Genomic DNA, 56001 nt, shown 5'->3' with positions numbered 1-56001 from the left:
ATCGAATCATTGCGGATTTAGCCCTATCAGCATTGAACGATCCACACCCAGATAATAACCATCCACACCCAGCTAATAACCATCCACACCCAACTAATGTTCCTGAACCAGCAATGGCTTTAGGTCTATTTGCTTTGGGGGCTTTAGGAATAGGTTCTAAGAGAATAGGGAAGAGGGGATCGGGAATTTAGAATGCGCGAATTTAGAATGCGCGAATCGGGAATCGGGAATCGGGAATCGGGAATCGGGAATTGGGAATCGGGAGTCGGGAGTCGGGAGTCGGGAATCGGTAAAAATCCTGGTAGTGCTATACAATTCCTGACTTTAGCTCCCGAAACCTTGACCAGACCAACGCCTAAATCACTACATCTTTACCAGTATCATCAAAAAATACTAGGAGTTTTTTCCTACTATTACCTGTTCCGAAGCTCCCTCTAGATACCGTTTTCAATTAGATCATGAAACCCAATTCTGAGTTATCATAACATCAAAAAATCCTAGGTTTTCTTTCCTACTATTCCCGACTCCCGACTCCCTACTCCCGACTCCCTACTCCCGACTCCCGACTCCCGACTCCCGACTCCCGACTCCCTACTCCCTACTCCCTCTTCCCAACAATGACTAACAATTACAACCAACTGTTCAAAACCATAGAAGAGTTAGTTATGCACCATTCCCCTAGTGGTGCGGAAGGGGAAATTGACCAATTGTTACTGCATCGGTTTCAAGCTTTAGGGGTGGAAACTTGGCAGGATCGGGCGGGAAATGTAATTGCTAAAATCCCTGGTAAGGATGCTGGTGCCAGTCCCATTGCGATTACTGCTCATAAAGATGAAATTGGTGCGATTGTTAAACGGATTGGTGACGCAGGACGGGTGGAAGTGCGCCGGTTGGGGGGTTCTTTTCCTTGGGTTTATGGTGAGGGTGTGGTGGAGCTGTTGGGGGATAACTATACCATTAGCGGTATTCTCTCCTTTGGCTCACGTCATGTTTCCCATGAATCTCCCCAAAAAGCGTTGCAGGATGATGCTCCTCTACGTTGGCAAGATGCCTGGATTGAAACTAAATGTAGTACTACAGAATTGGCAGAGGCTGGGGTGCGTCCAGGCACTCGTATGGTAGTTGGTAAACATCGTAAGAGACCTGTGCGCCTTAAGGATTATATTGCTAGCTATACCCTGGATAATAAGGCATCCATCGCGATTTTGCTAACCTTAGCCCAACGGTTGAAAACTCCAGCAGTTGATACCTATTTGGTGGCATCAGCAAAGGAGGAAGTAGGGGCAATTGGGGCTTTGTATTTTACTCAAAATCAATCTCTAGATGCGTTGATTGCTCTGGAAATTTGTCCGTTGTCTGCGGAGTATCCCATCGAAGATGGACCAGCACCAGTGTTGCTCTCTCAAGATAATTATGGCATGTACGATGAAGGGTTAAATCGGGAATTGCAACAAGCGGCAGAAAGTTGTGAGGTCCCGATTCAGTTGGCGGTTATTGATGGTTTTGGCTCTGATGCTTCGATCGCCATGAAGTTTGGTCATGTTGCTCGTGCTGCTTGCTTGAGTTTTCCTACCCAAAATACCCATGGTTATGAAATTGCTCATTTGGGTGCGATCGCAAATTGTATCGAGATTCTTGAGACTTATAGTTCATTAAGAATTAAGAATTAAGAATTGATAATTAAGAATTAAGAATTAAGAATTGATAATTAAGAATTAAGAATTAAGAATTGAATTATACATTCTGCATTCTACATTCTTCATTATTATCAGTTTTGCTCTCTCAAGATAACTATGGCATCTACGATTGGTTATGAAATTGCTCATTTGGGTGCGATCGCAAATTGTATCGAGATTTTTGAGACCTATAGTCTTTAAGTATAACACAATCCTGAGAGGACTAACTGCGATCGCAGCTTTATCTGGACAGGATAAGCCAGGGAACGTAGACATGAGTTTGGGTCTGCGATCGCAATGCTGTTAAAGCAGTTCCTACAGCCATATCTTGTCGTTTTATCGATTGGTTAGACAAGTATCGGTACCTATTCATCCCTTACCAAGCCAGTTTATGTTAAATTTGAGTTGAATTTTTGCTCAAGTACCATTAAATCGGGGTCACGTCTTTTACTGTTCAAATATTATGACTCATTTTGGCATCATTTGTCCTGCTGCTTCTGGTCATCTTAACACTATGACTCCTTTAGGTTACGAACTGAAACAGCGTGGTCATCGCGTCACTGTATTCGGCATTGAAGACGCTCAACCAAAAGTTCTAGCCGCAGGATTAGAATTTCAGGTGATTGGCAAGTCTGATTTTCCCAAAGGAGCCACAAAAGACATATTTACTCAACTAGGTAATCTCAGCGGATTTAAGGCATTCCAGTATACAATCAATTGGATTGTCAATGTAGCCAAAATGTCTCTTCGGGATGCTCCAGACGTAATTAAAGCAGCAGGTATAGAGCTATTATTAGTAGATCAAGCTTATCCAGCAGGAGGAACTATCGCTGACTATCTAGATATTCCTTTTGTTACTGTATGCAGTGCCTTAATTTTGAATCGGGAAATGAGCGTTCCTCCCTTTAGCACCTCCTGGAATTATGACCCTTCATGGCGGGTACTTCTACGCAATCGAGTGGGTTATGCACTGCTTTCTCTGATGGGGAAATCTCTGGAAAACGTTATTAATGATTATCGTCAGCAGTGGAATTTATCTCCCTATGATAACGTCAATCAATACTCTTCTCAATTGGCTCAACTTAGTCACCAGCCTGCTGAATTTGAATTTCCTAGAACAGAACTACCGTCTTGTTTTCATTTCACAGGGCCTTATAGTAACCCAGCGAGTCGAGAACCTGCGCCTTTTCCTTATGAAAAACTCACTGGACAACCACTGATTTATGCTTCTATGGGTACGTTACAAAATCGGCTTCTGTGGATTTTCCAAATGATTGCAGACGCTTGTGTGGGATTGGATGCTCAATTAGTGATTGCTTTAGGTGGGGGTGCTACTCCAGAATCTTTGCCAGAATTGCCTGGAAATACCTTAGTTGTTGGCTATGCACCTCAATTAGAACTATTACAAAAAGCGACCCTTACCATCACTCACGCCGGAATGAATACTACCCTAGAATCTTTGAGTAATGGAGTACCAATGGTAGCTATTCCCATTACCAACGATCAACCTGGAGTGGCGGCGCGGATCGCTTGGACAGGAACAGGAGAGGTCATACCTCTGAAAAAATTGAGTGTGGAGAAGCTACAAAAGGCTATCAAACTGGTCTTAACGGAAGATTCCTATAAAAAGAATGCCTTGAGGCTACAAGAGGCAATTAAATTAGCAGGGGGAGTGAGTCGAGCGGCTGATATTATAGAACAGGTTGTTGCTACAGGTAAACCAGTTTTGGGTTAATAATAATAGAATTATTAATCTAATTAGTAAATGTTGCTAGTGGTGCGTGATCAGACGGGCTCGCCCTCATTTTTCGCTCTAGCGCCAGTGTTGGGACAGTCCGCCTGGGAATATTGATAACCGGCAAGATGCCGGTTCCACTAAGATGCCCATTCCACTAAGATGCCGGTTCCACCCACCGGGTCGAACAGCAAGAATGAGATGCACCCAAGAAATCAACCCGGTTTGAAAGAAGAGCGATATATCCCTATTTCAGCTTGATGTATTCTTTGAAAAGCAGCTTGGGAAAGAGCATTTGCGAAAATATCATTCAAAGGAAAAAGACCTTTAACCACTGACTTACCTAAAGAATAGGCTAATTTACATAATTCACAAAGAAGCACTGTCAAGATTTCTGGCTCTCCATGAAGATAACCAATATAAAACTCTTCCTCTGAAACTTCCGAGTAACTTTGAATAGCTATACCTCGTAATCTTTCATTTTGTCTTAATCCGAAAACTTTTCCCCCAAGCAGACAGTCTTTTACTAACTCAGGAGTAATAATTTGACATTTAGGAATTAATTGTGTGTAAAATGTTTGTTTTTTGTATAATAAATTATTTATAATGATTAAATACCAATTATCATCAAAATCTTTCAGGTCTAATTGAATTAACTGGTTGGTTTATGAAGCAATAGCATCAGCTTTACAAAGACTATAACTATCTATTTTTTTATCTCCTCGGCGAGAGATAATTTTCAACATTACTTCATTGTTAGACAAGACACAGTAACGTAATATAGGAACATTTAGTTGAGATAAATACTTATTTGTATGTGCATCTAATAATTTAGATAAACCTCGCCGTCTATAGCGACGATCTACTCTCAAAGAACTTCGCCAAACTTCCTGTTTGGACAAAATAACGACTTGCTGCATCGCCACAGGAATATCATCAAGAGTAACTACAAAAACTTTATTTTCAGGATTGTTAATCCGTTTCTCCAATACTAAGTGCATGTAATCGTTTTGATTTTCCCAGGTATATTGGCAAAAATCCAAGATAGGTTCTACATCTGAGATTTTAGCTAAGCGAATCTGGAATTCAGTCATCTATCCTTATGCTGTGGGTATCTTTACAGGTTCGGTGGGTTAGTATTAGGATACAACGACTTTGACAACACGCCCTAGGGGGCGGAATCATACCCAGAATTAGCAACGCCTATTCAAAAGCAGCTTAGCTTAATGCTAATAGCTGATAGCTGATAGCTGATAGCTGACCGCTGAATGGCTTAGAAATTACCTTCCGTTCGGCTTTCTTCGCCACCACCAGACAATAATGCCTACAGGAGTTGCTAAGATAACTCCTACTAGGAGATGAAATAGTATATCTAGGAAACTGTAGCCGAAATAACTGGGAAGATTAGCGTCTTCTTTGGAAACTGATAAAATTTTCTCGGTAGCATCAGAGGCAACTTGGGACGAAATACCGCTGACGGCTAAACCGGTACCGACTACGGTAATCACTAGTTCTAATTTTTGTTCCCGTTTTTGGGCAGCAGCTTCATTAGCTTGTAAGGTTTCCTGTAAAATGCGATCGCTTTCTGCTTGCTTAACCTCGATCATGCCCCGAATCGTGGCAGTCATCTGCTCAAATAAGTTTTGACCAGGTCTAAGGTAGTTGAGGTCTACTTGAATCTGAGTTTTAAATTGCTTGCAGGTGCGGTCAAGGAAGGTTTGTAGAAATGCCAGGTCATCATTGGGCAAACTCAATGCTTTAATGTTCTCTAACCTGGATCTATAGTTCTCGATGTTCGTAGTAATTGTAGTTCTGTGGTCTTCCATGTCCCGGAGGTATTTAGCATAGTGAAATGCCCGTTGGGGTATTTCCTTGAGCCACTGGTTGAGTTCCTCTAGGGTTTCTTCAGGGGGTTGGACTAATTGCTCTACCTTTTGCTCTAATTCCCTATAGAGTTCCAAGGCTTTATCATGACAGTGGCGAGATTGAGAATAAGCGTAAAGTATTTTACTGCGACAACCGAGCAAATTGAGCAAGGAGTGATAAGCCTCGACGGTTTTGCTCAAGGTTTCAGGATGAGAGTCTAACCACACCAAAATGTGACAGCGTTCCCTGGGCGTCTCTTTGTCATTATCGTATTCAAAAATAGGACTACCAAAGAGTTGACCCGTTGTTGATGGTTGGATATAGTCTGCTGTTTCCTTAACTAACGCTGCAACACAGTGATTAGCAAAGTCTTCATAGGCGGATTCTTCGACATTAACTGGTTTAGTAAATAGCAGTAGGGTCTGTCCGATGGAGGCTTGGATTTGGTCAGTGGGATTTAGCTGACTTAGCTGGGCTAAATCTACAGTTTCACGGTAACGTAGGGTCACGTCAAGGGCATAGGTATCGTGAATGCGCAGGGGATAAATTTCTCCCATCAGGCGCAAACCATTTTTATCTGACTCACTGTGAAAACGCAGCTGACGGGCTTGATCTGATTGGGGGTCTTTCCTCACCAATTCCAGCCAATCATCTAGATAGGGTTTCTCCTCTGGTGTTGCTTCTTGGTCTTCATGGCTGGGATTGTAGTGGTACTGAGAATCTTTGGAATCGTAAGTGTAGCAGCGGAGTTCTGTTTTGAGAGATTTGAGGAGTTGGATGTTCCGCTGTTGGCCAAGGGCAACACATTGTTCCCACAGTTGATCAGCATTGTCCATCACCTCTTGCTTGCCTTTACTGATCTCTTGGCGCAGCTGAAAGGCATAGAGGGTGAGGCTAGGATTTTGTGCTTTCCAAGCTGTGGGTGTCTGGTTCATTTGTTAGAGTCTGATGGTTTTTGCTCCTTAGTAGTTTCGGGAGTAGTTTCGGGGAAACTTTCCCGCACCTGGTTTTTTAGGAGTGGTTTGTAGTCTTCGGGTTTAGGTTTGGGATTCGATTCAGCTGGACCCTTTTGTTCTCCAGGTATTGAACCCAACATGCTATCTAAGCTATCTAGTTTATCTCTTAAAGCCGTAAAAATGTTAGGGTGTTTGAGGCACCAAGAAGAAATGGCATTTGAGAGGGCTTCAACATCTTCTGGAAACTTTTCTATTTGTTGCTTTAAATCAATCCTATTTTCCTCTAAAAAAATAGAGGGTTGGTATTTTATTAGATCAATAAAAGCTTCGATTCTATCTTTAGGTTTCGGTGACATTATAAAAATTATGAGATATCTTCTGGAGTGAGCTTTATTTCCCGATGGCACAAAAAGCAGCCCAGTAGTAAGGTGATTGAAAAGGCTGTTCTTTTGGCTTCATCTTACTAAACCAGGATAACCAATCGAAGTTCTGATTGGGAGTCAGGTAAAGACGATTTAAATGGTTTGTCCACTCTTCTAATTCTTCTTTTGTAACATCCCGCAGCCATATTTGAGCTTGGTTGAGGGCAACGGCAACTGCACCGGTTTCTATGATGGTAAACTGACTTAGGTTTTGATAAAATTTAATCATTAAGAAGGCGGTGGGAAACTCATTCACTGTCCATAGGCTGCTGACAACGCTGGGACTACCTGCATAGAGGAAACCACTGGGCAAACTAATATATTCATCGCTGCTGTACTGATCAGAAGTACTACCGAAAACTTTAGTAATGCCTGTTTCACAAGCAGAGAGGCTAACAAGGCGGCATTGATTGAGACTCAGTCCAAAGATTTCCGCTACAGTAAGGCGTCCATCTTCTGGACTGTCATCTTTGGCGAGAATCAGTGCTGATTCTTGGGGTGATATTGGATTGAACTGACCATGACAAGAAAAATGATGACAGTGGGATAGTGACATCTCTTGACTGGTCTTAACAGCAGCTTCAGTTGCAGCCTGCTTGGCTAAGACTTGGGAAGAGGAGAATAATGGGAGAATGTTGTTAACTTCTAAGTCGGCGTAGTATAGGTTTTTATATGAATCGTTAGTCGGGTTTTGGATAGCAAAAAGCTTACTGAAATCGGGACGCTGTTGATTTTGACTTAGTTGCAGTAATTGGCAACTGGGAGCATATCGAACTCCTTTGGGGAACAAGTCAAGTAAGTAAGCATTGTTAGTGTGGGTATTTTGCTCACTATTGTTTGCCTGTTGCTCCCTATTCTCAATGGGCAAAGCATGAAGGGGGAACAAATGTAATAAGCGATGGGGGATGAAAATTAACTGGTCGCACTCTTGGGGCAGTTCAGCTAAAATTTCCTCTATATGCAGAATCTGGGCTAATCGTCTGAGTAACTGATCTAGGTTAGTTTCCCACTGGTATTTTTTCTGGTAGTAATCAGCGAAAATTTTTTCAATATGCAGAATCTGGGTTAATCGGCTTAGTAGCTGATTTAGGTTAGTTTTCCACTGGTATTTTTTCCGGTAGTAAGTAACCAAATATTCTAGAGTCAAACCAAATAGGGCTTTGCGGTCTTCAGAATAAAATTGCCTAACCTGTGGGTGCTGATTCTGACTGGTGATGATAAAGGTGAGAATCTGATTGTCTGTGATATACCACTGAATAATAGCAGTGTGGTCATCAATCAGCGTTTGGATATCACTAAAGGGAATCGGTTCAACCTGTTGGGTGAATTGAAAACTAAGATCTAGTTGGTTGATTTCCTTGAGTAAGTTATCCTGCTGCTGTTTTAAGCCCTTTAACCTTTGCTGGTTTGTCTTGATAGTTTCGTGGTATTTCTCCTCTGACTCCCGATTTCTAGTTACTATCTCTAACTCTCGCTGTATTACTGGGATTTCCCGTCGGAGTTGGTCTAGTTGCTGGCAGTGAGCTTGGTGAACCTCTGGGTTGGGGTAGCGATCGCGTTTAGGATAGAGGTTTTTGTTAGCTAGGAGTTCTACTAAGTTTCTGGCTTTGCTACGTTCTGCATATTCAATTGCTTCAGTGGGTTTGTTGAGTTCCAGGCATACTTCTACCATGCTGCTGTAGAGTTTATGCCATTCTTCAGCTAGTTTTTGTTTGTCTGCCTCTACTCCAGAACCAGAGATGATTTCACCACGCAGGGATTCTACTGTTTCAATAGCCTCAGCAAAGGTATGATAAGCATTGGTTAACTGTTGGGCATCTTGGTAGGCAAGCCCAAGGTTAAATAAGGTTTCGGCATGGTTTTGGGGAAAAGCCTCACGGGTGCGCACTTGCAAAGCTGCTTGGTAAGCTGTGATGGCGGCTTCGAGGTTGTCAGCCTTCTGACCCCTGATTCTTTGACAGTAGGTAGAAGCCAGATTATTTTGAGTGGTTGCCCAATTTTGGGGAAAAGCCTCACGGGTGCGCACTTGCAAAGCTGCTTGGTAAGCTGTGATGGCGGCTTCAAGGTTGTCTGCCTTCTGTCCCCTGATTCTTTGACAGTAGGTAGAAGCCAGATTATTTTGAGTCCTTGCCCAATCAACAGGAAAAGTCTGACGGGTGTACACTTGCAAAGCTGCTTGGTAAGCTGTGATGGCGGCTTCGAGGTTGTCTGCCTTCTGTCCCCTGATTCTGTTAGTGTAGGCAATTCCCAGATTATTTTGAGCACTTGCCCAATCAACAGGAAAAGCCTCACGGGTGAGTACTTGTAAAGCCCCTTGGCAAGCCTTGATGGCATCTTCGAGGTTGTCTGCCTTCTGTCCCCTGATTCTGTCACTGTAGGCAACTGCCAGATTATATTGAGTCATTGCCCAATCAAAAGGAAAAGCCTTACGGGTGAGTACTTGCAAAGCCCCTTGGAAAGCCTTGATGGCGGCTTCGAGGTTGTCTGCCTTCTGACCCCTGATTCTGTTAGTGTAGGCAATTCCCAGATTATGTTGAGTCCTTGCCCAATCAACAGGAAAAGCCTCACGGGTGCGCACTTGCAAAGCCCCTTGGTAAGCATTGATTGCATCTTCAAGGTTGTCTGCCTTCTTTCCCCTGATTCTGTCACTGTAGGCAACTGCCAGATTATTTTGAGTCCTTGCCCAATCAACAGGAAAAGCCTCACGGGTGTACACTTGCAAAGCCCCTTGGTAAGCTGTGATGGTGGCTTCGAGGTTGTCTGCTTTCTGTCCCCTGATTCTTTGACAGTAGGTAGAAGCCAGATTATGTTGAGTACCTGCCCAATCAACAGGAAAAGCCTCACGGGTGCGCACTTGCAAAGCTGCTTGGAAACCATTGATGGCGGCTTCGAGGTTGTCTGCCTTCTGACCCCTGATTCTGTGACAGTAGGTAGAAGCCAGATTATTTTGAGTCATTGCCCAATCAACAGGAAAAGCCTCACGGGTGCGCACTTGCAAAGCTGCTTGGAAACCATTGATGGCGGCTTCGAGGTTGTCTGCCTTCTGACCCCTGATTCTTTGACTGTAGGCAACTGCTAGATTATTTTGAGCACTTGCCCAATCAACAGGAAAAGCCTCACGGGTGTACACTTGCAAAGCCCCTTGGTAAGCATTGATTGCATCTTCAAGGTTGTCTGCCTTCTGACCCCTGATTCTTTGACGGTAGGCATTTCCCAGATTATTTTGAGTCATTGCCCACTGTTGGGGAAACGCCTCACGGGTGCGCACTTGCAAAGCTGCTTGGTAAGCCGTGATGGCGGCTTCGAGGTTGTCTGCCTTCTGACCCCTGATTCTGTCACTGTCACTGTAGGCATTTGCCAGATTATTTTGAGTACCTGCCCACTCTTGGGGAAAAGCCTCAGGGGTGCGCACTTGCAAAGCTGCTTGGAAAGCCTTGATGGCGGCTTCGAGGTTGTCTGCCTTCTGACCCCTGATTCTGTAAAGGTAGGCATTTGCCAGATTATTTTGAGTATTTGCCCAATCTTGGGGAAATGACTCACGGGTAAACACAGTGCCAACCACCTCATAGCCAGTAATGGCAATCTCTAAGTTAATCGCCCTACTGCCTAGGGGAAACTCTGCAATCAGATTGCTGAAATTGAAAATACCTACTGCGATGCCTTGGGCTAGTTCTGGTTCTACTTCTGCCAGAGTCACCGTTCCCCAATGTCGCAATAGCACTGCCAAGTAATCATCTAGTTTATCTAGGTTTGCTTGCAGGAGAGGATAAACCACTTGCGGGTTACCTTTGCTTTTTGCAGTTGCCCGCAATACCTCCATCAGGAAGTTAAGTTGTGAATCGGCAGTCGGCAATTGGGAAAAGGTAGGACTTGTTGATGACAATCCCAGGGCCTTCCCTAGCTGACCGGTAACATTAGTTAAAAATTCAGCAGCATCTTTATTGCCCTCCTGTGCCAAAGACTCGGCCACCTGTTGCATCACCTGCACCAACTCCCCATCTACCAAATCCTGATGGGAGTTCAAAATCTCTGGTTCCTTGCCACTGGGACAACTCAGCAGCATTTGTATCAGACTCACATAGGCTTGGAGGCGCTTTTCATCCATGGGGCAAAGCAAGTGTTAACCAATAGCTGCTGGAATTAATTATTATTATATTATAGCAGTTTTTAATTAGGTGAGGTACAGAGTTTCTGGTTTTAGGGAACAGGGAACAGGGAGCAGGGAACAGGGAATCTGGAATCTGGAATCTGGAATCTGGAATCGGGATCATTCTTCTGTCAAACTGAGGTCAAACCTTGATTTTTCGTAGGCTGAAATGACGCAAATTCGTTCGATTATCCCAAAGTGACAGAACAGGGATAGCACTACCCATTAAAGTTAGGATATTGATAAAAGCACCAAAAGCTGTTGTAGTCAAAGTTCCCTGTTCCTTCCGACTTTTGCAAGAAGTCTAGTTTAGCTCTGAGTTAGCACTGTCAATAGTTCGACGGATGCGTCGTTTGCGCTCAGTTTTACGCACACCCCCTGCCATTTCATATTCAAAGCTATTTTTGCCATACTTGACAGCAACTGCCAATAGCATTTTCTCACTGATGTCTGTCAATACCTCTTCTGCTTCTAAAAGATTATTATAAGCCCCATCAATAGTTGACAGCATAGTGTTGTAATTTTCTAACTTTTATCGCACAGATTGGATAGAAGCTTCCAACTGCTGAATTGTCATTCCATTGCCTAAATCCAGCCTAGCATTAATAGATTTAAGACTAGCAAGTCGCCGTTCTGCATTCATCAATTTTCTTGAACTTCGCTTGAGTCGAGCCATATATTATCTTGCAATAGTTAACATCACATCAACTATATTGCCCCAAAAAAACTAGCAATGTAATCAGAAAAATCCTCATAAAAACTGGAAGTACTTGATAGAATTTTTTTGAGGCGTTCAGTGAATTTATTGATATAGCGCTATGGGCAAGGGCATCGGGCATCGGGCATCGGGCATCGGGCATCGGGCATCGGGCATCGGGAAAACAATCCCTTGTAAGCTACTCCCTACTCCCTACTCCCTACTCCCTACTCCCTACTCCCTTTGCTATAGCACTGATAAAACCGCCAACTGTACTGGCATGTGAGAAAATGGTACTCGTTAAGAACAAATCAGTACCTTTTTTTAATACACAAGTACTAGTGCATTATCAACAAGTACTATTTACTGATAAAAAAGTACTGATATGTGATAAACTAGTACATTTTAACGAAAAACTAGTACTTGTTTGTTATACACCAGTACTAGTTAACGAAAACGAGTACTGTTATATGATAAACTAGTACTCGTTTGTTATACATGGGTACCCGTTTGTTATACACCAGTACTAGTTAGCCGTTAATGGGTACTGTTATATGATAAACTAGTACTAGTTAGCGAAAAACTAGTACTAGTTAGCGGTTAATGGGTACTCGTGTGATAGAAGTCAGTACCCGGTTTGGTTTGTGGTTGAGGGTTGAGCGTTTATCTATTAAAATCATTCCACTATTAAGCAACGCTCCCTATTCGGTGGTGTCAAAAATATCCTTAGGATGTACAGGAATAACCTCGTCACCGAAACGGCGAAAATCTCGGATATTAAAACTCAGAATATGACTTAAATCATGAACTTTCATAAAAGCTACTAAGCGGGCATCATGAACCTTTACCCCCTTCACTTCGTAGATCGTAACTAACTTTTCCCATTCTGAGTATATTTTATGAGTATCGGGGAGAAAGACAAATAACCGCTTCAAACGATCAATTTCGGCTTTTGTTTGACTAAGAGTAAACCCCAAACCGTTATTCTTGGACGGACGAGTACAGACATTCCACAATTCAATCAAATTTTGAGGGGCAATAACTATAGCACTACGCATTAAAGTTAGGACATTTCTAAACTTAGAAACCTAGTCCTAGCTTACTTTTGACTTCTGACTTCTAACTTCTGACTTGCGCGTAGCGCTATACCTTTTCGCGACGGGCATTTAAGATATCAAGGGCGTTTACAGCCTCTAGGTGCATCGGGTCACTAAACGTAATCGTTCTCAGCAATATATTTGTATCTAAAAGGTAAGCCATCAAAACCGATCCGGATAAATACTTTCTCTACTCATCGCTTCATCACTAAGGACAGGAATATCTCGACTCTTATGACTGTCAACCCATGCCTGAAATTCTGCTGACCATTCCTCATGGGTTGACGTTTCATAAAATGAAGCCGAAGCTGAATCATCTTTTTCCTGATTTAGACGATTCAAAAGTGCATCCAAGTGGGGTTTAATCTCCCCAACAGAGCAAGAGGTTATCTTCGATAACATGCCAAGCACCTGCTCAATATCTTGAGCATAGGAGTTATTAAAATCCGAATAATGATGATATATTTTACTCATTTTAACACCATGAATCAATACTTGAATTGCCTAGTTACTAATTAATAAATATTTAATCACATTTAATCGCAAAATTAAAATCAAAATACTTTTCAAATATCCCCCCTATACCCACATTATTATCCCTACTACCTGCTCCATACTCCCTAATCACTACTCCAAAGTTACCTAATAAAAATGATTTTATTTCTAGATACCCCCCCAAATAATCACTTTTTTAAATTTGTAAAAAAATGTTTAAAATTAAAAACTAATCCTTGACATTTACCGAGATATTAGTAATAATAAAAATGTCCGATATTTCGATAATATTTATGGACAAAAAGCCGCGCTTTCCACGTCAACTAAGAAGCGCGGCTTATGTCCTCAGTCACAAGCTATGTGTGAGGTAATTCCATGATGCCAGATAAACGATCTAATGATCATCTCAATCATCTGATTCACTGTCAGCGAGCCCTAAACCGCCTTGCCCAAATTGCCAGGAGCCAATCCACAGGGGAACATGCTTATCCTCGTCCCATAACCGAGCGAGAAGAAATCTTGATCTACCTATACAGCTACTGCCGACTATCCATGACCCCCCAGGAGTTTTACCGAAAATGGCAAGTTAAGCAAGAAGACATTGCTCAAATTTGCTGCCGCTCAAGTTACGCTGTAAACTCCTGGCTGGCCCAAGGTCCTCGCTATAAATCTCCCTCTTCCGATTCCTTGTATCATCTGGCCTTAATGGATTTTCTGTTAGAAAATTTTGAGGTCATTCCAAAGGAGTTACTGAATCAGCTTTGCTCTAAGGTTAAAGGTTATTAGAATGTAGAATGTAGAATTAAGAATGTAGAATTAAGAATGTAGAATTAAGAAGGGAGAAGGGAGAATTAAGAATCTAGAATTAAGAATGTAGAATTGAGAAGGGAGAATTAAGAATGTAGAATTAAGAATGTAGAATTAAGAATGGATAATGTAGAATGAATGTAGGAGGTAGAAGCCAGAAGCCAGAAGCCAGAAGCCAGAAGCCAGAAGCCAAAAGGTAAGCATTCAGCCGTCAGCCGTCAGCCGTCAGCCATTGGCTGATAGCACCTCAAGTAGCACCTCAAGTAGTGCATTAGCTGATAGCTGATACGCGACACGCTGATAGCTGATAGCTGAATGCTTACGCCAAAAGCCAGCAGCCAGCAGCCAGCAGCCAGACTTCTCAATTCTTCCTTCTTAATTCTTAATTCTCAATTCTTAATTCTTAATTCTCAATTCTCAATTCTTCATTCTTAATTCTTCATTCTCAATTCTTAATTCTTAATTCTTAATTCTTCATTCTTAATTCTTCATTCTTAATTCTAAATTATTCATGGGGAACTTTCCCTCGGCAGATTCGTCTAAACCGCTAAAGCTACGATATTCTAGACTCAGAGACATTCCTGATCTGAGCCATCAATCTGGGATAAATGTATATATGAGTAGAGTTGGAATTAGCAGAGAACCCACGGAGTCCAGTTATGAAACGTTACAAAATTCTGTCCCTACTAGGGATAACAGCAGTATCGACAATCACTGCTAGTCAGGTTTTAGCTATGGAGACAGCTTCCTGGAACTTAATCACCGAACCTGACTCTAGTGAGAATAGTCTATTGGAGGATGTTTCATTCCTTAAATACACTATATTTGATACCGCTGCTGGTGCAAGAGAGCCCCAAGATCCAGATCCTAGACCGCCACGCTACGACATTCCACAATCGGGACTTCAGTAGAGTCCGCTTCAGCTAGAGATTGATCATATATAGCAGTTCTTAATTGGGTGAGTTACACAAGTTGTGGGTTAATGGGAGTCGGGAGTCGGGAGTCGGGAGTCGGGAAAAAATCTTTTGTATCTCATGACTGTGAGAACTGCTATATATTCCAGCTAATTTACTCTTGCTCCTCAATTCCCTCACAGAGTGTTCTGTCTTCTTTCTTGACGTTCAGATTATTTTTAAGATAATTACCAAGCTGATCACAACCACGCTTCAGTAAGTAATTCACATCGTTTGATTGACTGTAATCTAAATATTGACTGTAATCTAAATTCCAAATACTCACCCGATTCGCTGCGTTAATCGAGACTAGGGTTTCACCGTCTGGACTGAAATTCACAGACTCCACAGGTTCAGAACCCTCGCTTAACGTTCCGATTAAAAGTCCATTGGGGTTCCATAGTTTAACTGTTCCATCCGCACTAGCAGAAGCAATAATGTCTCGATTGGGGTGGAAACTAACATCATAAACAGTTTTTGTATGCCCTACTCCTTTTTTAGATGCGAATTGCTGCCAGGAGATGTCTTTACGACTCCAGATTACTATAGAACCACGGGCCGCACCTGCCACAATCCGCTTACCATCGGGGCTGAAACTAAGGGAGGACAACTTCCTATCCCCAGTCAGGGTAGTAATTAGAGTTCCGTTCTGGTTCCAGAGTTTCACCGTATTGTCATTACTAGCAGAGGCAATTAACTGACCATTGGGACTGAAAGTGACCCGATTAATGGCATCTGTATGTCCCGCTAAAGTACGTAGCAATTTCCCTTCCCTGCTCCAGAGTTTTACTGTGCTATCCTCACTAGCAGAGGCAATAATTTGGCTATCAGGACTGAAACTAACGCTATAAACTGGAGCGCTATGCCCCTCTAGAGTATGTAGCAGTTTCCCCTGGCCATTCCAGAGTTTGACCGTCCTGTCATTACTGGCGGTGGCAATTAACTGACCATCGGGGCTGAAATCAACCCCATTCACAAAATCCTGATGTCCCTGGAGGGTGAGTTCCCGAATCTGCTTCTCCGGGTTCCAGAGTTTGACCGTGTTATCATCTCGACTACCAGAGGCAATTATCTCACCATCCGGGCTAAAACTAGCACCATAACCATAGACTGTATAGGTGGTAGGTTGGAAAACCTTAGGCCAGGTTTGGTCAAGACTCCAAAGTTTGACAGTGAAATCAACACTAGCTGAGGCTAGCATCTTACTGTCAGGAGTGAAACTAACCTGATTGACAATATCTTTATGACCAGGAAGGGTTGAAATTAGTGTACCCTTACCAGTCCAGAGTTGGATTTTTCCGTCACTACTCCCTGAAGCAATCCACTTACCATCCGGACTAAAGCTGACGCTGTTGATAGGATGATCATATCCTGGCAAGGTTTTCGCTAAGGTTCCATCACGGTTCCAAAGTTTAACGGTCCGATCATCACTAGCTGAAGCAATGGTCTGACTATCCGGGCTAAAAATTACACTCCAAACAGCCTTGTCATGCCCTTCTAGAGTTTTGATGAATGTACCATCACTACTCCAGAGTTTGACCGTTTTGTCCTTACTGGCGGAAGCAATTAACTCTCCGTCATTGCTAAAACTAACACTCAACACAGCATCCTTATGTCCTGTCAAGGTTTTGATCAAAGTCCCATCACGGTTCCAGAGTTTAATAGTTTTATCACTACTGGCTGACGCAATGGTCTGACCATCCGGGCTAAAACTTACCCACTTCACCCCCTTACCATGTCCTGTTAAGGTGTTAATTAAGGTGCCATCGCGATGCCAGAGTTTAATGGTTTTGTCTTTACTGGCAGAGGCAATGATTTGATTATCAGGGCTAAAACTAACGCACCACACTGTCTCCTGATGTCCTTTTAAGTCTTTAATCAATTTGCCATCACGACTCCACAGTTTGATGGTTTGATCAGAGCTAGCTGAGGCAATTAGCTGATTATCAGGACTGACACTGACACTCAAGACATTACCTTGATGTCCCTCTAAACGATGGTGTTCTTGGATTAAGTTGACTGCTTGCCAGAGGTTAGATACAGTCTCTTTTTCAAGGTCTGATTTTGCTATTTTAGAGTTTAATCGTTTCCCTGCCTTGATGATGCTTAAAAGGGCATCAAGCTGATTTTCATCTACAAGAAAAGAAAGCTTATATTTAGCGTTGAGTTTAGTAAGGATCGCCTCTCTTTCGTGGAATTTTGCCGATTGCCACAGCCCGATTGCAATCACCGCTAGTATAGTCATGGCTACGCTAAATCCCCCTAACCCCATCACCAACCGTTTCCGAAGCCGTTGTCGTGTCTCTCGCTCTTTTTCAAGTTCTGCTCTCATGTCAGCCCCTTGTCGTTGTCGAATGAAATCTACCAGATAATCATGGACTAATTGATAGCGATCGCTATAAATCTCTGGCAACAGCAGCACTAAGCCAGATTTCACAAAAATTTCCAACACTACATCTAATCGTTCTAGCTCTGTATCTACATCAGCGGCCAAGGCTTTTAATTCTTTTTCCAAATCATGGCGAGTTTTGAGAGGGCGGGTGTTGTTTTCATCCGTTAGCAAGTACAACACTAATTCAGCGGCCCGTTTGTTATCAGCACCACAGGCTTCCACTACTTCTTCTAAGTATTGGTTGACTAATTCAGCTTTTGGGTTATGCCCTAGGTGTTGATACTGTTGTAGGGTGGTAATTTTGTTTCGTTCCAGTTGCGCCCCTACCACTTGCAACTCAATTGGTATAATCTCTCCTAATTCTTTCCCTAAATCCTCCACTAATTTATCAATCAGTGCTTGCTCTAAGGGAAACTGAGCTTGCTCCGTTAACCGTTGAAGATATAATTTGGCATCTGCTGGGGTAAGATTCCCCAAGTGAAACAGAATCCTCTTATCTAAAATATTATTATTAATAACCTCTAAATCGATTTTGAACTTATTAAATTCCAACAGGCAATGTAAATAATCCTCGCGCACAGACAAGATTACCTTCACAAAAGGAATATTCAGACAGTCTCGCAAAAAATAATAAAAACCTCGCCTCTGCTTGGGGTCTGAGCAAACTGCTAAAAACTCTTCAAACTGGTCAAAAATTAAAACAGTAAGCAAATTTTGCCTAGCATTTTTGCGCAACTGCTCAAGAATGAGGGCGGTTGAATCAAGCTTAGCAGGCACAGATGGTAAATGTACTCTCTTCTCCAGCGTGTTTGTTAAGGATTTGCCTAATTCTTGAATCCAATTCCTATAAACTCGCTGCAAAACCGGTAATACCCGACGGGTATTAATGGTTTGCCGTTCTAATGCTGGTATTAATCCCGCCTCAATCATCGAACTTTTCCCCGCCCCCGACTGTCCATGAATCACAGTTAGTCTAGAGCGCTCCTGTTTCATGCGCTCAATCAGGCGATTAACATGGCGTTCCCTGCCAGAAGCGGCAATTTCTGGCGCTATCCTTTCTGAGCACTCAACCGTTGCTAAAACTGGGTTAGTTACCTGCTGCTTGGGCTGCAATCGACCAGCACCAATGAATGCCCGAAACCCAAACCGGCTCTCAATCCCCTGTTGGTCTTGTTTAATCTCAAAGGCAGTGAGATAGTCCCCTTGTTGGCAATAGGCCTGGTGTAATTCCCTCAGGATACCAATATAAAGTTCTGGATCATAGTGGGGTTTGGTTTCTGCTCTAGCGGTTTCCAAGTTATAAAGTGCTGCTTGTAATTGAGGAACATGTTTTTGCGATCGCATAGTCCCAAGCAGTGCTCGCCCCAAGGAAAATAAATACCAACCCTTGACAAAAGACTTTTCCCAGTCTAATAAAGCTTGTTGTTCTGGTGAGGGATTGACTATCTTAGCTGATGCCGTTGATTGCAGAAAAAGCGCTTGTTTGGAATACTTTTGTGCTTTCTTAAAGGCTGATTTTGCTAGGGCTACTTCAGCCAAAAAGCCATAACCTCGTGCCATTCTGAAAGGATCAGAATAGGTTTGATGGAGCGCCAAGGCTTTGTTGGCCACTTTCTCTAACTGCTCCCAATCTGACTGTCGCTGAAGTGCCTCTCCCCAAAAATTAATAAATTTGGCAGCTAAGTCTGGGAGGTTAGCCTGCTCAAGAACCTCAACAGATTCCTGAAAATAAACTTTTGCTTGTTCACAACCTTGTTCCTTCTCAGCTTGATGCCACTGTGCATAACCAACCCACCACAAGCCTAAACAGAATAGTATATGTCCACGGCGTTCCAGGTTATCGGTTTGTTTCCACAGAGCTAAACTGCGCTCATAATGCTGTCGAGACTCTTCTTGACAATTATCAGCCACTCGACCAAGCACAAATTCCAAACTTGCTTCTAACTCTGGGGCTAAGGCCACTCCCCGCTTTTCCAGCTCCTGTCGTGCTGAGTGTAATTCCACATAGGATCCAGAGTCTTTGTTTAAATTCAGAGTACAACTGTGCACAAACTCAGTTTCACGGGAGGCTACCACCTTGGCAAACACCTGATCAGTGGTTTGCTCAATAAACTGAATTAATTGACCGCTGCTAATCACAAAATCAACACAGCTTGACCAACTGTGGAAATCTGGCACTGAGCGAATTAGCATTTGCAGCAACTTATCCGTCACCCACAACACCAGTGGAAACCGAAAGTTCCGAAACTCTTCCCGGATCTGGTTGGTTGCTGTCAGCACTTCCTCAATGCAACTTACTGAGTCTATCCCAGATACCATCAACGCCTCTGGCTGTTCCGGACCTAGCTCTTCCACAATAGTGGTATAGAGAGTTTTAACCGATTGCTTTAAGACCAGCTCCCTGATCGGAATAGAACATTGCTCCTGCAACTGCTCAATAATTTGTCTCCTCAATACCCCATAGTTACCAACCGCCAAAATCAAAGAAAATTCTCCCTGAGAAAACCTAATTAGTCGGATTAGTTCTCTCAAGGAATCTTGATTGTGATTTCCGGTTGTCTCTAGCATTATAATAGCGGTTTTTAATTGGGTGAGGTAAATTTTAGGGAGTAGGGAGCAGGGAGTAGGGAGCAGGGAGTAGGGAGCAGGGAGCAGGGAGCAGGGAGCAGGGAGCAGGGATTAGGGAGTAAACTGGGCGCGGGTAAGGGAGGGATTGGTAAAAAACTATGTGTACCTCATGAGCATGATAATTTTTATGAATTGATTCACGCCCTTTAACCGGACAGGGAGTGGCTGATAGCACCTCAAGTAGCGTGCGCGTAGCGCATTCGCTGATCGCTGATATAGCAATCCGTGTAGGAATTGTGAGAATTTTTGTTCCTTGTTCCCTACTCCCTGTTCCCTACTCTCTGTTCCCAGATCCGCTGTTCCCTGTTCCCAGATCCGCTGTTCCCTGTTCCCTACTTCTGCAAGAAGTCTAGTTTCCATTCAACTCCTTGGCATCAGCTAACACCGGATTGATATCATACCAGCATCCCTGACCATTACAATACTCAAACACAAACAAACTCTTCAACAGGATTTGGTATTCCTCCTCACCCCTGACAGTTTTGTGTTCAGCCACATGTCTGAGCAATTTCCACTCATCCGGTGTAATTGCCCTGCTCAATTCATTGCGACGCTGACTAATCACCCTTTCTACCAAGTTACGAGATAAAGGCAGCTCATCTTTGCTGAGGCAGTTACGGAGCAGCACCAGCAAGTTCCTGACATGACCCCCACTGACTAGACATAGCCGATCCAATGTCTGTGGGCTATCAAACACTTTTGTAATTAAACTGAGCCGTTGCTCTAGCTCCACATCTGGGAATGCTCTGGCTAAGATCATCTGTCGCAGCAAAGCAATTCCGGCATCACTGGGACTACCATCTGGTTCTTTTACCTGTACCATCGGTAACAGTAGGTACTCAGAACCAAAGCGATTCCTGAGGTTTTCTTGGTCATTGGAAAATGCCAAAATCAAGGGAATGGTGTAGACCACATGGCATTTGAGTTGATTAAGATACTCCCCCTGGTCTACAAACAAATATTCTGGCTGATTCCGTTGCCCTGACTTAGGTTTATTATGGATCCGGTCAAGATTATCCACAATCACCACTAGTCCAGCTTTACCCTGCTGTTGCAGCTGCTGTTGAGCTGGTTCAATCAGTTCTGTATTAATTGCTTCTAAAATATTGTTGACCCGTGGCTCTAGATGTTGTCGCAATAGGGAGCGAATGTCCTTAGAATTCTTAGCTTTCGTAGTAATTTCTCCAATCCCAAAGGCTAGGGAATACTCGCCCTCTTCTGAGCTGATGCCAATCTCATCAGGTATGTTAACCCCTACACCACCGGCCTGAAACTCAGGAACTTTGAATTTCAACCCGGTCACCTCGGAGTTTAACAACTTAGCCGCCCCTTGCACTAACCCTTGGAAGCGGGTGGGTTGGAGTCTAATTTTAGCTTCCTCCAGACTTTGAATCACCTGACGAGCAATGGTCAGCAAAATATCACTGATCTCTACATCGGCCAGGTCCAAGTCATTAGAGGACTCAAAATAAACGACATGAAATCCCTGTTCTTCTAATTTCCTTTTCAATCGCGATAACTCGGTAGACTTGCCACAGCCCATGTGTCCCGTAAACAACTGACAGGTGGGTTCGTCTTCTGAGAAGGTAATGGTGCGTCTGAGTTCTCGAATAATATTGCTGCCCCGCACCTTGGAAAAATCAATGTAATATTGTTGGTCTTCAGCCTTGCCCAGATTCAGGGTTTTACTAGGATTACAGACCCGAAAAAATCTGCCGAAATTGACTGTCATTAAAATTCCCCCCGGTAGACGAATTGACTGTTCTCAGATTGCACCCCGATATCTGCCAGATCGACATAGCTGACAACTTGAGGCTCTATAGGATATACAGCCTCTATATAATTTATCGACTTAATAGCTACACATTATGAAATTGACATTTTCCCTTCACTGCAACAAAACGTAACATTATTCCTAATCCTGATGGTATATGATGCAGTAGCTGCGCAGAAAGTTGCCTGAAATCTCACTAATGGTATACTCCCTTCAAAATTACTACTCCTAGTCTGCCTCCTCAGTCAGACTTTAGCAGTACCCGATGGGGTACCTTGGTTTTAGGGAACAGGGAATAGGGACTTCGGAGCAGGGAACAGCGGAGCAGGGAACAGCGGAGCAGGGAACACAGAAAAAATCTTGTGTACCTCATGATAGATAGAAAACGCGATCTTTCCGATACTGAACCAAAAGTATTGCGCCGGACTCCCCTTGGGTCGATTGCGGGTAAAGGTAGAACTTTGGGGGATTTGGTCACTTCCGTCGTTGAGGAACAAGATTGGGAATGTCTCAAGTAATCGTCCTTGATACCCACATTTGGATATGGTTTATTAATCAAGAGTTCGAGGGCTAATAGATAGCATCGTTCGAGTTGAATATATGGTAGGTTCAACATAGGAGGCATCACCAAACTGTTTTTGATGGAATGATGCAAGGAAAAAATTTAGGTTCTTCCGTACCTGTTAGGCTACTAATCTGATACAAGTAAAGTCAAAATTAAAAAATCATAGACTAATAAATAAATCCCATAAGCCTTGCTTATAGGATTTATTCATAACTAAATTAGTTAGGGTTCAATTTTTAAGGTAAGAGTGGGCTTGATTGATATAAAACTAAGTAAAAACCTCACAGGAAACTAAAAAAATAATGACAAAAATTACTGAATTTACTAGGAGTAAAAGTTAGAGATGATCGGCAATAGTAAACTATCGGCATAATTAAGCGTGATCGAATCAGAAACTCAATAGCCTATTTGCCATCGCTACGGTAATGAAAGGGATAAACTCCACCAAAACCCTTTCTCAGAAAAAGGAGTAGAGTAAGCATTCAGCTATCAGCTATCAGCTATCAGCTATCAGCTATCAGCTATCAGCTATCAGCTATCAGCTATCAGCTCATGCACTACAGATGGTGCTACTTGAGGTGCTATCAGCCATTGGCTGACGGCTGACGGCTGACGGCTGAATGCTTACGGAGTAGACTACAGGGGATGCCGTGACCTACTAAGACCTGAGTTCGACGTCAGCTGAAAGCTTGATTCTGTCCTAGCCTGAAACCGTTATTATTCCGTGGACACCTTGTGGTCTTAGGGTAAAAGGCGATTGCTCCCTTATTCTACTCCTCACTGACTCCCACTCACCTACGACCCTGCATCCTTCCAGCTTTCAATGGTTGCCACTAGGATATTCACTAATGGGTGGTCAATTGCTTCTTTAAACGCCTCAGTGCCTGCAGATTTTAGCGCACCAACTACCCGTGATTTCAGTGTGGAATTTTTTTCAATTTGCTCAGCAGCTTTAGTAACTACTGTCATTTTTTCCGTAGTGGTTGTGGTTGGATAGGTTTTTGATAATTGTTCGAGAAGTTGCTGTATTTCTGCCGCTGCTTCAGCTAGGTTTTTCGTTTGATTATGAGAGGAGTCATTAAATTAATTTTTAATCTCATTTGAAATTTTTCCAGCATAACCTCCTAAGAAGGGAGCGCCTATATTATTATTAAAATTTATATTTGATTTTGGTAATTTTTTTTTCATTATTTTCCTTGATTTTTTAATTGAATTGATTTGATTTGATTATAATAACCATTTTTTGGTTATTATAATTATAATTAAACTTCGTTGACAATATCTCCATTTACCTGAGCACCTAAAAAAGGAGAACCGATATTGTGGTCAATATTTATAGATTGAGATTGATCAACAAAAGATGCTTCTTGAAAATTAAAAGTAAACGCATTAAAATCATCGCTAGTATTCATTATATTGTATAATACCATGATGCTTTTTTTTATAAAATCTTCGCTTGTACTGTAAAAAAAAGTTTTTTGACCTGAATTTGTGTAAATACTCAAAGCATACTTTTTTCTTAATTTATTTTTATAAAAATTATAGACTTTCCACACCAAAAATACTAGGATAATTACTCCCAAAACTTTAAGGTGTAAGTTAGGAGTAAAAAACAAGTAAACGTCTATAATTATTAAAACTAAAATGAACTTGGTGATGGGGATTTTTTGAATACTATTTGTACGCTTAACTAAGCCTATACTTGATATATTATTTATTTGATACACGACATTACCAAATATTAAGGTTTTGCCTCTAACCTTTAAAATTCCATTTTTGTCTTCGTAAAACGGATCTGTTAAAGATTCATTATCTGTCAAAAAATTACTTAACATTTCTGAGCTGTTTATTTGTAAAATTTACTGATTTTTTGATGATGTGTGAACCTAGTTATCCAAGAATATTGCTGCCCCGCACCTTGGAAAAATCAATGTAATATTGTTGGTCTTCAGCCTTGCCCAGATTCAGGGTTTTACTGGGATTACAGACCCGGAAAAATCTGCTGAAATTGACTGTCATTAAAATTCCTCTCGGTAGACGAATTGACTATAGTCAGATTACACCCCGATATCTGCCAGATAAACTTGACAAATTTAGGTTTATAGGCTTACAGGCGCTATATAACAAAACTTACCCATTGCCCCCGTGGGTCCCCCAAACTTGGTGGACTTTCTCAGTAGTACTCCCCTGGGGGGTTAGGGGGGCGAAACCAACAAAACTTAGTAAGTCCTATATAATTTATCTGCTTAATATCTACATTATGCAATTGACATTTTCCGTTCATTGCAACAAAACGTAACATTATTGCAAATCCTGATGCTATATGATGCAGTAGCGCGGCAGAAAGTTGCCTGACATGTCATAAATGGTATGCTCCCTTAACACTACCTACTCCTAGTGTGCCTCATCAGTCAGACTTTGACAGTACCCGATCGGGTCCCTTGAGGTATAGCGCTACGGGCAAGTCAGAAGTCAGAAGTCAGAAGTCAAAAGTATGCAAGGACTAGGTTTCGGAGTTTAGAAATGTCAAGCATCTTCATGGGTAGTGCTATATATAGCAATTCTCAGGATGAGTGAGGTACAAATTTTGCTGACGGCTGACCACTGATAGCTGAATGCTTAAATATCAATTGGGAAACCAATCCTTATCCAGTAATTGCCCAAAGGAATAAGGACATTGTTCAGGTAGAGACTTAAGCTGAGTTTTATTCTGGACAATCAATAAAGCGTTTTGGTATATTTTGGGTAATTCATCAGCTAAGTAATTTCGTAAATTAGTGGTAAGTTTATCCTCTAGTTGAACTCGAAAGGTAATAATTTCCCCCGCCCAGTGATTAGCATTTCTCCCCCTCTCTGCTTCCCAAAATTGGTACAACAGTAGATGAATAATTATCTGTAATAGTAAACTTTTAACAGCATTTCGTTCGCTGCGTCCCAAGGCTTCTAATTCCTCGATTAAGTTGTCATAATCTAATTCTTCTAATTGACGATTTTTCAGTAGCTTAACTGTTTCAGTTAACCACTGATCGTACTCAGTTTCATAAAGTTGTTTTAAGTCACGTATCTGAGATTTCATCAGCAAAGGGAATAGGGAGTAGGGAGTAGGGAGTAGGGAGTAGGGAGTCAGGGCTATTTCATTCTCATGAAAGCAAATAAATGCTAGATTTACAGGTTAAACCAGTGTTTCATGAGTTCCCATGGGTTTGCCACCCCCACCTGCCCCTACAATCTTACTTCCAAGCCTTCCCCCAGAAAAGTCAAACCCTGAGCGTATTGAGATTTTGGAAGCCTTTGTCGATATTCCAGATGGCCGCAATGCTTCCGGGAAACGGCATCAACTCAGCCTGTGTCTAGCCCTGTTTACCCTGGCTATCGCGGCTGGGAATCGAGGATTTCTAGCTATCGGTGACTGGCTCACTAGTTATCGGGAGGAGCTCATTGAACTATTTGATCCCCCTTTGGGCCGACTTCCTTCGTACAGTACGATTCGCCGTGTTCTGATCAACCTAGACTATCAGCAGTATTCTGCGGCCTTGGCTCGTTTTTTTGGTATTGAACCCAAGCCTGGAGAAACCTTAGCCTGTGATGGTAAAGTCCTACGAGGCTCGTACCAACTAGAGAGTGATAATCCCGACTCTCCACCTCACCGAGCAATTATACTAGTGAGCGCTTATCTGGTTGAGCGAGGTTTGATTCTAGAACCCTACCAGGTCAATAGCAAAACCAATGAAATCAAAGCTTTGCCTGAATTTATCAAGCAACTGGCTCTCAAGGGTGTCGTCTTTGCCTTTGATGCGATTAGTACTCAAAAAAAACAGCTGAGTTAATCATTGAAAGTGGAAACCACTACCTGGGTGCGCTCAAAGGCAATCAGAGCAATCTGTTCAAAAGCGTCAAAGCCCACTTTGTTGTCCAACACAGTCACACTGACATCAGTAAAGGGCATGGTCGTGTTGAGAAACGAGTTGTTAGCATCTGCACACAACTTGATCACATCAAGCCCTGGCCGGGGCTAAAAACCCTCATTCGAGTGGAAAGTGTTCGACAATTCAAAAAGGGTAGACAACTTCGTTTGGAAACGGAAACACGCTATTATGTTGCTTCTTTCAACGAATCTGCAGAGTCTTTTGCTCAGCGCATTCGAGGATATTGGGGTGTAGAAAATAAGGTTCATTATGTTCGCGATTTCACCCAGGGAGAAGATGCTTCACGTATTCGCATGCATCAGTTACCTCAAATCTTTGCGGTTGCTCGTAACTTTGCACTCAATATCTATCGCTCTAATCACTTCTCAAATATGGCCCAGGCAGAGCGACGGTGCAAGTTTGGACTAGACACACTCAAGCGCATTTTTAGAATGAAATAGCCCTGAGTAGGGAGTAGGGAGTAGGGAGTAGGGAGTAGCTGATAAGGGTAGGTTTTTAACAAAGACCTCAGGTGTGGGGTGTGGGGTGTGGGGTGTGGGGTGTGGAGTATAAGAAAATTTACCATTATTGTCGTTAAAAATCATCAAGACAGGAAAATGAGGATGTTCAACTAACAAAAATTCTGAAGACAGCCTCTTCCCACTGTTCCCTGTTCCCAGATCCGCTGTTCCCTGTTCCCTCTTCCAAACTGTTTATTTAGCATAACAAGTACCGTAGAGCCCTAAATATCCAAACCAATCACTTTCAACTCAGGGGAATGTTCAATGATAAACTGATAATATAGCTCTTGCTTATCCTGGGCTGATAAATCAATTTTCCATTCAAGCAATCCCATCTCACCGGTCTGTATTTTGGGATTAGTCTGAGTCAGCCGCACTTTGATTCTCTCATCACGGCTCACTGGCAACTGTTCTTTTACTACCAAAGTCTTTTGCACACTTTGCAAATTAGTAATTACCAGTCGATAGGCATAAGTCGTGCGGCGCTGATTGCCAATTAATTTCTTATCAACTTGACGCTCCACTAAATCCCGCTCAATTTTCACTCCCTCATCTATGCCTAAGTTCAGCCTGAATTCTTGTCCTGGTGAAATATTCTCCAACTTAGTTGTACCAACAAAGGTTTGATCACGAAAGATATTCGCTTTGCCTGGTAACAAGGTTGCACCAGTAGTCGGATTGGTAACAACAGTTTGTAGGTAGGCGAAGCTAACTAACCGAGGAATGGCAAGATACTCAGGATTGCTAGGATATTCATCACTGAAAATAGTCACTTTGTGAGGGGAACCATCACTGGGAATATTGCTGTTACCATCTAACTCAAAAGTAACCACACCTCCTTCTGTCGATACTACTGCTACCACTGTTTGGGCAGCAACTTTTGCTGTTGCTAACATGGCTTGGGGAGCACTACGAGTTTTCAATGCTTCCGACTCATCCTCATAGTCTTGATCTGGAGATAATTCTGACATTGAGCTAGACATTGCCCTCATCTTTTCCCTTCGCAAAGATCGGGTAGGTTGTTGGTCTAGTGCCCCAATGTACCATGGTTCCAGCTTAGGGGGTAGGGTTCCCAGTCCAGGCTTAGCAGTGGAAAGAGTAAGGCTAACGTTGGACCAATCTTCCCCAGTGTTTTGTTTGACTTGTGCAAGGTAACTCAGATTTATGCGATCGCTACTGCTGTTGGTGCGCAAGTCGTAAAGTGGTATCCAACTGGCACGATTAACTACATAGGAGACTTCTAGGTCAAAATCCACCGCCCCCTCTGCTGCTAAGGTGACAATAATGCTCAAGCTCTCCTGGGGACGGGGAGTTTTCAACTGTTGTAGCTTAGCTTTCAGAGCATTTAATTGCTTTTGTAACTCTTGCTGTTGTTCTTCTTGTTGAGCGATCGCGCTCGCATCTGCATGGTGACGCTGCTCCAGAAAGTTCAGAAATTCACTTGTTTCCTGCAAGCCAATCTGTTGTTGGGCAATACTGCGGGAAAAGTGTTGGACAGCTTTATCAGTCAAAGCCTCAACAAAATTCTTTGCTAGCTCCTTTGACGCCAGCTGGTCTTCGAGCTGGCGTTTTTGTTTTTCCAACTCCTTGATTTGCCCACTCAATTGAGCAACTTGTTCCCCCACTGGTTCAGAGTCAAAGACTTTTTCTGTCCGTACTCCCAATAATCGCACAACCCCTGTACCACTCCCTGTTGCTCGCACCGACTCCGTTTCTATGGTCATCGGTAGCCGAGGGATTACCAGTTCTTGCTCTTGCCCAGTCAGTGAGACCTTAGTGCGCCGCGTCACCCTTGCCTGGTTGGAGTAGACGGTCACTTGGGAGATTCGACTTTCTACTGTCAGGCTGGTACCTTCTAAGGTCGTGTTTGTGTTAACCATGATGATATGTATAGCGGTTTTTAATTAGGTGAGGTACAAATATTTTTTTAGGGAACAGGGAACAGATAATATGTAAAAGGTAAAAGGGAATAGATAATAGTAAATAGGCAAAATGTAAAAAATAAGATGTACCTCATTAGACTAAAAAAGGCGAGATTATAATTATCTGAGGTATCATCTTTATTGAACCTTACTAGCTTTAAAACCGCTATACCATAGTAGTTCTGCAGAGGAGATCACAAGCAGCATCCTTTGCCTTACTGGGTGTGGGCGAATGGGTATAGGTAACAATACAGCGTTTTTCATAACTATAAGGTACACAGGATTTTTTTCGTGTTCCCTGCTCTTTTCCCCCCTTATTAAGGGGGGTTAGGGGGGATCGCTGCTCCCTAAAACCCATAATTTTGTACCTCATCAAATTGAAAACCGCTGTAATCGATCACAGCAATCCCCGATGATGAATAAAAACCAAAATAACTGCCCACGAACCCAAAGCAACTTTTACTGCAACCAGGATATTGAGTATGGGGATGATGGCAGCGCTGACAAGTGTCTGCAACTCCCCGTGGGGTAATTCTACTCCCGTCAACGTTATAACTGCCAGTACAATAAAAATCAGAACTGAAACCTTTTCCCACCTAGCAGCTTGCCAGCGCTTGTAGACTGCCTGCATCCACTGGAATGATGAGGTGATGGCAACCAGACCGATTGCTGTTCCCCCCGCCACCCCAGCCGCAAAGCCACCCCCTGGACTTAGATGCCCCCGAATCGCCAGCTCGATACCTACCAACGCAGCAATCGTCGCTCCCAGACGGGCTAGAACAATCGATGGTTTATCGGTAAATTGATAGATCGTGCAGAACGGCTTTTCATCAGCCAGTAGAAATTTAGCTCCCATGATCGCGATCGTAAATACCACCACTTCAAAGATGGTGTCATAGAGCCGATTCCGGAAAATGATACCCGAAACCGCATTGGGCACCCCACTATCTTCTACAACGGATTCGACGATAGACAGATCTGATAAGTCTGCCGCCGGATTGGGCAAAACCATAAATTTGACGTACAGCGCTATCCCTGCTGCAATGTAAATCCATTTCATCTAATGATCTCCCCCTGCCTCTGGTACATTTAGATAAGTCAAGCTTGTCGCCGATAATGAAAGTTCACTTTGCATGATTTCATAGAGGCGTTGAACCCTGGTCTGGGTGTGATAAAGTAGGGTTTCATTCTCTTGCGCTACCTGGTCTTGCTCATCCTGTGGTGATGCCTTCTGGGTAGCTCCTAGAGCTAATCCCCTCTGGTCCGGCTCAAAGAACAATCCCTCATCTTGGGCACAGGTAGCATGGACTTCTTTTTCCAACAGCGCCCGTTGTAAGCTCTGCCTATCTGGGTAGCTTACCAGCTCAAGGCGCATATAGTGTTTGCTCAGGATTGTGCGTAAGTCATCCATCAGTTCCCCAAAATCCGGTTTGGTCTTGCCCTCTGGTAAAGACTCTCCATCTGCCTCAACTTCCCAGTCTTGGATCACTCCAAGACGCATGGTTAAGGATGAACGCACCGCAACCGCATAGAGGGTAATCGCTAGCATTGTACCCACCAACGCTTCGGTTAAAGCCACATCGGCTGCCCCAAACAGAGCATAGACCAAAGCCGCCACCGCTCCCAGTATGCCTCGGATCACCAGAGCATGGTATGGATTGACCTGAAATACCAGCATGCACGCGGACAAAGGCAGCAGAGCGGTTATGACATAGATATAGTTATCAGTCATTATCACCCCCACTACTGGAACAGTAAGCCAACACATATCCCAGCACTGTATTCCAGATCGCCAAGGAGATAATGGCGAGAATCAGCAGCGGCCATTCACTGGGTATCTTCAGCAGCAGCCCGACGATGATACTCATCGAGCCGAGGGTATCTGCCACTGAAAGACTATGCAGCTTGAATAATACTGATCGGTGACCGATCAGGGGAATGGTTCCCCAAAACCAGAAGACGATTCCGACACCTATGCAAGTGTAACTCAGTGCATTAATCATACATCACTCATTCGTTTAATTACGTGTGCCAGTAACATTAATCCAGCATTCCCCACACTCAGGATGATGACTCCGACAACACCAATCATCCAATCATCGCGCAAGACAGATACCATCAGGATCATGATGGATGTCTTGGTGGCAATACTCGCAAATGCCAACATTTTTTGCCAAATATCATCATCTTGCCAAGCCTCATAAATGGGGATGAGCAGAGCCAGAATCATGGCAATCAGGATCAGCGTCATCGTTGTTTCCTCCGTCTAACCCGGTGTACTTCGTACCTGCCATCTTGGTGGTATTTCAACACAATGGTTTTTGGTGTAAAGGTGATCAGGAATATATCTAGGAATATCAGCCCAGGGGTCCGTTGGGGTTTGACTCCTTCCATGATCACATCTTCGTGCTTATGGGGACGAAGCATGATTTCAAATGCCTCAATATATGCCTGGGGAATCGCTACTATCACTTCACCAAGCACCCGCAGCCAATCCTTTAAGGCTTCTGGGGTTTTGGGGCGTCCTGGTAATAAAAATGCGATCGCAATCCCAATGATGATATTTGGCAGACTTAGATTAGCAGTCAGCAAAAACCAGATAACCAGTCGTAAAATTAGATTTAGATGCCCAATCATGGTTGAAACACCATCCAGAATAGTAATACTAACATCAGACTCATCACCCCAATTAGATGATCAAATTCCTCAAGCACACGGGGCAGCTTGATTACAGATCGTTTGAAAATCAAAAAATATGCCAACCATCCCAGGCCAATAGTTACCAGAGGTTTAGTAATATTGGCAAAGTTATATGCCTGGTAGTACACACCATTGGCAGCAATCAGTCCACCGAGCAACAGTATCATCGCTAACCAAAAATCGAGCTTTACCTTCCCTTGGCTGCTATCCCCATGGGGCAGAAAGATGAATTTCGCAAAGGATATGGCTGTTCCTAGGGCTGCAACATTCATACCGATAACTTGCCAGGGCACTAGATTCTTCATGGTCAACACCTTCGCCCCAAAGCCGGACAACAAGGGAAAGCCGGAAATTGAGAAGCTAGCGATAGCCAGAGCAATCCAGATTTGGGTATTAATCGGCTGATGTTGCAGTTCCTTGAGGTTACGGCTGGGCAAAACACCAGCGATTAAAAAGAGTGCCCCTTTCACCAGGCCGTGAGTCAGGGCATAAAAGCCACCGACTTCAGGTGCGGCAAGGATAAAGCCTAACTGGGAAATTGTATGAAACGCCAGCATACGCTTAGTATCTTTTTCAAAGACGGCATAGCCTACTCCCAGAAGCGCTGTCCCCACTCCGAATATCCTGACGATGGGAGCAAGTTCCTCGATAATTAGAGCACAACGCAACAGTGGAAAGACTCCCGTTTTGACCACAGCTCCCGATAGCAATGCCGACACTGGGCTCTCAGATTCGGAGTGGGTCAAGGGTAACCACAATCCTGATACAAATATTCCCCCCTTGACTAACAATGCCACAAAGATCAGGGCAAGAGCTTCTGGAGGTGCTCCGCGCAACCCTTCAAAGGCAAAGGAATGATGTGCCTGATAGACTAAAACCGCGCCAACTAGATAAAACAGCATGGCTGTATTGCTGACAAAAAGATAGCGCAAGGCTACCCAAATTGATCGGTCGGTTCGGGGATAGGCAATCAACAGAAACGCAGCAATACTGATGACCTCTAATGCTACGTATAAACTGATGAAATCTGCACAGATAAATACGGCATTGACACTGCCATGTAAGATAATGGTCTGGGTATAAAAAAAAGCTGTTTTACCACTTTGCCAACAGTAAAGGATTACTGCTGCGGTTACTAGCCCATTGGTCAAGATAAAAAAGGCGCTTAATTGATCAACGAGTAATGTGACACCGAAACTATCCAGCAGCTGTAGGGTTAATGGCGATTTTGTGAGAAATAGCTGTGTCCCATATTCAACCGAAACCATGGCAACCCCTAGGGCTAGGTATCGGTCAAGTTTGGGGATCAGATAAATGCTGAATCCCACAAATAGCGGTAGGGCAATCCAGGCAATGGTAATGGTACTCATGGCGTATTATTCTTCTCGATCTCGTTGCTTTCCAGGGTGGGATTGTCCCGTGCCAGTTTCATAACACCTACTAGCATTAAGGCTTGAATCGAAAAGCCGATCACAATCGCTGTTAAGATCACTGCCTGGGGAACTGGATCTGCGTAAGCCCTATTTTCGACGTTTGAAAGAATGGGTGTGAATAAACCATCTCGGGATGCCACCAACACGTAATAGGCAATCACCCCCGTGCTCATGATATCCATAGAGATGATTTTCATAACCAGGTTCTTTTTAAGGATGATGCCGAAAAATCCGCACAATATTGTGGCAAATATGAATGCTTCTAACACGGGTTTTTGCCTATTGGGTAAGGGTTGGTGGTAATTATCTTTATACAATGATACTGTCGAACAGTGCTATAAAATATATAGCACGTTTTAATAGTGCTAGGAACGATTGACACTATTGATAAGTGCCTAGGTAAACCATAGACTCATGCCACACCAAGGTTTTGGTTTGAGCTTGGGATTGGGAAAAATACGGGCAAGAGCAGATGACAGAATCGACTCATGGCAAATCAATGGTTAATCTCAGCCCTGAGGATGCCAGGGATACAGTTAGCAATACAGTTGGAAGCTTGCCAACTAGTGAAGGTGTGCCGCCGAAGGATTTCTACACTTGGGATCGGGATGCATTAGCCGTGAATCTTTTGGATTTATCAGTACCATTTGAATTGGTTGGGCGGCAAGCACAATTCCAGCGCATCACTCATGTTTTAGCCCGTGATGGCAACGTGCTGATTGTGGGAGTGCCCGGAAGCGGACGGCGGACTTTGGTAAGGCGGGCGGCACGGGAAGTTGGAGTTAAAATCCTGGAGGTTGACTGCATCCGGGTTACGGATGGTCAGCGCTTCGTGCAACTGCTGTGGGAGAGCATAAACCAGACCTTTCCAATGGCAACAGTTCAAGCTCTAATGACAGATTGGATTGAAGGTCAGGCAGCGGAATTATTTGTCCTGAAGGATGAAGGCATTGGCACAGAGGGACTTAAACCGGTTCGGATTCAGAGCAAAGAGCTGCAACGGAAAGCATTTGAAGCATTACTCGATCTGCTGCAAAAGTTAGCTGAATCTGAGGGGGAACGGGTAGTGTTGATTTTGGAAAGCTTCCCCCACATCCGCTCTTGGGATCGTCATGGGGTGTGGGAAAAATTTTTGCGGAAACAGATCGAGGGTCAGACTCAGGTGAGTTATGTGCTAGTGGCAACGATCGCAGAAACCAGCATTTATCCCCATGAACCAGGGAATAATTTGGAAATCGTGCAGCTGGCTCCTTTAGCTGATGATGTGGTTGCGGCTTGGGTAACTGAAGTTTTGCATACCCAACGGCTGACCTTCGATCCGCGATCGCAAGCACTGGAAATCTTTGTCAATGCGGTGCAAGGACACTTCGGTGATGCGTCGGCACTGGTGCGACGCCTCAAGTCGGTACGAGTTTCTGATGGGCTAATTCGTGATGGCCATGTTCAGCAGGCCATCCAAGAACTGCTAGCGGACTTATCCATGGTCTTCGAGTCATTACTGATGCTGCTTCCAGCTAATCAAGCCCATCTTTTAGAATCCCTGGCCCTAGACCCTACCGACAAGCCACAAAGTCGAGATTATATTCAAAAGCATTACCTATCAAGAGGGGGTTCTCTCCAAGGAGCGATCGCTGGGTTGCAGCACAAAGGTTTAATTTATGGCTCCGAGCAAGGCTACCGACTGGCTTTACCTTTGTTTGCTTTGTGGCTTTGCAAGCGCTTGAGTTGATATAGCTTTTGTATCTCGGTTGTGAAGATACTTGCGCTGGGCAAGAGGCAAGAGGCAAAAGGCAAGAGGCAAGAGGGGTTCGAGATCCTAAGTTTTATTGTCCAATCAAAAAAACCATACAGGTTTACATCGCTATCTCAAGCTCAACAGATGCGATCGCGTAGCGTGACCTACGGTCAATCGCGTAGCGTGGCCTACGGTCAATCGCATTTTTATTCTGTGTTATGCCTACTACTTTTTTGCTAAACTCTGGGTATTGTCTATGATGCCCAATGGCAGAAGCTTTATCCTTTTTGACTTGCCTGAGCTAATACACGCACACTTCAAGCCATGAACTCCCTAGATGCAATCACCCTCAAAGCCTTCTTGGTCGCCCTAACTCAGCTAGAGGATTCACTCTCAGCGGAACTTCAGGGTGAGTTAAATGCCCTTGGGAAGGAGTTTCCCTCCGGTGTTTCACATCTTCATGTTTTGGCTAAGGGTTTGGCTCCTTTGGAACAGGCTGACAAGGTGGCAAATCCTGCTAGTATTCAAGATAATTCTGAATTCGAGGCAGCAATGGAAGCTTTCGCGATAACTCGCAAAAACTATCGCAATGCTTTTCGGGAATTAGCTCATTGAAAGAGCCTCGCTGGGTGCCAGAGCAAGCAGTAATAGCTATCCATGACGAGTTAATAGTAGAGCATGGCGGATGTTCTGGATTAAGAGACCCGAATTTACTTTCAAGTAGTTTAGCTAGACCTAAACATTTATTTGCCTACAGTGATAGTGCTAGTCTGTTTGATATCGCAGCAGCCTACGCTTTTAGTTTGGCAAAAAATCATCCTTTCGTCGATGGTAACAAGCGAATTGCCCTCGCTGTCATCGACGTTTTTTTACGTCTAAACGGATATGAGTTAGTGGCGGCAGAAGAAGAAGCCGTTATCAAGATTAATAATTTAGTAGAAGGAATAGAAAATCAAGAGTCTATAGCTACTTGGATTGCAGCCAACTCCCAGGAATTATAAGTAATAATAATAATATTTTTTGATTTTGATTACTAAACCGATGCTCTAGCGCCTTTGCTGTGTCCATTGAGGGGAGAATGGGTACAAGCTTAAATTAGTACGCTGTACAAAACATGAACAGTGAAGGTGTACCACCGCAAGATGTCTACACTTGGGATTGGGATGCAAAAGCCCGTGAATCTTTTGGATTTATCAGCGCTATTTGAATTGGTTGCGCCGCAAGTACAATTCCAGTCTTTGCTTTGTGGCTTTGCCAGCGCCTGATTTGATATCAAATTCAGTAGATGCACCTCAAGTAGCGTGACCTACGGTCAATCGCGTAGCGTGGCCTACGGCCAATCGCATTTTGATTCTGTGTTATGTTTACTACTTTTTTGCTAGACTCTGGGTATTATCTATGATGCCCGAATGTTATGGTCTCTGTTGATCAAGTAATGAAAGAAGCTTTATCTTTGCCCAGTGCATGGAGAGCATTGTTGGCAGAGAAGCTGGTTGAAAGTCTTGAGTTTGATGTAGACGATAACCTACAAACACTTTGGGTAGGTGAAGCTAAGAAGCGTCGAGATGAAATCCGAAGTGGTATGGTTCAGCCTATTCCTGGAGAGGAAGGGTTAGCTAGGGTGAGGCGACTTCTGGAGCCATGAAATATGTCTTTCACCCAGCAGCCTTGACTGAATATGGTGAAGCAGTCGAGTTTTACGCAGAACGTAGAGTTGAATTGGCACAGGCATTTATCAATGTAGTTGAGGATGCAATTTTCCGAATTGTTGCGTCACCAACGAGTTGGGCTGTTCTTGATGAAGATATTCGTCGATGTCTGACACGTAAATTTCCCTACGGGATTTTATACACTATTGAGGAAGATTACATTCTAATTGTGGCGGTGATGCACTGTAGTCGTGAGCCAGGATATTGGAAAGAGCGTGTCAAGGAGAAACCATCAGATGCATAAAATGATCTGAGGTTTGGTACGTCATTCGGACAACTAAGCCGTTATAGCACTAAGGTTATAAGTTACGGCGGTTTGCATAACTATATTTGTCAGATATTTGTCAGATACAATGAAAGCAAAACCTACACCTGAAGTGAGCATGACTCCAGTATCCGATCACCAAAATTGCGAAGCCGCCATTATTCGTACAGAACGGGGACTGACAATAGCAGGTACGCGCATTACAATTTATGATATCATCGGCCATCTTGAGGCCGGATGGACACCCAAATTAATAGGAAACTGGCTCTCTATAACTGATGAGCAACTTGATGCAGCCTTATCCTATATTGATAATCACCGTAGGGAAGTAGAAGCGGAGTATCAAACCGTTTTGAAGATAGCTCAAGAGATTCGAGACTATTGGGAAGAAAAAAATCGGGAGCGTTTTGAGCAGATTGCTAAAAAACCTCCCTTACCTGGACAAGAAGCGGTTCGCGCTAAATTAAAAGCCTGGAAAATCAAGCGTCAATTTTATCGATTAAATTCGCTCGATAGTCCCTTCAAAACTATCCCAAATTTCCTCCGGAGAACGGGGTGGCATCGCCTCAGCACGGGCAAATGCCTGTTTGATTATCTGTGAAGCTTTCTCTATTTCTTCAGCAGTAGGTGGGGCTATTTCTTCCCCCTCCCAGTCTACTATCAATAAATCGTTGGGACTACAGTGAAAGAAAGCACAGAGTTGAGCGAGGGTAGTGAAAGCGTTCGCTCTTAGCGGAAGCTGAGGCCGTAGGCCACGCTTTGCGTTCGCGTAGCGTCGGCTTTGCCGAAACGCTTCATCGCATTCGCTTCTCCATTTTCTAGTTCCCTTAATTGTTGCCGATCGATTCCCGTAGATTCAGAAATTTATTCGTAACTGATATTTCCGTAATTAGCTCTTAATTGTGCTAGTTTAGTTGTGACTTTCATGGTGCAAACTTACCTAGTAGTTTCTCTTTTATGAAATTAGGCAAAAATTATAATAAAATTCCCGCGCCCCCGCCCCACACTTCCCTTCTTTTTTACAAAAATAGCACTACGCATTTAGATGTTTGACATTGTCTTGATGCAAAGCGCGAGTGGTTTGAATTTACCGTAAGATAGTGGAGCCTTATTAAAAAATATTTAACCCTTTTCTGCATAACCTGCTAACTATAAAGGCTCCACTATCTAAGGTTTTGTCTCCGGGGAAACCCCCAAGACCGCGCTGCATCGCTCCTAAACTCCGAAACATAGTCCTAGCTTACTTTTGACTTCTGACTTCTGACTTCTAACTTCTGACTTGCGCGTAGCGCTATATCAGATGCACCCTACTGTTGCCTGTTCCCTATTCCCTGTTCCCTTTGCTATAGGCAGATGACGATGGAAATTACTAAAGAACCCTTCTGGAGATACTCGTTCTTTCCAAATCCGGCGACACTCATACTGTAAATCTACAAATTCCCGGGATGATAGATTGTCGTGAAACTCAGCAATTTTATCGCCAATTAAATGAAGTTCATTCTCCTTTATCCAAACACAGTATTTCTTCCAATCAATGTCAAAGTCGTAGGGAAGCACACAATCGGTATCTACAAGAACTGGAATTCTGCCACAGCACAATGCTTCATAGAAACGAAAGGAATTGTTTCCTGAGCCACGGCAACAGAAGATATAGTCACTGTCTATTAAGTTATACACAAATTCCAGCCGATGCTTTTGCTTCAACTTGAAATCCGGTTGATTTAAGAAAACTGGGCTTTCTCTAATCAAAAAGTTTGTGATTATGTTAGGGTCTTTGCCTAAGATATCTAGGGCTCGACGTCTTAACACATGTCCCCAATTATAGGGAGGGATACTAGTTTTCGAGTTCAAGACATTCTTTTTGACTCTAGAGCAGAAAACGTTTAAATTGGTTTTGGTATTTGGTTTGACGGCATATCCACAGAAACCAACTACAGGTTTTAAGCGTTTTTGGCGGATATTGATTTTGTTGTCAAGATAGTTTTCAACAAAGTCTTCGCTCCAGTGAGGTAGGGTAAAATCGGTGTTTTTTCTCAGGGAGCGATAGAGGGAGTGACGGAATACAAAATCACTTTCAATCGGTAAGTTAAGATGGGAAGAAGCCCCACCAAAAAAGCTGATTAAGGGCTTGCCTGCTAATTTAACGTTTTCTGCTAATTGTCTGGCTTTATCTTCCAATTCAGAATTCCATAGTGCCCAATTAACTGGTACAATAGCAATATCTGCTTCCTCCAGAGACGACATCTTAAATAGAGACTTTCCAATCTCTACATAGTGGTCAAAACAACTACTAATGGGATCCTCAGGATTTTCTGGAGGTTTGCCCCAAAAGGGATATAGAATTGCCTCATAGGTCATGCCCTCTGGGAGATAGTTCTGGTCACAGAAAATTTTCAACGTCATAATTTTAGGCTCTAGGGAACAGGGAATAGGGAACAGGGAAAAAATCCTGTGTACCTCAGGTGCGACCCGTGGTGAATTTAATTCGCCAAGGTCAAGCTCACCTAATAGCTAAAAAACCCCTCTAACACTTTAGACGTCATTAAATCACACTTTTAGGCTATATCCATGCCTTTTTGCCAAATTATTTAGTCTTGAAAGTTCTTAGGGAATACGGAGCTTCGCAGCAGAAATATGTCTTAACCGTTACTTCAACTGCCATACCAAAAAATTTGCCTGCCTATCACAGGCTGGAAGCCTGTTCTACAGAGGGAAAAGGGCATAGGGTTACTGAGTCCACTCCTGGGCACACACCACACGAAAACCAATATTGCCGACGAGGTGCCTCAAGCCCGGATTAAAGACGCCGCGAGACCCAGAACGGCAGTTTTTAGGCAAGGTGTAGCAGGAACCACCCCGCCACAGCCGATGTTTATTATCATTTTCATTATTACTATCCGGTTCATCTTGCCAGGCAGTGCCATCTGTCGGCGCACCTTTATAGTTTGAGTGCCAATGGTCTGCACACCACTCCCAAACATTCCCATGCATATCGTAGAGTCCAAAGTCATTGCCTAGTCCAAAACTTCCTACTGGGGTGGTTTTTCTACGATAAATCCCTAATGGCCCATTACCATAAGATCCTTTCCAACGACCCTCTTGATCATCTGTTCCATTGTAATTAGCAAACTCTGTAGTAATCGTCTCGCCAAAATGAAACGGAGTACTTGTTCCGGCTCTACAGGCATACTCCCACTCGGCTTCACTGGGCAAGCAATAAGGGCGTTTCGTATACTGGGACAGCCGCTCACAAAACTCCACCGCATCATCCCAAGAGACTGTATCTACAGGTCGATCTTCCCCTTTAAAATGGGATGGATTGGGTTTAAGTTCTCTGTTGACTTGGGTTAGGGCAGCGACCGCTTGCCATTGGGCTTGGGTCACTGGGTATTTGCCTATAAAGAAGGATTTAACGGTGACTTGATGCTGGGGACTTTCACTATCTGTATGCCCCTCTTCTGTTTCTGGGGAACCCATGAGGAAAGTACCACCGGGGATGGCAACCATGTCCAAGGTGATACCATTTCCCAAGTCTTCAGCAAAGTACTGAATTTGTCGCCGATGGCGTTTTATATTAAGTTTTGATTGCTGTTGTTCTTTACTTGTTTGTGCCATCACTATTGTTTTGTTTAACTGATGTAGAACTGGCATCTTGTGTAGAACTGGCATCTTGTGTAGAACTGGCATCTTGTGTAGAACTGGCATCTTGTGTAGAACTGGCATCTTGTGTAGAACTGGCATCTTGCCAGTGATATATGATTAATTGTGGAACTGGCATCTTGCCAGTGATATATGATTAATTGTGGAACTGGCATCTTGCCAGTGATATATGATTAATTGTGGAACTGGCATCTTGCCAGTGATATATGATTAATTGTGGAACTGGCATCTTGCCAGTGATATATGATTAATTGTGGAACTGGCATCTTGCCAGTGACCAAGATGATTACATCTTGCCAGTGACTAAGATTATTGTTTGATGGAGATTGATACAGGCTGGAAGCCTGTTCCACCACACAGTTCTTGACACAGGCTGGAAGCCTGTTCCACCAATTGATACAGGCTGGAAGCCTGTTCCACCACACAGTTCTTGACACAGGCTGGAAGCCTGTTCCACCAATTGACACAGGCTGGAAGCCTGTTCCACCAATTGACACAGGCTGGAAGCCTGTTCCACCAATTGATACAGGCTGGAAGCCTGTTCCACACACACAGTTCTTGATACAGGCTGGAAGCCTGTTCCACACACACAGTTCTTGATACAGGCTGGAAGCCTGTTCCACCACACACACAGTTCTTGACACAGGCTGGAAGCCTGTTCCACCACACACACAGTTCTTGACACAGGCTGGAAGCCTGTTCCACCACACACACAGTTCTTGACACAGGCTGGAAGCCTGTTCCACCATAGATTATTTTACAGAAGACTTCTCTACACTATCCATTTGCCAGAAGAAAGGATATCTTTCAGCAATCTCAGATAAATTAGCTTTTACAGGATTTTCTCTGATATAGTTCCATGTCTCTAAAAATTCTCTTTCATCTCGCATAATGCGATCATATCGCTCGTCTTGCCAAACAATACCGATATGATTCATTACTTTAGCAACTTGTTTAGAACTATAGCTTTTAATGCTGTGGATAATACTACCTAAGGTCCAATATTTCTGATCTGATTTTGGTAAAGGCTGCATTAACCAATGCACATGATCTGGCATAATTACAACAGCATAGGTTTTGTACCTTTGGTTATTGAAGAATAAACAGGAATCTAGAACTACCTGTCTGGCTTCTGGGGTCAACTCTAGCTTTTGCCAAGTACTAAAAGTCACAAAGTAAATTGCTCCTGCTAATTCCCAGTGAGGAAGATTTCTTTTGCTAATTTTAATATTTGGAGACTTTCTGAAACTGGTATAACTGGTATAATTCATTGAACGATAATCTTGCCAGTCATAATCATTAATATTCGGTTGAGACAGCCTGGAAGCCTTTGCCCCAGAGGATAGAGGGTTGGGGGTAGTCATTAGTTACATTTCTACAGAGTATGTTACTGCCAGCATCTTGCTAGTTATAATCATTAATGTTGCCTTAAGACAGCCTCGAAGCCTGTTCCCGCTGATTGGTGCTTCATAAGCTCGGTTGGGTTTGGTTAAGTTCTCTTCACATATCCATTGTCGAACTGGCATCTTGCCAGTGATATATGATTAATTGTGGAACTGGCATCTTGCCAGTGATTCTACAAGTGGAACTGGCATCTTGCCAGTGGTTCTACGCACACCCACACACCACACGAAAACCAAACTTGCTGCCGCTGCGCCTGAGGACCGGATCATAGAAGGGGCGAGACCCAGAACGGCAGAATCCAGGGTCGCTGCGCCAAGAACCGCCCCGCAACAGCCGGGATATATTATCATTATCGTTATTATTTATAGACTCATCTTCCCAGGCACTGCCATCTGTCGGCGCACCTTTATAGTTTGAGTGCCAATGGTCTGCACACCACTCCCACACATTCCCATGCATATCGTAGAGTCCAAAGTCATTGGCTACCCCAAAACTACCCGCTGGGGTTGTTTCCTGAACATATTTGCCTTTGGAACCAGAGCCATAAGTATAGTTGCCATCATAGTTAGCTAGGTCGGTTGTAATTGTCTCACCAAAATGAAACGGAGTCGTTGTTCCGGCTCTACAGGCATACTCCCACTGGGCTTCACTGGGCAAGCGATAAGGGCGTTTGGTATACTCAGACAGCCGCTCACAAAATTCCACCGCATCATCCCAGGAGACTCTCTCTACAGGTCGGTCATCCCCTTTAAAATAGGATGGATTGGGTTTAAGTTCTCTGTTGACTTGGGTTAGGGCGGCCACGGCTTGCCATTGGGCTTGGGTCACTGGGTATTTACCCATGAAGAAGGATTTAACCGCGACTTGATGCTGGGGACTTTCACTGTCTCTATGCCCCTCTTCGGTTTCTGGGGAACCCATTATAAAGCTCCCTTCAGGAATGGCTACCATCTCTAGGTCAACTCCATTACCTAAGTCTTCGGTAAAACCATCAGCTTGTTGCTGATGACTCTTGATGATTGGTTCTATTTTTGTTGTGAACCACCAGGGTGTTGGTTTCAACTCAATAGTTGCCACTTCAAACTCAAAAGGTTCTAGCTCAATCTCTGGGAATATCTCTGTTTCTGCTCCCAGCCCAATGATTACCACCTCACATTCAAAGGTTTGCATGGGTGGAAAACCTTCAAGCTGAGTGACTTGATTAAGGCTAAGGTTTACCCCATGAACACCATAGGATTGACTAGCATCAGGGGGAATTTTACCGTTGAGCCAGATTCCCAGGGATTCAGCAAATTTCATTAAGGAGTCATATTGACTCAACTGGGGTCTAAATTCTTGAATTAAACGCTGTAATCGGGCTAATTCTGCCTGTCCATTTTTTCCTCGGTTAACCAATCCTTGTAGGGCTTTAGCCATCTCTTCTTCTGCTTGAGTGCGATGTTGATCTAAATACACCATGGCTGCCCATTGTTGTGCCTGGAATTCTCCCTGTCGGCTAGGGGGATGGGTTCCCATTAAATAAGTCACGTAATCCATCAGCAATTGGGCAACGGATTTGAGGCGATTTGTACCAAATTTGTGCTGAAATTCTTCTGTTTCAAATTGTGCCAATAAATGAGACCGTACCGCCGGAGTCATGGCATATAATTCATAACCAACTGGACGGCACAACTCCGACAACAGTAAATCCGCTTCTGCTATCCAAGGCACTTCCTCGTTGAGTAAAAATTGCACTCGGATATAGTTGACCAATTCCGGAGTCAAGACCAAGGGCAAAGCGCAATGACAAGCTAGATAGCGATAGTTGGGTTCAAACCTGGCCACAAAGCGTTCAATTTGTTGCTTGGCTATTTCTTCGGTTAATTGGTCAGATGAGGAAGTTGTCATAGATCTTAACGAATCTGTGCGATCGCTTGATTTAACCCATGAGGATCCAGAGGGTACATTGGTACTAAATGAGCGATAAATTGGGCAGTGCTTCCCTGCCAGCGTTCAGAGGGAACGGGATTCAACCAGGCTATTAACTTGGTATGCTGTCTAATGTGCCACAAAACTTCAGCCGTTGCTGAAAATCTTTCGGAACGGCGATCGCCACGAGCTGCTCCCCCATCGCTGACAATTAAAACACTGGTATCCCCATCAGACTCTGCCAAAATCCACTCAAACTTTACCTTTTCGGTTAGATAAGGGTCTTTATAAACATACTCTGCGGGAACGTTGTGGAAATAGCCCACCCGCACCCGTTCGATATTACTTTCGTCTTGGGCGGTTTCGACTAAATCTCGCGTAAAACGGTGAAAGGGAGTCATGGAGCCTTCCTGATCCAGCAACAAGAGCAAATCAGCGTGATTTTGCTCCCTTCGGCTGTATTTCGGCTTTAAAAAAAATCCCTGTTCGCAGACGTTGGCAATTGTCCCTTCCACATCCAGAACATCCTCTCTACCATCTGCCACCATCCGCCGTAAATAACGCCAGCTATAAACCATATACCTGCGAGAAATGGGATAATACCCTTGGAAATCCCGGTCTTCTGTGTGTTCTAATAAATTGATTGATGATTTGACCGGCAGTAAGGATAATTCAGGAACTGGAGTCGGAGAGTCTACCATCGATGGAACTTGTTCCCCAGGGGAAACAGGAGGAGGATTCTTAGGGGAGGACGATGATTCGGGGGATTCTGAGGTAATTTCCCTAGGTTTTGCCTTCTCTTGGCTTTCTTCTGCGCTAATGGAACGAAAAATGACGTCTAAATGGTCTTGTTGGGCTAGGGAATGACACCAAAGCGATCGCAGGAGTTTTTTGAGAGCATTGGCATCCTGCACTCCCCAGCCGCCCTCCATAGCTTGTAAGGCAGCTAAATATTCATTAATTCCCAAAGCAAACCCATCCCGGCGCAAGCGGTAAAAGAGGCGAGTTAACAGAGAGCGGGGATTAACGTTAGTCATGATTAAGGTGCATAATTGGGATTTTGCCAATCTTGCCGCAATTTAAAGACTAAATCTCGATAGGGAATTGTATTGTCTTGCTCGAGTTCAGTCACAGCATAGGGTTCCGATTTAAAGTGATGTAAGGCAGCCAGCCAATCCAGAAACTCACTGGTCCCCGGAGGTTTAAAAAGACTTTTATCCTCTCGTATCTTTAAAAATTTAGCGATCGCAGTCGTCACTAAATCAGATTTGGGCATTGCCATGGTCTCTGGTTTCTGTTTCTGTTGATAGTGAACCTTGACAATTTTCTCTAACTCTTCCGGTTGACTAGGGAAACGCACATAGTGATATAAACAGCGGCGTAAGAAGGGAGAGGGGAGACTGCCTTTTTCTTTATTACTGGTAATAATGATAATTGGCAATTGCTCTTGATTAGCCTCTATCGTTTCTCCTGTTTCCCGAATAAAAAATTTCCAAGGTTTATCCAATATCGACAGTAAATCATTGGGGAAATCTACATCAGCCTTGTCAATTTCATCAATTAGCAACACTGCCGGATAGTCGTGGGATTTAAAGGCTTTTCCCAGGGGACCTAGTTCACGGTAATCTTTTGGTTCTTGAGGATTTCTCGGTTGTCCAGTTTTCGGATTAATAGACGGGGTTAAGTTTTGGGTTTGGACATCATGCAAGCGCAAAATCGCATCGTATTCATATAATCCCTCTTGGACTTTCGTGGTTGAGCGAATATCCCAGCGATAAAAGGGCAACCCTAATTCATAAGCCACTGCTACTGCTAATCTGGTTTTACCACATCCCGCTTCTCCTTCAATTAACAGGGGTCTTTGGAGGAAAATTGCCAAATTTACGGCTTCAATTAATTCGCTGTCTGCAATATAGGGTTCTAATTCTGTGGGAGAATCTGGATGACATTGTTTAGGTCGATGTTTTGGATTGCCCTGGAAGATGTATTTAGGAGGATTCATTAACTATTCCTTTACTAATTTAGCTAAATATTGTTCTAATTTTGAGCAAACTGTACTAGGAATACCACGATTAGATGATTTATAAATTGTTCTGGCTATTTTTTTGCTTTTTGGTTTAGATAATCCATAGACTTGTTGAAGCCAATGATCAATATCACTTTCTTTCCATTTACTCAAAGGCAATTTGATTATTTTTAAACTATCAAAATCGTTGTAATTACAACAATAACTCAGCTTTTGATAAGATTCAGGGATGATTGAACTTATAGAACAAAACAACAAAAACTTAACCCAAGAGTAATCCTGGGAAATATCTTGATGTTTTTGGTTCAAAGACTTCCAAAAATACTCAATAAACCAAGATAAAAGTCTATCATCATTTTCAGTAAGAGAATCCCAATTGGTAAAATCAAAAAAAACAATGCTTCCTCCCTGTACACTGTCACCGATCTTCTCAATAATTTTATGGATGTATTGTTGATCATTGGGATGAGGTTCAATTGGCTTAAAATAATCCGCGATCGCATTTAGCAAACTTCGCTCATCGGAAATATCAGGTCTTAAGAAGGGGTCTATAGGACAATACTTAAGTTTACCATAACTTTTGCTACTAAGATAGTATTGAATTTCTGCAACACATAAATCTCCTCGCATCAAGGAGGTATTGTCAAGTAAAAATAAAGCCAAGCCTCCTTGTTCACCTAAACAATTGTCTAGAATATAATTGACGATTTTTTTTTGGTTATGGAAGTTAATTTTAGATATTTTATTAGAAATAGTATGTTGTGGATTAGGACTAGCGGAGGAATCGCTCTTAGTTTTTAATAAATTGAGTTTATTCTCGAACTTTTTGAGTTGTTCAGAGTAGTACTGAAACTTTCTATCTAAATTTTCCAGCTGATCCAGCTCTGAAGTGAAACTCATCTCTTTTATGACATCTTCAATGCGTTGATTCCATAGATTACAAATTTTTTGTAGATTTTCGATTTCTGTGCTAGTTGTCATTTTTGAAATTTTTATCTAAAAACCCCCAAGCTCTCTGTCAATTTCTTCTATTTTTTCAAAATAGAAAGTTATTTTTTGTTCCAAATTTCGAGATTTAGATAAATCTGACGTAAACCCCATTTGCTTTCTGACCGCTTCGACGTTTTCTTCCAACTCTCTCTTTCGTTGTTCGAGAAACTTTTTCTTAGCAGAGAACAAACCTGGCTTAACTGGCTTTTCTATTTCCTTAGTTCGGATAACAATTGAATCCAAATATACCCAAGCTTTCACTAAAATTTGTGTCGAAATCATAAACGCGACTTTTGCCGTTTCTCGCTTGCGGTCTGCGGCAACTACCATCCCCACCACTCCCTGTAACTCTTCATTCCAAACCGGAGAACCACTAAATCCTGCTTCAATCCCGTATCCAGTTACCTTAGTATCTTCCAGTTGAAACCATTGTTTAGCATTTTGCTCCGATAATACCCCAGTTGCCCAAACTCCAAACGAAACTTTCCTAGGACAGCCAAATACTTTAAATCGATTATTTGCAAGGTTTTCTGATAATATCACCCGAGTCGGGTGAGCAGACGCAGGAAGGTGATCAAGCTTCAAAACCGCAATATCTTCTATCGCTTCTTCGGAATCTTGTAAAGGAGATACAGGATGCCAGCAAACCACCCTCGCCGAAAATTTATCTGTCGAATTAAGTAACGGAAAATCAACGTTTATTTCTCCCTCAGGGCAGCTCGGTGTCGTCCTATCAATTAACAATGCCTCTGCTACGACATGAGCACAGGTTAAAGCATAGTGTTCCGATACCAGAAAGCCAATACCAACGACTTGGTCATGATAAAATATCCGAATAATTGAAGTCTTATGGGCATTAAAATCCATTGATTTAATTTATCCTCGACTTGGCCTGATTCTTATTACTCCATTTCAAGGTAATTTCATAGCTCACTTCGCCACCCACAGAGGCAAAGACGGCTCCCGCATCTGCCGTCAACTTCAAACCAAATTTTACCTCCACTTCATCAGCAGGCTGGTTAAGGTCGCGCAATTTGGTGATCACCGCAGAAGCAACCGGTTTGATTTGATCTAGAGCTTCTTCAAAGGTCTGCCGTGCCTTGAGGACTTGTTTTCCTCCCAGGCTGACTCGCTCAATACCACGGCTTTCTGGTTTTTCCACTTCTACCAAAAATGTAGTTCCATCCGCTAGGGAAAATTGCGCTAATTGTTTTTCTGCCATAGTTTGTGTCTTTTTACTTCCATTCAGCAACCCCAGACATTGTTGATCAGCTAGTAATTGTCCTGATCACCCAGGCTGCGATCGCAAGACTAATCCCCACAGCAACTACCAAAACTACAGCCAACCCTGACAACAGTAAGATCAGAAACAACCAATCGGATTTTTGTGGTGCTGATGATGATACATTTAATTCTTTCTCTAACAGCTCAACATTTTTTACATTTGCCTTCCACGCTGCATCCACCAGATCCCCTAAGACCGGTACAGACCCAGTAACTGTTTCAAGAAGGATATTTAGCACCATCTCCACCAAAGTAGATCGAGACACTCCCAGTCGTGCTGCTTCTACCACAATGTATGATGAAATGATAGTTCCCACAAAATCACCACCCCCTGGTAACAGACCGATGATGGGATCTAAACCAATCCGATAACGTGTTCCAGGGATAGGAATAGCATTATCCAGTAGGTAGCTTACCCGACGTACACGCCTTAAGGTCGATGTTTTGCGATCATTCCTCATGGGGTTTAATAGGTTGAAGGTTGTTTGGTTGAATGTTGAAGGTTGTTTGGTTGAAGGTTGAAGGTTGAATGTTGAATGTTGAAGGTTGAATGTTGAATGTTGAATGTTGAACGGATAAGGCAGAATGGTAAATTCTTAATTCTTAATTCTTAATTCTTAATTCTTAATTCTCAATTCTTAATTCTTCATTCTTCATTCTTAATTCTTCATTCTTCATTCTTCATTCTTCATTCTCAATTCTTCATTCTCAATTCTCAATTCTTAATTCTCAAAAGTGTTTCAGCTCATATGATTATTTTTTGGCCTTGGCTAATTTTCTTGGTCTAGGTCTCCGATGGGATGCTTGTATTGCTTCTCCTACTATCACATTCAACTGGTCCCCTAATAACAGTACCAGAGAAGTCATGTAAAGCCAAACCTGTAAGATAATCACAGCTGTTACAGTACCATAGACTTTGTTGTAATTGGTGAAATTGGCACCAACGTAGTGCCGAAACAACCCTGAAGCCACTGCCCAGGAAATGGCTGCTAAAACTGCTCCTGGCAATATCGGTGTTCCGATCTGCCAACGGCTTGGTCCGTAGCGATAGATAAAGGCAAAGGATGCCGCCACCATACTCAAGGCTACGGGCCAGGTCAACATACTCCATAGTGTCAACAAGATTGAATATCCACTCGTATCAACGACTGTTTTTAGCACCCAGTGACTGATAAATACCAAAAAAGAGGCAATCACCAGCAGTATGATACTACCAATGGTTAAGCCCAGAGAAATCAACTTAGCTTTCCAAAAGGGTCGTTGTTGCTCTCGGGGAATGTTGTGGATGTGATCAAGGGCATTCATCGCTGCACTCAGTGCCCCAGAAGATACCCAAATGGCTATGATAAAACTCAGGGAAAATAGACTGCTATTGGTGCTGAGGTGAATCTGCTCGGTAAATTTCTCAATCGGCTCCAGTGCCTGAGCCGGACCCACTTCCTTCATCATTCTCAGAGCTTCATTCTGTGCCACTTCACTCAGCTCGGGAGGGTGGTGGTACCAGGTTAATTGTAAGGAATATTCAAACAAGCCAATCGCTGTCAGAATTGCCAAAATTGCTGGAAACAGAGCTAACATGGCGTTATATGCCATTTCAGCAGATAGACCCATTAAGCGACGTTCCATCGCACGGGTGAAAGTCTCCCTGAGGGTTACCAGATTCAGGTAACCAAAGAAACGGAAGAAAAGAAAAAAACGCTTAGATAGCATAGGTTCTGATTTCTACAGGGGCTTGCTATGAATTAATTTGCCAATTTTACCTATAGTTTGCCCATTACTAGTGTTCAGTAGTTCAATCGACACACTTTACTATTTTATTGACAGTTGACCGTTAACCACACCCCCTCAACCGTGATTAAATTTGATTATATTTTATTTGATCAGTGCCATAGCCGATGGAGTAGTTGTTGATGAGCAACAATGGGTCGCTTACCGAATGGTTAGCCCAAATCAAGGAACTGAAGCAGCAGCTGGCCGATAGCATTAAAGAGTGCCAGGCTGCGGATAAAAGTGCAGCTCATTGGCGTCAGTTATATAATACTGAAGCTCAGCAAAGGCGTATAGAAAGCCAACTCGCTCAAGAGCAAATCGAAACTCTCAAGGCTCAACTGCAAAAATTACAACAAGACGGATTTCAACTCAAATCAGATCAACTGGAGAAGGTATCGAGTATTGAGCAGAATCTGGAACAACTGCAAACGGTTGAGGAATTAAGGGCAACCCTTAAGTCGGTCATGGCAGAACGCGATCGCTTAATTGATGCCTTAAAGACTGAGCAAGCCAACCATGCTCAAACCCGGGAAAACTTAACGGTTGTGATTAGTGATACTGTTGAGCAACTGGCTAAAGAAAGAAAGAGTAAACCGTCCCAGGTAGAGGAGGTTACCGTGAGCGAGTCTTCCCCATCTCCCGATCTCCCCAGCTTCGACAATGAAGATAGTTGGTAAGCATATGCTGATAGCTGATAGCTGATAGCTGATAGCTGATAGCTGATAGCTGATAGCTTAGCTTCAGCTTTTCCATTTCCTATAATATAGCGTTATAGCGCTTATCAAAATGGAAATCATGAAAAAATACATACCACTCCTAGGGCGGATATGCCTTTGTGCTATTTTTATTAAATCTGGTATCGATAAACTATTTAACCCAACATATACTCAACAATTGATGGAATCCAAAGGGGTTCCCGGTATACTGATTATTCCCACCATCATTATACTGTTGGGGGGTGGATTATCCGTATTACTAGGCTATAAAGCTCGTTGGGGAGCATTAGCGCTAATTGGATTTTTAATTCCCACCACCTTGATTTTTCACACAGATTTCTCTAATCAAATGCAAGAAATTCAATTTCTGAAAAATCTAGGACTAATCGGTGGATTATTGATGGTAGCAACCTTTGGTTCAGGACCAGTTAGCTTTGATAACCGCAGTGTCTGGGATCGAATCCAGTTCCCCTTGTCATTAAAGAATGGCTGGCGGAGAATCTTACGTCGATCTCGGTTTTAGGGAGTCGGGAGTCTGGAAAGATAGGGAAGTGTCGGAGGTGTGGGAGGTGTGGGGAGATGGGGAGATGGGGAGATGGGGAGATGGGGAGATGGGGAGATGGCAAGTAAGATGAGCTTTTACATCAAAACAATGAGAAAAAAAGTATTTAAAGATACCAAATTAATCCCAAACTAATTCTTCCTTCTCCCGTCTCTCCCCTCTCTCCCCACACTACCCCCTCTCCCCACACTCTATTTCCTCAACTGTGTGACTAGGTTCTTAACCTCAGAACTGTTGAGGAATTGCAGAAATTCCTGGGTCAGCTGCTGCTCCTTTTGCCTAAACTCAAGAATACGGTCTTGCTGAACAGGAGTTCTTTCTGCTATCGGAATAGTAATCAGTTGATTGAGTTGTTTCCTCAGGGAAAGCTGCTGCTGTAAAATATCCTCATAGCCTGCTTTGATTTGCTCCTCCTCAGGTAAGTATGGTATTTTTTCGTGAACCCTAGTTTGAGTCTTGTCCTGATTAGACAAATCGTCTTTTTGTTCTGGCACTGGGAATAAATTTAGCACCAGTTGCGCCGACTGCACCCGTTTTTGTTGCTGCAGCAACTCAGATAAACTTAGATAGGCATTATCCAAGTTGAGTTTATAGGACTGCTTTTGCTCCTGAGACAATTTCTCTTGAGACAGTTTAGTGACATCTTGCCCCAGGGACTGATATACATTGACTGCTTGCTTATGAAAAATAATCGCTAGTTCTGGCTGGTTTTGTGCCGCCAGTACAGCACCAATAGTCCTCAAGGTAAATGCTTCCCCAGCTTTTGAACCCACTTCCCGATGAATCACTAGGGCTTGTTGGTAGGTTAAGAATGCTTGTTCGTACTTTCCTAGGCGATGGTAAGCGATACCTAAATTATTCAGAAGCATTCCCTCTGAAATGCGATCGCTTACTTCCTGGGCAATAGTCAAGGCTTCCTGATAGGACAACTGTTCCTGTTCGTGGTTGCCTAGACGGTGGTAAACTAACCCTAGGCTATTAAGCAGTGTTCCTTGGTCTGCCTGTGACACTAAAGAATTGTTTTCCGATTTATCCAGTATTTCTCGATAGATATCGAGAGCTTGCTGGTAGTAATCCAGGGACTGGTGGTCCTGACCCAGCTTATAGTATATATTCCCCAAATTATGGAGAGTCCTGCCTTCGTAGCCACGATTGCTCACTTCTCGGTAGATGGCTAAGGCTCGTTGATAGAATTCTAGGGACTTTTGATCGTCCCCTAGGTTGGAATACGTTAACCCCAAATTATTAAGAGTACTCCCTTCCCCGGTGCGATCGCCTAATTCTCGATCAATTGCTAACGATTGCTCAAAGAACGACCGTGCTAACTGATATTGACCAAGTTCATCATGAACCCACCCAATAAAATATAGCGCTACTCCTTCTTGATAGCGATCGCCAATGTTTCGTTTAAGTTCTAGGTACTTCTGGAAGCTCTCTAAAGCCTCTTGTAATTGACCTGTACTTAACTGTTGGCGACCTTTAACATAGAGCTGCTGGGGTGGAGTGACTTGGTCAAGGCTAGTTTGCTCAAGACTAGTTTGCTCAAGGCTAGTTTGCTCAAGACTAGTTTGCTCAAGACTAGTTTGCTCAAGACTAGTTTCGTCAAGACTAGTTTCGTCAAGACTAGTTTCGTCAAGACTAGTTTCGTCAAGACTAGTTTCGTCAAGACCAAGAATAGGCGAAAGGGGGAATGTCAGAGAAATGAGTAAAGAGGCAGTGGTCAGCAGGAAGGATGAAGGAACATTAATAAAGGATAAGAGTTTTTGCTTCAATTCAAACTTCCTAGTTTCCACTTGACAATTGTGTTTTCACACCTTATTATATATATCCCGAGTTTAATCAGTTTGTCAGCAAGTAAAATTACTTATTCACTCTCTGACTTACCCTGTTGGTCATCATCTTTTGTTTTCTTAGTAGTCTTCTTGGTGGATTTCCCAGTGGTTTTCTTTTTGGTGGAAGTAGTGGATTTACTGGACTTGCGACCAGATTTACCCGATGACGCCTTAGCTGCTATGACTTCCAAGGCAGTTTCTAAGGTTAACTCCTCCATGGATGTTCCCTCTGGCAGAGAGGCATTAACTTTGCCATGGTTCACATATATGCCATAGGGACCCTGATAGATATTGACTGGCTCGCCATCTTTAGGATGAACCCCTAGTTCCCGTAAGGGTTTTTTAGTCTTGCTGCGAGAACCGCCCTTTGTCCTCTTAGGTTGTGCCAGGAGCTCTAATGCACGGTCTAGGGTAATTGTCAAGACGTTATCCTCAGCTTTGAGGGAGCGGTAATCTTTGCCCTCCTTCCCTTGGTCATGGACAACATAAGGACCAAAGCGTCCGATTGCGGTTTTAACCGGTTTGCCTGTTTCCGGATGAGGACCGAGAAGGCGGGGGAGTGCTAGGAGACCGACTGCCATTTCTAGGTGTACATCTTCCTTCTTTACCCCCTTAGGCAAGGAGACACGTTTGGGTTTTTTCTTCTTATCCTCTGTTACGTCACCTAGCTGTAGATACGGACCATAATTGCCATTCAGGATATAAATTGGTTCACCAGTTTCCGGGTGTAGTCCCAATTTCTCTGGCCCCTCCATTTTCTGCTGAATCAGTACCTGAACCTGCTCAATGTTTAGTTCAGCTGGGGTGAGGTCTTGGGGAATCGAAGCAGTAAATACACCATTGCCATTGTTCACCTCGACATAGGGACCAAATTTCCCGATGCGGACTCTAGCATCGAGGTCTTCGAGTTCAACAGTACGGGCAACAATCGGGTCAATCTCATTAATCCGTTCTTTGACTTGGTTGTCCAGACCCTTTTCCCCCAAATAAAACTTCTGCAGGTAAGGAAGCCATTGGGCTGCTCCATTGGCAATGTCATCTAAGGTACGCTCCATTTTGGCCGTGAAGCTCGTGTCCACCAAGTCGGGAAAGTTTTGTTCGAGCAAATTAGTAACCGCAAACGCCGTAAAGGTGGGAGCAAGGGCATTTTTCAGTTTCTGAGCATAGCCTCGGTCAATGATAGTACCAATAATACTCGCGTAGGTACTGGGACGACCAATCCCCTCTTGTTCCAAGGTTTTGACCAAAGTCGCTTCCGTGTAACGGGCTGGGGGTTGGGTTTCGTGACCGATAGCTTCTAGTTCTCTACAGTTAGGATGATCTCCGACTTTCAAAGCTGGCAGAATCACTTCCTGGTTTTCTAGAGCAGCGTTGGGGTCATCAGACCCTTCCACATAAGCCCTGAGATAACCTGGGAAGTCAATGCGCTTACCGGTAGCCCGAAATCCGGCATTTTCCACTTGCAAATCAACCACAATTTGAGTTTGTCGAGCATCCGCCATTTGACAAGCAACGGTACGCTTCCAAATCAGGTCATAGACTTTAAATTCGCGATCGCTTAATCCCGTTTCTTGAGAAGTTTTGAATGTACTCCCTGCTGGACGAATGGCTTCGTGAGCTTCTTGAGCTCCTTTGCTCTTAGTGGTATACTTTCTGGGCTTGGGGCTAAGGTACTCTACCCCGTATTTTTGTTCAACGCAGCTACGGGCTGCTGTGATCGCTTGTTCAGACAAATGTACTGAGTCTGTACGCATATAGGTAATGAAACCCTTTTCATACAGACTCTGGGCAGTCCGCATCGTATCACGAGCCGATAGTCCCAGTTTCCGGTTGGCCTCCTGTTGCAGGGTGGAGGTAGTAAAGGGGGGTGAGGGTTTCCTAGTAACAGGTCGTTCTTGTAAATTAGTAACCGTCCAGACTTTATCGTACAGGTTGTCTTTGAGTGCTTTAGCCTCCACTTCACTCAACAATTTGACCTGCCTACCTTGGATAATGTCACCTGTATTGGCATCGAAATCACTACCGGTAGCAATTTTAACCTGATCCAGGGTTACTAGCTTAGTGTCAAAGGCACTTCCTGCTTCTAGAATCCCTTTCAAATCCCAATACGTGCCCTTGCGGAAGGCACGGCGTCGCCGTTCTCGAGTTACCAACACCCGTACTGCTACAGACTGTACCCGACCAGCTGATAAGCCCCAAGCCACTTTTTTCCACAGCAGGGGTGAGAGGGTGTAGCCCACGAGTCGGTCAAGAATCCGCCTTGTTTCCTGAGCTCTTACCACCTGATCATCAATCTCACGGCAGTTTTGTAGGGCATTTTGAATAGCATCCTTAGTGATTTCGTGAAATACCATCCGCTTAGTTGGCACTTTGGGCTTTAAGATTTGTAACAAATGCCAACTAATACTTTCCCCTTCTCGGTCTTCATCCGTAGCCAAAATCAGTTCATCAGAATCTTTGAGAGCTGCTTTTAGCTGCTGGACAACCTGTTTCTTGTCTTTAGGCACCAGGTAAAGCGGTTCAAAGTCAGCGTCCACATTCACCCCAAACTTAGCCCACTTTTCCCCCTTGTATTTTTCGGGGATTTCACTAGCTGATTGAGGTAAATCACGGACGTGACCCATGGAGGCTTCGACCTGGTAACCAGAAGGTAAGTAGTTCCGAATGGTGCGAGCTTTAGTAGGAGATTCGACAATTACAAGGGTTGTCATCGGAGTTTCAACAATAGCGGCGGTGTTGAATAGTCTAATTTAAATACTATTTGTCAAAGGTCGAGGGAGTAAGCCAGTATACTTCCCCCCTACTGAGTGTGGGTATGGTTTTCCAGCATCGTGTTCCAGCATAGTTTTCCAGCATTAACGTAGAACCCCCTGATGGCAGTATAAGCTTGCCTATTAATTTCTACAGTACGCTACTTGTGTCGCAGGCTAACACGAACAAGGGGCAACTGTGTGGGAAAGGGAGTGAGGCAACTCGACCATAGGTACGGGCATTTAAGGGCTACTTAATATGCGCTTCAGCAGTAGACCCTACTTTTTCGGATTGTGCCAGAAATAATCTTTATCTAGAGGTAAACCACGAACAGCTCATGTAGTGATGGCTAACCAATAGAGCACCGTTAACACCCTAAGTACACCCCGATCCCAATTCCTATAACTGCTGCTCAAAGATTTGTAAACAATTCGTTCGTTGCCTTCAACGGTAACATTGATCCGGTGTACGACATAGCTAGTCTCACCTTACCGTGGCACAGAGGGCAGTGAAACGGCATAAATACTGAATTCTCCTTTGTCCAATCTCCAAGCCATACAAGCCCTTTGCTCAACTAGCTACAATCACCGATATGATAAGAAAGTTAATCTGGATACTGAAATAACCATAGATCATATCATTAAAGCCTATGGATTTTGCCAATCTTGCCGCCCAGTTGAATGCTGGGGTAATTTTGC

At 43.4% G+C, this 56001-nt stretch carries 62 protein-coding genes and 1 pseudogene (1 of these 63 only partly in view); 18 read left to right on the top strand and 45 right to left on the bottom strand.

Annotated elements, in window-relative coordinates; all coding sequences use genetic code 11:
• A protein-coding gene (locus tag F6K49_RS12805) for an SGNH/GDSL hydrolase family protein (protein WP_293097065.1) crosses the window boundary here: on the top strand, positions 1-191 show its 3' portion. It extends 910 nt beyond the left edge of the window; only the last 191 of its 1101 coding nucleotides appear in the window; the start codon falls outside the window, past its left edge; its stop codon occupies positions 189-191.
• On the opposite strand, the gene F6K49_RS12800 is transcribed toward F6K49_RS12805, so the two are convergent.
• Both F6K49_RS12800 and F6K49_RS12795 read right to left on the bottom strand, forming a co-directional pair.
• Entirely contained in the window at positions 157-315 is a 159-nt protein-coding gene (locus F6K49_RS12800) for a hypothetical protein (protein ID WP_293097062.1), read from the bottom strand. The two genes, F6K49_RS12805 and F6K49_RS12800, sit on opposite strands and share 35 nt — an antisense overlap.
• Before the next feature lie 182 nt (positions 316-497).
• Positions 498-638 carry a hypothetical protein gene (locus F6K49_RS12795; RefSeq protein ID WP_293097059.1) on the bottom strand — a complete coding sequence of 47 codons (141 nt, stop codon included), beginning with the start codon at positions 636-638 and terminating at the stop codon, positions 498-500.
• On the opposite strand from F6K49_RS12795, the gene F6K49_RS12790 reads away from it, so the two are divergent.
• The 3 genes from F6K49_RS12790 (at position 618) to F6K49_RS12780 (ending at position 3411) form a co-directional block, all read left to right on the top strand.
• Positions 618-1670 carry a M42 family peptidase gene (locus F6K49_RS12790; protein ID WP_293097056.1) on the top strand — a complete coding sequence of 351 codons (1053 nt, stop codon included), beginning with the start codon at positions 618-620 and terminating at the stop codon, positions 1668-1670. The genes F6K49_RS12795 and F6K49_RS12790 overlap by 21 nt on opposite strands.
• 142 nt (positions 1671-1812) lie before the next feature.
• Entirely contained in the window at positions 1813-1983 is a 171-nt protein-coding gene (locus tag F6K49_RS12785; protein WP_293097053.1) for a hypothetical protein, read from the top strand.
• A gap of 156 nt (positions 1984-2139) precedes the next feature.
• On the top strand, positions 2140-3411 hold the full coding sequence (locus F6K49_RS12780) for a glycosyltransferase (RefSeq protein WP_293097050.1): 1272 nt from the start codon (positions 2140-2142) through the stop codon (positions 3409-3411).
• Positions 3412-3626: 215 nt separating this feature from the next.
• Here the strand turns inward: F6K49_RS12780 and F6K49_RS12775 are convergent, their stop codons facing one another.
• The 7 genes from F6K49_RS12775 to F6K49_RS12745 all read right to left on the bottom strand — a co-directional run bounded on the left by F6K49_RS12775 (position 3627) and on the right by F6K49_RS12745 (position 11313).
• Entirely contained in the window at positions 3627-3800 is a 174-nt protein-coding gene (locus tag F6K49_RS12775) for a hypothetical protein (protein WP_293097047.1), read from the bottom strand.
• Between the two features lie 276 nt (positions 3801-4076).
• Positions 4077-4505, bottom strand: coding sequence for a GNAT family N-acetyltransferase (locus F6K49_RS12770; RefSeq protein ID WP_293097044.1), 429 nt, complete (start codon positions 4503-4505; stop codon positions 4077-4079).
• 186 nt (positions 4506-4691) lie between these two features.
• Positions 4692-6212 carry a hypothetical protein gene (locus tag F6K49_RS12765; RefSeq protein ID WP_293097041.1) on the bottom strand — a complete coding sequence of 507 codons (1521 nt, stop codon included), beginning with the start codon at positions 6210-6212 and terminating at the stop codon, positions 4692-4694.
• A complete protein-coding gene (locus F6K49_RS12760; protein WP_293097038.1) occupies positions 6209-6589 on the bottom strand; it encodes a hypothetical protein in 381 nt (126 codons plus the stop codon). The genes F6K49_RS12765 and F6K49_RS12760 overlap by 4 nt, the downstream gene beginning before the upstream one ends.
• Positions 6590-6623: 34 nt before the next feature.
• Positions 6624-10760, bottom strand: coding sequence for a CHAT domain-containing protein (locus tag F6K49_RS12755; RefSeq protein ID WP_293097035.1), 4137 nt, complete (start codon positions 10758-10760; stop codon positions 6624-6626).
• Positions 10753-10926: a hypothetical protein gene (locus F6K49_RS12750; RefSeq protein ID WP_293097031.1), complete on the bottom strand. Its 174-nt coding sequence runs from the start codon at positions 10924-10926 to the stop codon at positions 10753-10755. Before F6K49_RS12750 ends, F6K49_RS12755 begins: the two co-directional genes overlap by 8 nt.
• Before the next feature lie 180 nt (positions 10927-11106).
• Complete coding sequence (locus F6K49_RS12745; RefSeq protein ID WP_293097028.1) at positions 11107-11313, bottom strand: hypothetical protein; 207 nt, start codon at positions 11311-11313, stop codon at positions 11107-11109.
• 307 nt (positions 11314-11620) lie between these two features.
• Between F6K49_RS12745 and F6K49_RS12740 the strand changes: the two genes are divergently transcribed.
• Positions 11621-11785 (top strand): hypothetical protein, encoded by a 165-nt coding sequence (locus F6K49_RS12740; protein WP_293044686.1) that lies wholly within the window; start codon positions 11621-11623, stop codon positions 11783-11785.
• Positions 11786-12200: 415 nt separating this feature from the next.
• Here the strand turns inward: F6K49_RS12740 and F6K49_RS12735 are convergent, their stop codons facing one another.
• Both F6K49_RS12735 and F6K49_RS12730 read right to left on the bottom strand, forming a co-directional pair.
• A complete protein-coding gene (locus F6K49_RS12735; protein ID WP_293097024.1) occupies positions 12201-12557 on the bottom strand; it encodes a type II toxin-antitoxin system VapC family toxin in 357 nt (118 codons plus the stop codon).
• 201 nt (positions 12558-12758) lie between these two features.
• Complete coding sequence (locus tag F6K49_RS12730) at positions 12759-13070, bottom strand: hypothetical protein (RefSeq protein ID WP_293097021.1); 312 nt, start codon at positions 13068-13070, stop codon at positions 12759-12761.
• Between the two features lie 396 nt (positions 13071-13466).
• Here F6K49_RS12730 and F6K49_RS12725 point away from each other — a divergent pair, with 396 nt between their 5' ends.
• Both F6K49_RS12725 and F6K49_RS12720 read left to right on the top strand, forming a co-directional pair.
• Positions 13467-13877, top strand: a complete 411-nt coding sequence (locus tag F6K49_RS12725) for a hypothetical protein (protein WP_366514171.1) — start codon at positions 13467-13469, stop codon at positions 13875-13877.
• Between the two features lie 680 nt (positions 13878-14557).
• Positions 14558-14809: a hypothetical protein gene (locus F6K49_RS12720; protein ID WP_293037002.1), complete on the top strand. Its 252-nt coding sequence runs from the start codon at positions 14558-14560 to the stop codon at positions 14807-14809.
• Positions 14810-14848: 39 nt separating this feature from the next.
• Here F6K49_RS12720 and F6K49_RS12715 read toward each other — a convergent pair whose 3' ends face one another.
• From F6K49_RS12715 to F6K49_RS12695, 5 genes are all read right to left on the bottom strand, one after another.
• Entirely contained in the window at positions 14849-14983 is a 135-nt protein-coding gene (locus tag F6K49_RS12715) for a hypothetical protein (RefSeq protein WP_293022311.1), read from the bottom strand.
• Positions 14967-19811, bottom strand: coding sequence for a sugar-binding protein (locus tag F6K49_RS12710; RefSeq protein WP_293097019.1), 4845 nt, complete (start codon positions 19809-19811; stop codon positions 14967-14969). The genes F6K49_RS12715 and F6K49_RS12710 overlap by 17 nt, the downstream gene beginning before the upstream one ends.
• 34 nt (positions 19812-19845) lie before the next feature.
• Positions 19846-20046 carry a hypothetical protein gene (locus F6K49_RS12705; protein WP_293067525.1) on the bottom strand — a complete coding sequence of 67 codons (201 nt, stop codon included), beginning with the start codon at positions 20044-20046 and terminating at the stop codon, positions 19846-19848.
• A gap of 174 nt (positions 20047-20220) precedes the next feature.
• Entirely contained in the window at positions 20221-21603 is a 1383-nt protein-coding gene (locus F6K49_RS12700; RefSeq protein WP_293022305.1) for an ATP-binding protein, read from the bottom strand.
• A gap of 283 nt (positions 21604-21886) precedes the next feature.
• A complete protein-coding gene (locus F6K49_RS12695; RefSeq protein WP_293097016.1) occupies positions 21887-22018 on the bottom strand; it encodes a hypothetical protein in 132 nt (43 codons plus the stop codon).
• On the opposite strand from F6K49_RS12695, the gene F6K49_RS12690 reads away from it, so the two are divergent.
• Positions 22017-22163, top strand: a complete 147-nt coding sequence (locus tag F6K49_RS12690; protein WP_293097014.1) for a hypothetical protein — start codon at positions 22017-22019, stop codon at positions 22161-22163. The genes F6K49_RS12695 and F6K49_RS12690 overlap by 2 nt on opposite strands.
• An 842-nt stretch (positions 22164-23005) precedes the next feature.
• Here the strand turns inward: F6K49_RS12690 and F6K49_RS12685 are convergent.
• From F6K49_RS12685 to F6K49_RS12670, 4 genes are all read right to left on the bottom strand, one after another.
• Positions 23006-23179: a hypothetical protein gene (locus F6K49_RS12685; protein ID WP_293097011.1), complete on the bottom strand. Its 174-nt coding sequence runs from the start codon at positions 23177-23179 to the stop codon at positions 23006-23008.
• A gap of 293 nt (positions 23180-23472) precedes the next feature.
• On the bottom strand, positions 23473-24030 hold the full coding sequence (locus tag F6K49_RS12680; protein ID WP_293097008.1) for a DUF6232 family protein: 558 nt from the start codon (positions 24028-24030) through the stop codon (positions 23473-23475).
• 70 nt (positions 24031-24100) lie between these two features.
• Positions 24101-24229 carry a hypothetical protein gene (locus F6K49_RS12675; RefSeq protein WP_293097005.1) on the bottom strand — a complete coding sequence of 43 codons (129 nt, stop codon included), beginning with the start codon at positions 24227-24229 and terminating at the stop codon, positions 24101-24103.
• Between the two features lie 607 nt (positions 24230-24836).
• Positions 24837-25286, bottom strand: a complete 450-nt coding sequence (locus F6K49_RS12670; RefSeq protein ID WP_293097002.1) for a DUF29 domain-containing protein — start codon at positions 25284-25286, stop codon at positions 24837-24839.
• Positions 25287-25407: 121 nt separating this feature from the next.
• On the opposite strand from F6K49_RS12670, the pseudogene F6K49_RS53330 reads away from it, so the two are divergent.
• Positions 25408-26576, top strand: a pseudogene (locus F6K49_RS53330) (ISAs1 family transposase).
• On the opposite strand, the gene F6K49_RS12655 reads toward F6K49_RS53330, so the two are convergent.
• From F6K49_RS12655 to F6K49_RS12615, 9 genes are all read right to left on the bottom strand, one after another.
• Positions 26495-26701, bottom strand: a complete 207-nt coding sequence (locus tag F6K49_RS12655) for a hypothetical protein (protein ID WP_293096996.1) — start codon at positions 26699-26701, stop codon at positions 26495-26497. The pseudogene F6K49_RS53330 and the gene F6K49_RS12655 sit on opposite strands and share 82 nt — an antisense overlap.
• Before the next feature lie 156 nt (positions 26702-26857).
• The gene (locus F6K49_RS12650) at positions 26858-28516 is read right to left on the bottom strand and encodes a mucoidy inhibitor MuiA family protein (protein ID WP_293096992.1); all 1659 of its coding nucleotides are present in this window, start codon (positions 28514-28516) and stop codon (positions 26858-26860) included.
• Between the two features lie 439 nt (positions 28517-28955).
• Entirely contained in the window at positions 28956-29618 is a 663-nt protein-coding gene (locus F6K49_RS12645) for a Na(+)/H(+) antiporter subunit B (protein ID WP_293096989.1), read from the bottom strand.
• The gene (locus tag F6K49_RS12640; protein ID WP_293022294.1) at positions 29619-30290 is read right to left on the bottom strand and encodes a DUF4040 domain-containing protein; all 672 of its coding nucleotides are present in this window, start codon (positions 30288-30290) and stop codon (positions 29619-29621) included.
• On the bottom strand, positions 30283-30561 hold the full coding sequence (locus tag F6K49_RS12635) for a monovalent cation/H(+) antiporter subunit G (protein ID WP_293022292.1): 279 nt from the start codon (positions 30559-30561) through the stop codon (positions 30283-30285). Before F6K49_RS12635 ends, F6K49_RS12640 begins: the two co-directional genes overlap by 8 nt.
• Positions 30558-30809: a hypothetical protein gene (locus tag F6K49_RS12630; protein WP_293022291.1), complete on the bottom strand. Its 252-nt coding sequence runs from the start codon at positions 30807-30809 to the stop codon at positions 30558-30560. Before F6K49_RS12630 ends, F6K49_RS12635 begins: the two co-directional genes overlap by 4 nt.
• Entirely contained in the window at positions 30806-31195 is a 390-nt protein-coding gene (locus F6K49_RS12625; RefSeq protein ID WP_075900856.1) for a Na+/H+ antiporter subunit E, read from the bottom strand. Before F6K49_RS12625 ends, F6K49_RS12630 begins: the two co-directional genes overlap by 4 nt.
• Positions 31192-32628, bottom strand: coding sequence for a cation:proton antiporter (locus tag F6K49_RS12620; protein ID WP_293022288.1), 1437 nt, complete (start codon positions 32626-32628; stop codon positions 31192-31194). The genes F6K49_RS12625 and F6K49_RS12620 overlap by 4 nt, the downstream gene beginning before the upstream one ends.
• Positions 32625-32960, bottom strand: a complete 336-nt coding sequence (locus F6K49_RS12615; protein ID WP_070391112.1) for a cation:proton antiporter subunit C — start codon at positions 32958-32960, stop codon at positions 32625-32627. The genes F6K49_RS12620 and F6K49_RS12615 overlap by 4 nt, the downstream gene beginning before the upstream one ends.
• A gap of 203 nt (positions 32961-33163) precedes the next feature.
• Between F6K49_RS12615 and F6K49_RS12610 the strand changes: the two genes are divergently transcribed.
• The 6 genes from F6K49_RS12610 (at position 33164) to F6K49_RS12585 (ending at position 37001) form a co-directional block, all read left to right on the top strand.
• The gene (locus F6K49_RS12610) at positions 33164-34420 is read left to right on the top strand and encodes an ATP-binding protein (RefSeq protein ID WP_293096986.1); all 1257 of its coding nucleotides are present in this window, start codon (positions 33164-33166) and stop codon (positions 34418-34420) included.
• A gap of 330 nt (positions 34421-34750) precedes the next feature.
• Positions 34751-35041 (top strand): hypothetical protein, encoded by a 291-nt coding sequence (locus F6K49_RS12605; RefSeq protein WP_293022280.1) that lies wholly within the window; start codon positions 34751-34753, stop codon positions 35039-35041.
• Positions 35038-35427: a type II toxin-antitoxin system death-on-curing family toxin gene (locus tag F6K49_RS12600; RefSeq protein ID WP_293096983.1), complete on the top strand. Its 390-nt coding sequence runs from the start codon at positions 35038-35040 to the stop codon at positions 35425-35427. The genes F6K49_RS12605 and F6K49_RS12600 overlap by 4 nt, the downstream gene beginning before the upstream one ends.
• Before the next feature lie 434 nt (positions 35428-35861).
• Entirely contained in the window at positions 35862-36071 is a 210-nt protein-coding gene (locus F6K49_RS12595) for an addiction module protein (protein WP_293022275.1), read from the top strand.
• Positions 36068-36379, top strand: coding sequence for a type II toxin-antitoxin system RelE/ParE family toxin (locus F6K49_RS12590; RefSeq protein ID WP_293022272.1), 312 nt, complete (start codon positions 36068-36070; stop codon positions 36377-36379). Before F6K49_RS12595 ends, F6K49_RS12590 begins: the two co-directional genes overlap by 4 nt.
• Positions 36380-36488: 109 nt before the next feature.
• Positions 36489-37001 carry a DUF433 domain-containing protein gene (locus tag F6K49_RS12585; RefSeq protein ID WP_366514170.1) on the top strand — a complete coding sequence of 171 codons (513 nt, stop codon included), beginning with the start codon at positions 36489-36491 and terminating at the stop codon, positions 36999-37001.
• A 695-nt stretch (positions 37002-37696) separates the two neighbouring features.
• On the opposite strand, the gene F6K49_RS12580 is transcribed toward F6K49_RS12585, so the two are convergent.
• The 14 genes from F6K49_RS12580 to F6K49_RS12515 all read right to left on the bottom strand — a co-directional run bounded on the left by F6K49_RS12580 (position 37697) and on the right by F6K49_RS12515 (position 49382).
• Positions 37697-38803, bottom strand: a complete 1107-nt coding sequence (locus F6K49_RS12580; protein ID WP_293040796.1) for an exostosin — start codon at positions 38801-38803, stop codon at positions 37697-37699.
• Positions 38804-39127: 324 nt separating this feature from the next.
• Positions 39128-40015, bottom strand: coding sequence for a formylglycine-generating enzyme family protein (locus F6K49_RS12575; RefSeq protein WP_293096979.1), 888 nt, complete (start codon positions 40013-40015; stop codon positions 39128-39130).
• Positions 39999-40178: a hypothetical protein gene (locus F6K49_RS12570; protein WP_293080194.1), complete on the bottom strand. Its 180-nt coding sequence runs from the start codon at positions 40176-40178 to the stop codon at positions 39999-40001. Before F6K49_RS12570 ends, F6K49_RS12575 begins: the two co-directional genes overlap by 17 nt.
• Positions 40179-40233: 55 nt before the next feature.
• Positions 40234-40809 carry a hypothetical protein gene (locus F6K49_RS12565; protein ID WP_293096976.1) on the bottom strand — a complete coding sequence of 192 codons (576 nt, stop codon included), beginning with the start codon at positions 40807-40809 and terminating at the stop codon, positions 40234-40236.
• A gap of 3 nt (positions 40810-40812) precedes the next feature.
• Positions 40813-41424 (bottom strand): transposase, encoded by a 612-nt coding sequence (locus F6K49_RS12560; RefSeq protein ID WP_229415184.1) that lies wholly within the window; start codon positions 41422-41424, stop codon positions 40813-40815.
• A 3-nt stretch (positions 41425-41427) separates the two neighbouring features.
• Entirely contained in the window at positions 41428-41586 is a 159-nt protein-coding gene (locus F6K49_RS12555; RefSeq protein ID WP_198953946.1) for a hypothetical protein, read from the bottom strand.
• A gap of 82 nt (positions 41587-41668) precedes the next feature.
• A complete protein-coding gene (locus F6K49_RS12550) occupies positions 41669-43351 on the bottom strand; it encodes a formylglycine-generating enzyme family protein (RefSeq protein ID WP_293096972.1) in 1683 nt (560 codons plus the stop codon).
• A gap of 5 nt (positions 43352-43356) precedes the next feature.
• Positions 43357-44409 carry a VWA containing CoxE family protein gene (locus F6K49_RS12545; RefSeq protein WP_293096969.1) on the bottom strand — a complete coding sequence of 351 codons (1053 nt, stop codon included), beginning with the start codon at positions 44407-44409 and terminating at the stop codon, positions 43357-43359.
• 2 nt (positions 44410-44411) lie between these two features.
• Positions 44412-45374: a MoxR family ATPase gene (locus F6K49_RS12540; protein ID WP_293096966.1), complete on the bottom strand. Its 963-nt coding sequence runs from the start codon at positions 45372-45374 to the stop codon at positions 44412-44414.
• 3 nt (positions 45375-45377) lie between these two features.
• Positions 45378-46379: a hypothetical protein gene (locus F6K49_RS12535; protein ID WP_293022250.1), complete on the bottom strand. Its 1002-nt coding sequence runs from the start codon at positions 46377-46379 to the stop codon at positions 45378-45380.
• A 15-nt stretch (positions 46380-46394) separates the two neighbouring features.
• Positions 46395-47255, bottom strand: a complete 861-nt coding sequence (locus F6K49_RS12530) for a trypsin-like peptidase domain-containing protein (RefSeq protein ID WP_293096963.1) — start codon at positions 47253-47255, stop codon at positions 46395-46397.
• A gap of 4 nt (positions 47256-47259) precedes the next feature.
• Positions 47260-47610: a CU044_2847 family protein gene (locus tag F6K49_RS12525; protein ID WP_293061605.1), complete on the bottom strand. Its 351-nt coding sequence runs from the start codon at positions 47608-47610 to the stop codon at positions 47260-47262.
• 46 nt (positions 47611-47656) lie between these two features.
• Positions 47657-48133, bottom strand: a complete 477-nt coding sequence (locus F6K49_RS12520; protein WP_293067587.1) for a DUF4112 domain-containing protein — start codon at positions 48131-48133, stop codon at positions 47657-47659.
• A 292-nt stretch (positions 48134-48425) separates the two neighbouring features.
• On the bottom strand, positions 48426-49382 hold the full coding sequence (locus F6K49_RS12515) for a YihY/virulence factor BrkB family protein (protein ID WP_293022246.1): 957 nt from the start codon (positions 49380-49382) through the stop codon (positions 48426-48428).
• A gap of 200 nt (positions 49383-49582) precedes the next feature.
• Here F6K49_RS12515 and F6K49_RS12510 point away from each other — a divergent pair, with 200 nt between their 5' ends.
• The 3 genes from F6K49_RS12510 (at position 49583) to F6K49_RS12500 (ending at position 50793) form a co-directional block, all read left to right on the top strand.
• Entirely contained in the window at positions 49583-50119 is a 537-nt protein-coding gene (locus F6K49_RS12510; RefSeq protein ID WP_293022244.1) for a hypothetical protein, read from the top strand.
• Positions 50120-50228: 109 nt separating this feature from the next.
• Entirely contained in the window at positions 50229-50681 is a 453-nt protein-coding gene (locus F6K49_RS12505) for a DoxX family protein (protein WP_366514169.1), read from the top strand.
• The gene (locus tag F6K49_RS12500) at positions 50644-50793 is read left to right on the top strand and encodes a hypothetical protein (protein WP_293022240.1); all 150 of its coding nucleotides are present in this window, start codon (positions 50644-50646) and stop codon (positions 50791-50793) included. The genes F6K49_RS12505 and F6K49_RS12500 overlap by 38 nt, the downstream gene beginning before the upstream one ends.
• Before the next feature lie 118 nt (positions 50794-50911).
• Here the strand turns inward: F6K49_RS12500 and F6K49_RS12495 are convergent, their stop codons facing one another.
• Complete coding sequence (locus tag F6K49_RS12495; protein ID WP_293096958.1) at positions 50912-52492, bottom strand: tetratricopeptide repeat protein; 1581 nt, start codon at positions 52490-52492, stop codon at positions 50912-50914.
• A gap of 92 nt (positions 52493-52584) precedes the next feature.
• On the bottom strand, positions 52585-55263 hold the full coding sequence (topA, locus tag F6K49_RS12490) for a type I DNA topoisomerase (protein WP_293096955.1): 2679 nt from the start codon (positions 55261-55263) through the stop codon (positions 52585-52587).
• Positions 55264-56001 lie beyond the last annotated feature (738 nt).

It is taken from the genome of Moorena sp. SIO3I6, from assembly GCF_010672095.1.
This window is presented reverse-complemented; position numbering and strand designations above follow the sequence as displayed.

Excerpts from the sequence above, each read along its gene's own strand:
- F6K49_RS12790 (WP_293097056.1), top strand. The coding sequence starts at position 618 with ATGACTAACAATTACAACCAACTGTTCAAAACCATAGAAGAGTTAGTT.
- F6K49_RS12785 (WP_293097053.1), top strand. The coding sequence starts at position 1,813 with ATGAAATTGCTCATTTGGGTGCGATCGCAAATTGTATCGAGATTTTTG.
- F6K49_RS12780 (WP_293097050.1), top strand. The coding sequence starts at position 2,140 with ATGACTCATTTTGGCATCATTTGTCCTGCTGCTTCTGGTCATCTTAAC.
- F6K49_RS12770 (WP_293097044.1), bottom strand. The coding sequence starts at position 4,505 with ATGACTGAATTCCAGATTCGCTTAGCTAAAATCTCAGATGTAGAACCT.
- F6K49_RS12765 (WP_293097041.1), bottom strand. The coding sequence starts at position 6,212 with ATGAACCAGACACCCACAGCTTGGAAAGCACAAAATCCTAGCCTCACC.
- F6K49_RS12760 (WP_293097038.1), bottom strand. The coding sequence starts at position 6,589 with ATGTCACCGAAACCTAAAGATAGAATCGAAGCTTTTATTGATCTAATA.
- F6K49_RS12755 (WP_293097035.1), bottom strand. The coding sequence starts at position 10,760 with ATGGATGAAAAGCGCCTCCAAGCCTATGTGAGTCTGATACAAATGCTG.
- F6K49_RS12750 (WP_293097031.1), bottom strand. The coding sequence starts at position 10,926 with ATGATCCCGATTCCAGATTCCAGATTCCAGATTCCAGATTCCCTGTTC.
- F6K49_RS12745 (WP_293097028.1), bottom strand. The coding sequence starts at position 11,313 with ATGCTGTCAACTATTGATGGGGCTTATAATAATCTTTTAGAAGCAGAA.
- F6K49_RS12740 (WP_293044686.1), top strand. The coding sequence starts at position 11,621 with ATGGGCAAGGGCATCGGGCATCGGGCATCGGGCATCGGGCATCGGGCA.
- F6K49_RS12735 (WP_293097024.1), bottom strand. The coding sequence starts at position 12,557 with ATGCGTAGTGCTATAGTTATTGCCCCTCAAAATTTGATTGAATTGTGG.
- F6K49_RS12730 (WP_293097021.1), bottom strand. The coding sequence starts at position 13,070 with ATGAGTAAAATATATCATCATTATTCGGATTTTAATAACTCCTATGCT.
- F6K49_RS12725 (WP_366514171.1), top strand. The coding sequence starts at position 13,467 with ATGATGCCAGATAAACGATCTAATGATCATCTCAATCATCTGATTCAC.
- F6K49_RS12720 (WP_293037002.1), top strand. The coding sequence starts at position 14,558 with ATGAAACGTTACAAAATTCTGTCCCTACTAGGGATAACAGCAGTATCG.
- F6K49_RS12710 (WP_293097019.1), bottom strand. The coding sequence starts at position 19,811 with ATGCTAGAGACAACCGGAAATCACAATCAAGATTCCTTGAGAGAACTA.
- F6K49_RS12700 (WP_293022305.1), bottom strand. The coding sequence starts at position 21,603 with ATGACAGTCAATTTCGGCAGATTTTTTCGGGTCTGTAATCCTAGTAAA.
- F6K49_RS12690 (WP_293097014.1), top strand. The coding sequence starts at position 22,017 with ATGATAGATAGAAAACGCGATCTTTCCGATACTGAACCAAAAGTATTG.
- F6K49_RS12695 (WP_293097016.1), bottom strand. The coding sequence starts at position 22,018 with ATGAGGTACACAAGATTTTTTCTGTGTTCCCTGCTCCGCTGTTCCCTG.
- F6K49_RS12685 (WP_293097011.1), bottom strand. The coding sequence starts at position 23,179 with ATGACAGTAGTTACTAAAGCTGCTGAGCAAATTGAAAAAAATTCCACA.
- F6K49_RS12675 (WP_293097005.1), bottom strand. The coding sequence starts at position 24,229 with ATGACAGTCAATTTCAGCAGATTTTTCCGGGTCTGTAATCCCAGTAAA.
- F6K49_RS12670 (WP_293097002.1), bottom strand. The coding sequence starts at position 25,286 with ATGAAATCTCAGATACGTGACTTAAAACAACTTTATGAAACTGAGTAC.
- F6K49_RS12655 (WP_293096996.1), bottom strand. The coding sequence starts at position 26,701 with ATGGTAAATTTTCTTATACTCCACACCCCACACCCCACACCCCACACC.
- F6K49_RS12650 (WP_293096992.1), bottom strand. The coding sequence starts at position 28,516 with ATGGTTAACACAAACACGACCTTAGAAGGTACCAGCCTGACAGTAGAA.
- F6K49_RS12645 (WP_293096989.1), bottom strand. The coding sequence starts at position 29,618 with ATGAAATGGATTTACATTGCAGCAGGGATAGCGCTGTACGTCAAATTT.
- F6K49_RS12640 (WP_293022294.1), bottom strand. The coding sequence starts at position 30,290 with ATGACTGATAACTATATCTATGTCATAACCGCTCTGCTGCCTTTGTCC.
- F6K49_RS12635 (WP_293022292.1), bottom strand. The coding sequence starts at position 30,561 with ATGATTAATGCACTGAGTTACACTTGCATAGGTGTCGGAATCGTCTTC.
- F6K49_RS12630 (WP_293022291.1), bottom strand. The coding sequence starts at position 30,809 with ATGACGCTGATCCTGATTGCCATGATTCTGGCTCTGCTCATCCCCATT.
- F6K49_RS12625 (WP_075900856.1), bottom strand. The coding sequence starts at position 31,195 with ATGATTGGGCATCTAAATCTAATTTTACGACTGGTTATCTGGTTTTTG.
- F6K49_RS12620 (WP_293022288.1), bottom strand. The coding sequence starts at position 32,628 with ATGAGTACCATTACCATTGCCTGGATTGCCCTACCGCTATTTGTGGGA.
- F6K49_RS12610 (WP_293096986.1), top strand. The coding sequence starts at position 33,164 with ATGACAGAATCGACTCATGGCAAATCAATGGTTAATCTCAGCCCTGAG.
- F6K49_RS12605 (WP_293022280.1), top strand. The coding sequence starts at position 34,751 with ATGAACTCCCTAGATGCAATCACCCTCAAAGCCTTCTTGGTCGCCCTA.
- F6K49_RS12595 (WP_293022275.1), top strand. The coding sequence starts at position 35,862 with ATGAAAGAAGCTTTATCTTTGCCCAGTGCATGGAGAGCATTGTTGGCA.
- F6K49_RS12590 (WP_293022272.1), top strand. The coding sequence starts at position 36,068 with ATGAAATATGTCTTTCACCCAGCAGCCTTGACTGAATATGGTGAAGCA.
- F6K49_RS12585 (WP_366514170.1), top strand. The coding sequence starts at position 36,489 with ATGAAAGCAAAACCTACACCTGAAGTGAGCATGACTCCAGTATCCGAT.
- F6K49_RS12580 (WP_293040796.1), bottom strand. The coding sequence starts at position 38,803 with ATGACGTTGAAAATTTTCTGTGACCAGAACTATCTCCCAGAGGGCATG.
- F6K49_RS12575 (WP_293096979.1), bottom strand. The coding sequence starts at position 40,015 with ATGGCACAAACAAGTAAAGAACAACAGCAATCAAAACTTAATATAAAA.
- F6K49_RS12570 (WP_293080194.1), bottom strand. The coding sequence starts at position 40,178 with ATGCCAGTTCCACAATTAATCATATATCACTGGCAAGATGCCAGTTCT.
- F6K49_RS12565 (WP_293096976.1), bottom strand. The coding sequence starts at position 40,809 with ATGGTGGAACAGGCTTCCAGCCTGTGTCAAGAACTGTGTGTGTGGTGG.
- F6K49_RS12560 (WP_229415184.1), bottom strand. The coding sequence starts at position 41,424 with ATGACTACCCCCAACCCTCTATCCTCTGGGGCAAAGGCTTCCAGGCTG.
- F6K49_RS12555 (WP_198953946.1), bottom strand. The coding sequence starts at position 41,586 with ATGCCAGTTCGACAATGGATATGTGAAGAGAACTTAACCAAACCCAAC.
- F6K49_RS12550 (WP_293096972.1), bottom strand. The coding sequence starts at position 43,351 with ATGACAACTTCCTCATCTGACCAATTAACCGAAGAAATAGCCAAGCAA.
- F6K49_RS12545 (WP_293096969.1), bottom strand. The coding sequence starts at position 44,409 with ATGACTAACGTTAATCCCCGCTCTCTGTTAACTCGCCTCTTTTACCGC.
- F6K49_RS12540 (WP_293096966.1), bottom strand. The coding sequence starts at position 45,374 with ATGAATCCTCCTAAATACATCTTCCAGGGCAATCCAAAACATCGACCT.
- F6K49_RS12535 (WP_293022250.1), bottom strand. The coding sequence starts at position 46,379 with ATGACAACTAGCACAGAAATCGAAAATCTACAAAAAATTTGTAATCTA.
- F6K49_RS12530 (WP_293096963.1), bottom strand. The coding sequence starts at position 47,255 with ATGGATTTTAATGCCCATAAGACTTCAATTATTCGGATATTTTATCAT.
- F6K49_RS12525 (WP_293061605.1), bottom strand. The coding sequence starts at position 47,610 with ATGGCAGAAAAACAATTAGCGCAATTTTCCCTAGCGGATGGAACTACA.
- F6K49_RS12520 (WP_293067587.1), bottom strand. The coding sequence starts at position 48,133 with ATGAGGAATGATCGCAAAACATCGACCTTAAGGCGTGTACGTCGGGTA.
- F6K49_RS12515 (WP_293022246.1), bottom strand. The coding sequence starts at position 49,382 with ATGCTATCTAAGCGTTTTTTTCTTTTCTTCCGTTTCTTTGGTTACCTG.
- F6K49_RS12510 (WP_293022244.1), top strand. The coding sequence starts at position 49,583 with ATGAGCAACAATGGGTCGCTTACCGAATGGTTAGCCCAAATCAAGGAA.
- F6K49_RS12505 (WP_366514169.1), top strand. The coding sequence starts at position 50,229 with ATGGAAATCATGAAAAAATACATACCACTCCTAGGGCGGATATGCCTT.
- F6K49_RS12500 (WP_293022240.1), top strand. The coding sequence starts at position 50,644 with ATGGCTGGCGGAGAATCTTACGTCGATCTCGGTTTTAGGGAGTCGGGA.
- topA (WP_293096955.1), bottom strand. The coding sequence starts at position 55,263 with ATGACAACCCTTGTAATTGTCGAATCTCCTACTAAAGCTCGCACCATT.